At 58.6% G+C, this 57,671-nt stretch carries 49 protein-coding genes and 1 tRNA gene (2 of these 50 cut by a window edge); 24 read left to right on the forward strand and 26 right to left on the reverse strand.

The features are described from left to right. Both ABJ076_RS00315 and ABJ076_RS00320 read right to left on the reverse strand, forming a co-directional pair. On the reverse strand, positions 1-2,281 hold the 5' portion of the coding sequence (locus ABJ076_RS00315) for a penicillin-binding protein 1A (protein ID WP_348192585.1). It extends 161 nt beyond the left edge of the window; 2,281 of the gene's 2,442 nt are visible here — the first part of the coding sequence; the start codon lies at positions 2,279-2,281; the stop codon falls past the left edge of the window. A 133-nt stretch (positions 2,282-2,414) separates the two neighbouring features. Continuing rightward, positions 2,415-3,656, reverse strand: a complete 1,242-nt coding sequence (locus ABJ076_RS00320; RefSeq protein ID WP_348192588.1) for an N-acetylmuramoyl-L-alanine amidase — start codon at positions 3,654-3,656, stop codon at positions 2,415-2,417. 580 nt (positions 3,657-4,236) lie between these two features. On the opposite strand from ABJ076_RS00320, the gene ABJ076_RS00325 reads away from it, so the two are divergent. Then, the gene (locus ABJ076_RS00325; RefSeq protein WP_348192590.1) at positions 4,237-6,867 is read left to right on the forward strand and encodes an Rne/Rng family ribonuclease; all 2,631 of its coding nucleotides are present in this window, start codon (positions 4,237-4,239) and stop codon (positions 6,865-6,867) included. Between the two features lie 71 nt (positions 6,868-6,938). Here ABJ076_RS00325 and rsmA read toward each other — a convergent pair whose 3' ends face one another. Genes rsmA through lptF form a run of 6 tightly spaced genes read right to left on the reverse strand, consistent with a single transcriptional unit; the run spans position 6,939 to position 14,590 of the window. Next, a complete protein-coding gene (gene rsmA / locus ABJ076_RS00330; protein ID WP_348192592.1) occupies positions 6,939-7,784 on the reverse strand; it encodes a 16S rRNA (adenine(1518)-N(6)/adenine(1519)-N(6))-dimethyltransferase RsmA in 846 nt (281 codons plus the stop codon). Beyond that, positions 7,777-8,808: a 4-hydroxythreonine-4-phosphate dehydrogenase PdxA gene (gene pdxA, locus ABJ076_RS00335; protein ID WP_348192595.1), complete on the reverse strand. Its 1,032-nt coding sequence runs from the start codon at positions 8,806-8,808 to the stop codon at positions 7,777-7,779. Before pdxA ends, rsmA begins: the two co-directional genes overlap by 8 nt. A gap of 8 nt (positions 8,809-8,816) precedes the next feature. Further along, positions 8,817-10,100 carry a peptidylprolyl isomerase gene (locus tag ABJ076_RS00340; protein ID WP_348192598.1) on the reverse strand — a complete coding sequence of 428 codons (1,284 nt, stop codon included), beginning with the start codon at positions 10,098-10,100 and terminating at the stop codon, positions 8,817-8,819. Positions 10,101-10,157: 57 nt separating this feature from the next. Beyond that, positions 10,158-12,371, reverse strand: a complete 2,214-nt coding sequence (lptD, locus tag ABJ076_RS00345) for an LPS assembly protein LptD (protein ID WP_348192601.1) — start codon at positions 12,369-12,371, stop codon at positions 10,158-10,160. A 3-nt stretch (positions 12,372-12,374) separates the two neighbouring features. Beyond that, positions 12,375-13,469: an LPS export ABC transporter permease LptG gene (lptG, locus tag ABJ076_RS00350; RefSeq protein WP_348192604.1), complete on the reverse strand. Its 1,095-nt coding sequence runs from the start codon at positions 13,467-13,469 to the stop codon at positions 12,375-12,377. Next, entirely contained in the window at positions 13,466-14,590 is a 1,125-nt protein-coding gene (lptF, locus tag ABJ076_RS00355; RefSeq protein WP_348192607.1) for an LPS export ABC transporter permease LptF, read from the reverse strand. The genes lptG and lptF overlap by 4 nt, the downstream gene beginning before the upstream one ends. A 239-nt stretch (positions 14,591-14,829) precedes the next feature. On the opposite strand from lptF, the gene ABJ076_RS00360 reads away from it, so the two are divergent. From ABJ076_RS00360 to ndk, 4 genes are all read left to right on the forward strand, one after another. Further along, positions 14,830-16,317, forward strand: coding sequence for a leucyl aminopeptidase (locus ABJ076_RS00360; protein ID WP_348192610.1), 1,488 nt, complete (start codon positions 14,830-14,832; stop codon positions 16,315-16,317). 20 nt (positions 16,318-16,337) lie between these two features. Next, positions 16,338-16,787, forward strand: coding sequence for a DNA polymerase III subunit chi (locus ABJ076_RS00365; protein WP_348192613.1), 450 nt, complete (start codon positions 16,338-16,340; stop codon positions 16,785-16,787). 40 nt (positions 16,788-16,827) lie between these two features. Beyond that, positions 16,828-18,045, forward strand: coding sequence for a MalY/PatB family protein (locus ABJ076_RS00370; protein WP_348192616.1), 1,218 nt, complete (start codon positions 16,828-16,830; stop codon positions 18,043-18,045). 169 nt (positions 18,046-18,214) lie between these two features. Next, positions 18,215-18,637, forward strand: coding sequence for a nucleoside-diphosphate kinase (ndk, locus tag ABJ076_RS00375; protein ID WP_348192619.1), 423 nt, complete (start codon positions 18,215-18,217; stop codon positions 18,635-18,637). A gap of 100 nt (positions 18,638-18,737) precedes the next feature. Here ndk and ABJ076_RS00380 read toward each other — a convergent pair whose 3' ends face one another. From ABJ076_RS00380 to purM, 3 genes are all read right to left on the reverse strand, one after another. Then, complete coding sequence (locus tag ABJ076_RS00380) at positions 18,738-18,875, reverse strand: aa3-type cytochrome c oxidase subunit IV (protein ID WP_348192622.1); 138 nt, start codon at positions 18,873-18,875, stop codon at positions 18,738-18,740. A gap of 94 nt (positions 18,876-18,969) precedes the next feature. Beyond that, a complete protein-coding gene (purN, locus tag ABJ076_RS00385; RefSeq protein WP_348192625.1) occupies positions 18,970-19,638 on the reverse strand; it encodes a phosphoribosylglycinamide formyltransferase in 669 nt (222 codons plus the stop codon). Next, positions 19,635-20,717, reverse strand: a complete 1,083-nt coding sequence (gene purM, locus ABJ076_RS00390; protein ID WP_348192739.1) for a phosphoribosylformylglycinamidine cyclo-ligase — start codon at positions 20,715-20,717, stop codon at positions 19,635-19,637. Before purM ends, purN begins: the two co-directional genes overlap by 4 nt. Before the next feature lie 143 nt (positions 20,718-20,860). On the opposite strand from purM, the gene ABJ076_RS00395 reads away from it, so the two are divergent. The 6 genes from ABJ076_RS00395 (at position 20,861) to ABJ076_RS00420 (ending at position 28,686) form a co-directional block, all read left to right on the forward strand. Then, positions 20,861-22,129 (forward strand): DUF2066 domain-containing protein, encoded by a 1,269-nt coding sequence (locus ABJ076_RS00395; RefSeq protein ID WP_348192742.1) that lies wholly within the window; start codon positions 20,861-20,863, stop codon positions 22,127-22,129. 49 nt (positions 22,130-22,178) lie between these two features. After that, positions 22,179-23,267, forward strand: coding sequence for an AI-2E family transporter (locus ABJ076_RS00400; RefSeq protein WP_348192627.1), 1,089 nt, complete (start codon positions 22,179-22,181; stop codon positions 23,265-23,267). Positions 23,268-23,288: 21 nt separating this feature from the next. Further along, entirely contained in the window at positions 23,289-24,005 is a 717-nt protein-coding gene (locus ABJ076_RS00405; RefSeq protein ID WP_348192630.1) for a DnaA/Hda family protein, read from the forward strand. Between the two features lie 44 nt (positions 24,006-24,049). Further along, on the forward strand, positions 24,050-24,832 hold the full coding sequence (locus tag ABJ076_RS00410) for an SDR family oxidoreductase (RefSeq protein WP_348192633.1): 783 nt from the start codon (positions 24,050-24,052) through the stop codon (positions 24,830-24,832). 176 nt (positions 24,833-25,008) lie between these two features. Continuing rightward, the gene (locus tag ABJ076_RS00415) at positions 25,009-27,153 is read left to right on the forward strand and encodes an RNA degradosome polyphosphate kinase (protein ID WP_348192635.1); all 2,145 of its coding nucleotides are present in this window, start codon (positions 25,009-25,011) and stop codon (positions 27,151-27,153) included. Between the two features lie 3 nt (positions 27,154-27,156). Continuing rightward, positions 27,157-28,686, forward strand: coding sequence for a Ppx/GppA family phosphatase (locus tag ABJ076_RS00420; RefSeq protein WP_348192638.1), 1,530 nt, complete (start codon positions 27,157-27,159; stop codon positions 28,684-28,686). A gap of 17 nt (positions 28,687-28,703) precedes the next feature. Here ABJ076_RS00420 and rnd read toward each other — a convergent pair whose 3' ends face one another. Further along, on the reverse strand, positions 28,704-29,852 hold the full coding sequence (rnd, locus tag ABJ076_RS00425) for a ribonuclease D (protein WP_348192641.1): 1,149 nt from the start codon (positions 29,850-29,852) through the stop codon (positions 28,704-28,706). 363 nt (positions 29,853-30,215) lie between these two features. Between rnd and ABJ076_RS00430 the strand changes: the two genes are divergently transcribed. Continuing rightward, positions 30,216-31,007 (forward strand): SPOR domain-containing protein, encoded by a 792-nt coding sequence (locus ABJ076_RS00430; protein WP_348202639.1) that lies wholly within the window; start codon positions 30,216-30,218, stop codon positions 31,005-31,007. Between the two features lie 69 nt (positions 31,008-31,076). Here ABJ076_RS00430 and ABJ076_RS00435 read toward each other — a convergent pair whose 3' ends face one another. After that, on the reverse strand, positions 31,077-31,406 hold the full coding sequence (locus ABJ076_RS00435; protein ID WP_348192646.1) for an SMR family transporter: 330 nt from the start codon (positions 31,404-31,406) through the stop codon (positions 31,077-31,079). Between the two features lie 225 nt (positions 31,407-31,631). Next, positions 31,632-32,363 (reverse strand): GGDEF domain-containing protein, encoded by a 732-nt coding sequence (locus tag ABJ076_RS00440; RefSeq protein ID WP_348192649.1) that lies wholly within the window; start codon positions 32,361-32,363, stop codon positions 31,632-31,634. A gap of 43 nt (positions 32,364-32,406) precedes the next feature. On the opposite strand from ABJ076_RS00440, the gene ABJ076_RS00445 reads away from it, so the two are divergent. Beyond that, a complete protein-coding gene (locus ABJ076_RS00445; protein WP_348202640.1) occupies positions 32,407-33,429 on the forward strand; it encodes a DUF1849 family protein in 1,023 nt (340 codons plus the stop codon). 18 nt (positions 33,430-33,447) lie between these two features. On the opposite strand, the gene ABJ076_RS00450 is transcribed toward ABJ076_RS00445, so the two are convergent. Together ABJ076_RS00450 and ABJ076_RS00455 are read right to left on the reverse strand one after the other, a co-directional pair. Further along, positions 33,448-34,809, reverse strand: a complete 1,362-nt coding sequence (locus tag ABJ076_RS00450; RefSeq protein ID WP_348192654.1) for a DNA polymerase IV — start codon at positions 34,807-34,809, stop codon at positions 33,448-33,450. Between the two features lie 37 nt (positions 34,810-34,846). Beyond that, positions 34,847-35,773, reverse strand: coding sequence for an ROK family protein (locus ABJ076_RS00455; RefSeq protein WP_348192657.1), 927 nt, complete (start codon positions 35,771-35,773; stop codon positions 34,847-34,849). 147 nt (positions 35,774-35,920) lie between these two features. Here ABJ076_RS00455 and ABJ076_RS00460 point away from each other — a divergent pair, with 147 nt between their 5' ends. Together ABJ076_RS00460 and ABJ076_RS00465 are read left to right on the forward strand one after the other, a co-directional pair. After that, a complete protein-coding gene (locus ABJ076_RS00460) occupies positions 35,921-36,304 on the forward strand; it encodes a response regulator (RefSeq protein WP_319025108.1) in 384 nt (127 codons plus the stop codon). 6 nt (positions 36,305-36,310) lie between these two features. Then, a complete protein-coding gene (locus ABJ076_RS00465) occupies positions 36,311-37,708 on the forward strand; it encodes a PleD family two-component system response regulator (protein ID WP_348192660.1) in 1,398 nt (465 codons plus the stop codon). A gap of 82 nt (positions 37,709-37,790) precedes the next feature. Here the strand turns inward: ABJ076_RS00465 and rpmG are convergent, their stop codons facing one another. The 8 genes from rpmG to ABJ076_RS00505 all read right to left on the reverse strand — a co-directional run bounded on the left by rpmG (position 37,791) and on the right by ABJ076_RS00505 (position 48,868). Then, entirely contained in the window at positions 37,791-37,958 is a 168-nt protein-coding gene (rpmG, locus tag ABJ076_RS00470) for a 50S ribosomal protein L33 (RefSeq protein ID WP_028467442.1), read from the reverse strand. Positions 37,959-38,056: 98 nt separating this feature from the next. Further along, positions 38,057-39,535 carry a S41 family peptidase gene (locus tag ABJ076_RS00475; RefSeq protein WP_348199126.1) on the reverse strand — a complete coding sequence of 493 codons (1,479 nt, stop codon included), beginning with the start codon at positions 39,533-39,535 and terminating at the stop codon, positions 38,057-38,059. A 182-nt stretch (positions 39,536-39,717) separates the two neighbouring features. Then, the gene (rnr, locus tag ABJ076_RS00480; RefSeq protein WP_348192666.1) at positions 39,718-41,982 is read right to left on the reverse strand and encodes a ribonuclease R; all 2,265 of its coding nucleotides are present in this window, start codon (positions 41,980-41,982) and stop codon (positions 39,718-39,720) included. Between the two features lie 13 nt (positions 41,983-41,995). Further along, positions 41,996-44,671 (reverse strand): type I DNA topoisomerase, encoded by a 2,676-nt coding sequence (gene topA, locus ABJ076_RS00485; RefSeq protein ID WP_348192669.1) that lies wholly within the window; start codon positions 44,669-44,671, stop codon positions 41,996-41,998. A gap of 62 nt (positions 44,672-44,733) precedes the next feature. After that, positions 44,734-45,876 carry a DNA-processing protein DprA gene (gene dprA, locus ABJ076_RS00490; RefSeq protein WP_348192672.1) on the reverse strand — a complete coding sequence of 381 codons (1,143 nt, stop codon included), beginning with the start codon at positions 45,874-45,876 and terminating at the stop codon, positions 44,734-44,736. A gap of 61 nt (positions 45,877-45,937) precedes the next feature. Next, positions 45,938-46,567 (reverse strand): glycerol-3-phosphate 1-O-acyltransferase PlsY, encoded by a 630-nt coding sequence (plsY, locus tag ABJ076_RS00495; RefSeq protein WP_348192675.1) that lies wholly within the window; start codon positions 46,565-46,567, stop codon positions 45,938-45,940. Next, positions 46,560-47,888 carry a dihydroorotase gene (pyrC, locus tag ABJ076_RS00500; RefSeq protein ID WP_348192678.1) on the reverse strand — a complete coding sequence of 443 codons (1,329 nt, stop codon included), beginning with the start codon at positions 47,886-47,888 and terminating at the stop codon, positions 46,560-46,562. Before pyrC ends, plsY begins: the two co-directional genes overlap by 8 nt. Further along, positions 47,885-48,868, reverse strand: a complete 984-nt coding sequence (locus ABJ076_RS00505) for an aspartate carbamoyltransferase catalytic subunit (protein ID WP_348192681.1) — start codon at positions 48,866-48,868, stop codon at positions 47,885-47,887. The genes pyrC and ABJ076_RS00505 overlap by 4 nt, the downstream gene beginning before the upstream one ends. Before the next feature lie 268 nt (positions 48,869-49,136). On the opposite strand from ABJ076_RS00505, the gene ABJ076_RS00510 reads away from it, so the two are divergent. Both ABJ076_RS00510 and ABJ076_RS00515 read left to right on the forward strand, forming a co-directional pair. Next, entirely contained in the window at positions 49,137-49,433 is a 297-nt protein-coding gene (locus ABJ076_RS00510) for an acylphosphatase (RefSeq protein WP_348192684.1), read from the forward strand. 7 nt (positions 49,434-49,440) lie between these two features. Continuing rightward, positions 49,441-49,863, forward strand: coding sequence for a hypothetical protein (locus ABJ076_RS00515; RefSeq protein WP_348192687.1), 423 nt, complete (start codon positions 49,441-49,443; stop codon positions 49,861-49,863). Here the strand turns inward: ABJ076_RS00515 and ABJ076_RS00520 are convergent. Then, on the reverse strand, positions 49,850-50,161 hold the full coding sequence (locus ABJ076_RS00520) for a hypothetical protein (protein WP_348192690.1): 312 nt from the start codon (positions 50,159-50,161) through the stop codon (positions 49,850-49,852). The two genes, ABJ076_RS00515 and ABJ076_RS00520, sit on opposite strands and share 14 nt — an antisense overlap. A gap of 90 nt (positions 50,162-50,251) precedes the next feature. Continuing rightward, a complete protein-coding gene (gene lipB, locus ABJ076_RS00525; protein WP_348192745.1) occupies positions 50,252-50,959 on the reverse strand; it encodes a lipoyl(octanoyl) transferase LipB in 708 nt (235 codons plus the stop codon). 142 nt (positions 50,960-51,101) lie between these two features. On the opposite strand from lipB, the gene ABJ076_RS00530 reads away from it, so the two are divergent. The 7 genes from ABJ076_RS00530 to ABJ076_RS00560 all read left to right on the forward strand — a co-directional run. Beyond that, positions 51,102-51,188 (forward strand) — tRNA-Leu (locus ABJ076_RS00530). A gap of 115 nt (positions 51,189-51,303) precedes the next feature. Beyond that, the gene (locus ABJ076_RS00535; RefSeq protein ID WP_348192693.1) at positions 51,304-53,592 is read left to right on the forward strand and encodes an NADP-dependent malic enzyme; all 2,289 of its coding nucleotides are present in this window, start codon (positions 51,304-51,306) and stop codon (positions 53,590-53,592) included. Between the two features lie 4 nt (positions 53,593-53,596). Continuing rightward, the gene (gene mgtE, locus ABJ076_RS00540) at positions 53,597-55,129 is read left to right on the forward strand and encodes a magnesium transporter (RefSeq protein WP_348192696.1); all 1,533 of its coding nucleotides are present in this window, start codon (positions 53,597-53,599) and stop codon (positions 55,127-55,129) included. A 44-nt stretch (positions 55,130-55,173) separates the two neighbouring features. Beyond that, the gene (locus ABJ076_RS00545; protein ID WP_348192699.1) at positions 55,174-55,566 is read left to right on the forward strand and encodes a MerR family DNA-binding transcriptional regulator; all 393 of its coding nucleotides are present in this window, start codon (positions 55,174-55,176) and stop codon (positions 55,564-55,566) included. Next, complete coding sequence (locus ABJ076_RS00550) at positions 55,559-56,050, forward strand: PaaI family thioesterase (RefSeq protein WP_348202641.1); 492 nt, start codon at positions 55,559-55,561, stop codon at positions 56,048-56,050. The genes ABJ076_RS00545 and ABJ076_RS00550 overlap by 8 nt, the downstream gene beginning before the upstream one ends. A 32-nt stretch (positions 56,051-56,082) precedes the next feature. Beyond that, a complete protein-coding gene (locus ABJ076_RS00555) occupies positions 56,083-57,255 on the forward strand; it encodes an isovaleryl-CoA dehydrogenase (RefSeq protein ID WP_348192705.1) in 1,173 nt (390 codons plus the stop codon). A gap of 13 nt (positions 57,256-57,268) precedes the next feature. Further along, positions 57,269-57,671, forward strand: the 5' portion of a protein-coding gene (locus ABJ076_RS00560; protein ID WP_348192708.1) for a DNA-3-methyladenine glycosylase I. It continues 209 nt past the right edge of the window; 403 of the gene's 612 nt are visible here — the first part of the coding sequence; the start codon lies at positions 57,269-57,271; the stop codon falls past the right edge of the window.

The following is a 57,671-nucleotide window of genomic DNA, read 5'->3' on the forward strand; positions in this document are numbered from 1 at the left end:
CGAGAGCACCGGTCTCAACATTGATCCGCACCTTGCGCACCCCCGGCGGAATCCGGAAGGGGATAGATGGCTGATCGGCCAGCGCCTTCTGCATAAAATGCTTGAAGAGAGGCGCCGCAACATTGGAGCCGGTATCCCGCGGCCCCAGTGTTTTTGGCTGATCGAAGGCGACAAAGGCGCCGACCGCGAGATCCGGCGTGAAGCCGACGAACCAGGTATCAACATTATCGTTCGTGGTACCCGTCTTGCCGGCGAGTGGTTTGCCGATGGTCGAAATCCGACGCCCGGTGCCCCGCTTTACGACGCCTTCCAGCATGCTGACCATCTGATAAGCCGAGGCCGGGTCGGCAACCTGCTCGCGGGTGTCGGGAATGGCGGGCACCGGCTCGATCCGCCATCGGGTGGCGATACAGCCGCTACAGTTCCGTGCGTCATGGCGGAAAATGGTACGCCCGTTGCGATCCTGTACCCGGTCGATCAGGGTCGGCTCCACGCGTTTGCCGCCATTGACCAGCATGGAATAGGCGGTTGTCATCCGGATCAGGGTGGTCTCTCCGGCGCCGAGCGCCATGGAAAGGTGTTTCGGCATGTTGTCGTCGATGCCGAAACGTCGGGCATAATCCGTGACGAGATCCATGCCGATGGTCTGGGCCAAGCGCACCGTCATCAGGTTCCGGGATTTTTCGATACCCAGCCGCATCGGGCTCGGACCGTAGAATTTCTTGGTGTAGTTGGCGGGCTTCCATTTTCCGAGACCGGGGCCCTGATCAATCACGAAAGGCGCATCCAGGATGCGGGTTGCTGGCGTGAAGCCGTTATCGAGTGCCGCCAGATAGATAAACGGTTTGAACGAGGAGCCGGGCTGTCGGGACGCCTGGGTGACCCTGTTGAATTGGCTGTCACGGAAGCTCCAGCCGCCACTGAGTGCAAGCACACGTCCCGTATGTGGGTCCATGGCGACGAGGCCGCCTTCGACATCTGGGATTTGGCGCAAGGTATAGGTGTTGGGCGGGTAGTCCTTGTCGTCACCGTCTTTGGTGACCGGTTCGACGAAGATAACATCCCCCGGCGCAAGGACGTCCGAGGCTTTCTTCACACGGCCGCCGAGTTTCTGCTTTTCGCGCCATTCCCGTGCCCAGGTGATCTCGCCGAGAGGGATCACACCGAAGGAGCCGTCCTCGAAGCCGATCTGCACTTGTTTATCTTCGACGATCAGAGCAAGCGCTTTACGCCAGCCTGGCAATGCACTTTCCGATACCTGAAATTCCCCGAGGGCATCTCCCCAGCCGGCCACAACGTCGATCCGGCCGAGCGGACCGCGCCAGCCGTGGCGCCGGTCGTAGTGCATCAATCCCCAGTGCAGGGCTTCATCCGAGATGCGCTGAAGTTTAGGGTCGAGAGTAGTGCGCACCGAGAGACCGCCTTCGTAAAGACCGTCCTCGCCGAACCGGTCGACCAACCAACGCCGAACTTCTTCTGCGAAATAATCGGCTTGTGCGACCTCTGTCACTGTTCGCTTGTGGGTGGTGAGTGGTTGGTCCTTTGCCGCCTCCGCGTCTTCGGCGGTGATAAAGCCGTTTTCCTCCATCTGACCAATGACCCAATTGCGCCGGATAACCGCAGCATCGTGTTTTCGGTCGGGATGGTAATTGTTCGGGGCTTTCGGAAGTGCCGCGAGATAAGCGGCCTCGGCGATGCTCAACTCGTCCAGGCTTTTGTCAAAATAGTTCAGCGCTGCAGCGGCAACTCCATAGGAGCGCAAGCCTAGATAGATTTCGTTCAGATAAAGCTCGAGGATCCGGTCCTTGCTGATCGCGCGCTCGATACGCAGCGCCAGGATGGCTTCCTTGGCCTTGCGTTCAATGGAAACTTCGTTGGTCAGCAGGAAGTTTTTCGCTACCTGTTGGGTGATGGTGGACGCCCCGCGGGGGCGCCGGTTCTGCGCAAAGTTACGCACATTGTCGATCACAGCCTTGGCAAGGCCGACGAAATCGATGCCTGGGTGGCTGTAGAAATTCTTGTCCTCGGCCGAAAGGAAGGCCTTTATGACCCGGCGCGGCATGGCATCAATCGGCACGAAAACTCTGCGCTGCCGAGCGTATTCGCTGAGCAGGCGTCCATCACCTGCATGCACACGAGTCATTACCGGGGGCTCGTAATCGGCAAGCTGTTTATAGTCCGGCAGCCCGCGACCGAAATGGTGCAAGCCCCACAGCACGCCGCCTATGGCGATCACACAGCCAATCAGAAGTGTCGAGAACAGAATTAAAATCCAGCGCATGCGCCGATTAATGCCTCCGGTTGCGCAGCTTGCAGGCTGCATGACAAGCGCATAATACCACTTTCAATGTGACACAATTGTGCGCGATGTCATGTGGCTATCGCGTGAATGGCTGAGGCTGGCATTTTCGGATTTAATTTGCGCGGGCAGCCGACTGGACGTGATCGAAATAATTGTCGATTGATCTGCGGAGCGCGCCGGCGACACGTTTGAGGTGCGCATTGGAGCGCAGCAGCTTCTCGTCGTGATTATTGGACAGAAACCCAAGCTCGACCAGAACCGACGGAATATCGGGTGCTTTCAGGACGGCGAAACCGGCAAACCGATGCGCGGTCTTGAGCAGCTTGACTTCACCGCGCATCTCGCGGACCAGCATTCCGGCGAAACGGGCGGAGTGGTTCATTGTTTCGCGCTGGGCAAGGTCGATCAGGATACTGGTGACTTCAGGTGTTTCCGTTCCGAAATCCATACCGGCGATGATGTCCGACTTGTTTTCATTCTCCGCAAGCTGATTCGCTTCCTTGTCCGAGGCTTTTTCGGAAAGCGTGTAGATGGAGGCGCCGCGAAGCTTGCGGTTGGGGATCGAGTCGGCATGCAGGGAGACGAAAAGATCGGCCCCAGCGCGACGGGCGATCGCGATCCGTTCCCGCAGGCGCAAAAATACATCTCTATCCCTGGTCAGCACGACCTTGTACCGCCCCGTACGTTCCAACTCGCTCTTCAGTATTCGGGCTGCGTTCAAGACGATTTGTTTTTCATACACCCCGGAGACCCCGATGGCGCCAGGGTCGACGCCGCCATGACCGGCATCGATTGCCACCAGAACCTTTTCATTGGCTCGGCGCTGGGGACGGGTCAACAATGGGGGAGCCGCTGGTTTAGGAGCCGTCAGTATCGGACGCCGTGCTGCCTGTGCCGCTGCCACGGACTTGGCTGACTCTTTTAGGAAAGCGGCCCGGGTCGATGGTTTGAGGTCGAGGACGATGCGCGGGCTCTGTTTGCCTTTGGCGGGAAGAGAGAAGGCGGCGGCGATGGAATAGGGGTGCGAGGTATCGATCACCACGCGTGAGGTGCCGGGACGGAACAGCCCGAAACGGAAACCCTTGATTGCTTTCGGGCGTCGGCTCTCCGGATGCGCGTCTCGGGAGAAGGTGACTTCAGGCAAGTCAATGACGACCCGGTAAGGGTTTGCCAGGCTGAATACCTTGAAATCGAGCGGGCGGGAGAGATCCATGACGAAGCGGATCTTGTCCGGGTGCTGGCCGATGCGGATATCTTCGACTGTCCCGTCTATGGCCATGGCCGCTGGTGTCGCGCCAAGTATGCCAAACAGGACAAGCAGAAGTGTCGTGATCCGTCTTTTCAATATCTGCACCGGTCCGCGCCCGCATATGCGTCCATGCCACAATCACGAATATTATTAACTACTGCCGATTCGCATTGCAATAAAATCTCTACGAATCAGTATTTTGAACGGAACTTCTTGAGCGTAACATTAATTTTTGTGGGAGTTGGGTCAAGTTTGAAGGAAATCATTGTTCCGAAAATACAAAGTGATTATGTTACGCGGGTGCAGGTCCGTAGCGGACAGCGCAGATTTCTGCCCCGTAACTTTCGGAAACGTAGTGCCGGGGCGCCCTAATGGCGCGGGAATGCGCCGACATTCTACATAACGGGACATGTTCCGATCGTGATCCACGCTGGTCCAAATCCGATTATTCCCGCGCAGAGCCGCCCGACGGTTCTGTGTGGTGAGGTCGTGGACGAGCTTTTCAGAACGGATCGAATGAACAGTGTTCCTGCTATCGCAAAGAAACGCGGCGTTGTTGGCGATTGTGCTCATGCCCTCGTTTCGCTCTCAGAGAACATGCCCGCGGACGCGGCGCCTATGCGCATCGGGAGACTGAATCCCGACGTACGGCGCGCGACACGCGTGGCCCAGGAGTCTACCTTTAATGTCAAAAAGCATGTTGATCGACGCCACACAGGCGGAAGAGACCCGGGTGGTCCTTCTGAGTGGCAATCGTGTCGAAGATTTCGACTTCGAGACAGAATCCAGAAAGCAGCTTAAGGGAAACATTTATCTTGCCCGGGTGACCCGGGTTGAGCCTTCCCTGCAGGCAGCTTTCGTCGAATATGGCGGGAACCGTCACGGCTTTCTCGCCTTCAGTGAAATCCATCCAGATTATTACCGGATCCCGGTAGAAGACCGCGAAGCGCTGCTCGCCGAAGAGCGGGCGGAAGATGCGGTTGCTGCTGCCGCTGACGGTGAGGACGCTCCGGCGCCTACTCCGGAAGAGCGGGCAGAGGCCCGGGCTATTCACGAAACCGGAGACGAAGACGAGGACGGTCCGCCGGCTCCGCCGCCCGAAAGTATTGGTGGCGACGATACGGATGGCGATGACGACGATGTTCGTCCGCGGAAAAATACCAGCCGTCGTTACAAGATCCAGGAAGTCATCACCCGCCGCCAGATCATGCTGGTGCAGGTGGTCAAGGAAGAGCGTGGCAACAAAGGCGCGGCGCTCACCACATACCTGTCACTCGCTGGTCGCTATTGCGTGTTGATGCCGAATACCGCGCGGGGTGGCGGGGTGTCCCGCAAGATCACCAATATCGCCGACCGCAAGCGCCTGAAGCAGATCGTCGAGGGCTTGGAATTGCCCGAGGGTATGGCGGTGATCGTCCGTACGGCGGGCAGTCAACGCACAAAGACCGAGATAAAACGCGATTACGAGTACCTTATTCGGCTTTGGGACCAGATCCGCGAAAAGACGCTGACCTCATCGGCGCCCTGCATGATTTACGAGGAAGCGAACCTTATCAAACGTTCGATCCGCGATCTCTACACCCGCGATATCGGCGAGGTTCTGGTTGAGGGCGAAGACGGGTATCGTATCGCCAAGGACTTCATGCGGACCCTGATGCCGAGTCACGCCAAGCGCGTGCAGCCCTATAAGGAACAGACGGTTCCACTGTTCCACCGCTATCAGATCGAGGGCCAGCTCGACGCGATCCATAACCCGGTCGTGCAGCTGAAATCCGGCGGGTATCTGGTGATGAGCCAGACCGAAGCGCTGGTTGCTGTCGATGTGAACTCCGGCCGCGCCACGCGCGAGAGGAACATTGAGGAAACCGCGCTGAAGACGAACCTCGAGGCGGCGGACGAAGTCGCGCGCCAGCTTCGGCTGCGCGACATGGCCGGTCTTGTGGTCATCGATTTCATCGATATGGACGAGCCGCGCAACCAGCATGCCGTCGAACGGCGCATGAAGGATGCGATGAAGAACGACCGGGCGCGGATTCAGCTCGGCCGTATCAGCCATTTCGGCCTGATGGAACTGTCCCGTCAGCGGCTGCGTCCGAGTGTATTCGAAGCATCGACCCAGGTTTGCGTTCATTGCGCCGGCAGCGGTCGCGTGCGCACCACGGATTCGACGGCCCTTCATGTACTTCGGGCGATAGAGGAAGAAGGAATCAAGCAGAAGTCCAATGAAATCTCGGTTTATGTCCCTTCCGAAGTTGGCTTCTACATTCTGAACAAGAAGCGTCAAGCTCTGGCGACTATTGAGGAAAGATACGGATTCCTAGTCTTTCTGGAAGCCGATGACAGCTTGATGCCGCCTGATATGCGCATCGAGCGCATGTTGCCGAAGCCGGCTAGCGAGCGGATCGATCTTGCGGCACCCATCGTTGCTCCGAACATCGAAGAAGTCGATGACGTGGACGAGATTGAGGCCGACGCCGAAGTCGAGACGGAAGATCGTGACGAGGAGCGTCGTCCCAAGCGGTCCCGGCGTCGTCGCCGTCGCGGTGGTGACAAACGTGCTGCCGAGCAACAGGACCAGGGTGATACCGTCTCAGAGGAAGCGGCAGAAGAAGGCGAAGAGAGTCCTGCCGATGCTCCTGCCGATGGAGAGTCCGCTTCTGGCGATGACGACGATGGCAACAAGAAGCGCCGCCGTCGCGGCAAGCGCGGTGGCCGTCGCCGGTCCCGCCGTGGCAACGGTGAAGAGGGCGCGGCAGCGAACGAGAACGGCGAAGACGCGGAGCAGACCGGTGCGGACGCTCCTGAAGGCCCTGACGGTCAGGAAGCATCCGTTGAACAAGCGGCTGCTTCTGAGCCGGAGGTAACAGAGGCTCCGGTCAAGACCGAGGACGCTGCATCAGATGCGGCACCGGTTGAGACTGTCGCAAATGACGGAGCCCCGGCTGCCGCGGAAGAAAAACCGAAACGCAAACCGCGTGTCCGGCGTAAGAAGGTCGCTGAAACCGAAGCCGCCCCCGTAGCCGAAGGGGAAGAGAAGGCGGAGAAGACCGAAGAAAAGCCCGCGAAACCGCGTCGCCGTAGCCGGGCCAAGAAAGCCACGACTGTTGAAGAGGCGCCGAAAGCAGACGCAGCCCAGGCGAATGAGACACCGGCCGCTGCCGAGGTTTCATCCGCGAGCGGATCTGACGAGATTGCCTCGGCGGCTCCATCCAAGCCGGAGAAAGTGTCTGGCGATAGTGGCGCCGCTGCCGACGAGAGTCCTGCCAAGGAAGGCAAAACGCGCCGTGGCTGGTGGAACCGGCTGATTCCGTCTTAAGACAACTATAGAAATCATGAGAAAACGGGGTGCCGGTCAGGCGCCCCGTTTTTGTTTGTGCTTGAGAAACATCAACGCTGAGCGGCTATAGCACGTGCAAGCGCGCAAAAATCTTCGACAGTCAATGTTTCCGGCCGGGCTGTGGGCTCGATACCAACGGCTTCCAGGAACTCTGCACCGCCATAGCTTCTGAGGGATGCCCGCAGCATTTTTCGGCGCTGTGAAAATGCGTTGGCGGTAACCTGTTCCAACAGATCGGGGTCTGCTTCGGCGAGTGGCTTCAGGCGCGGTTTAAGTCGGACGACCTGGGACGTAATTTTTGGCGCGGGTGTAAAGGCGCGCGGCGGAATGTCGAATAGGGGAAAAACTTCCGCCCTCCACTGTGCGGCAATACTGAGCCGTCCGTATTGCGGAGTCGACGGTGATGCAGAGATCCGTTCCGCCACTTCCTTCTGGAACATCAGCGTGAAGCTTTCGTAGGCCTCGGCCCGCTTCAACCAGCTCAGCAGCATCGGGGTGCCGACATTGTAGGGGAGGTTCGCAATCACACGACGCGGTGCCTCTCCCAAAGCTGTTAGATCGATATCCATCGCGTCCGCTTCGATGATCTCCAACCGTCCATCAGCGGCTTCCACAAGGTCCTGCAAGGCTTCGATCGATCGACGGTCACGCTCAATGGCGATAACTTTCTGGGCGCCTTCCAGCAAAAGCGCACGGGTCAGGCCGCCAGGCCCTGGACCGATTTCGATGCAAGTGCCTTCTGCAAGATTGCCGGCTGCGCGGGCGATGCGGCGTGTCAGGTTGAGGTCGAAGAGAAAATTCTGGCCGAGCGATTTCCGGGCCGATAGCTGGTAGCGCGCGATGATGTCGCGTAGCGGAGGCAGCGCCTCGACGGCGGTGATAATCGGATCAGTCATTTTGATGCATCGCCCTGGCACGCGCCATGTCGCCCGCCATGGCTAGGGCGGCGATCATGCTCCCCGCATGGGCGCGTCCGGTGCCGGCCAGCTCCAGCGCGGTGCCGTGGTCTGGCGATGTGCGGATGAAGGGCAGGCCGAGGGTTACATTCACGCCACCCCAGAAATCCAGGGTCTTGATCGGTATCAGTGCCTGATCGTGATACATGCAGATCGCCGCATCGTAGCTTTCACGCGCTTCGGCATGGAACATGGTGTCGGCGGACAAGGGGCCGAACGCCGCGATGCCGTCGGCTTTCAAAGTTTCCACCGCAGGCGCTACGATGTCCCGGTCCTCGGTTCCGATGGTGCCATCTTCGCCGGCATGCGGGTTAAGCCCGGCTATGGCCAGCCGCGGCGCCTTGCAGCCGAAGTCTCGCTTCATGGCTTCGGCAGTGATCCGTGCCTTGGTGACGATCATCTCGGTTGTGAGAGCCTCCGGGACCTGCTTCAGCGGGACGTGGATGGTTATTGGAATAACACGAAGTGCAGGGGATGCCAGCATCATCACAGGTGTCATGTCCGGGCCAGCAAGTGCCGCCAGGAACTCTGTATGACCAGGATATTTGAAGCCAGCTTCATACAGCACGCTTTTCTGGATCGGGTTGGTTACGACGCCAGCGGACCGCCCTTCGCAGGTGTATTGTACGGCGCGTTCTATCCCGGCAATGACCGCACTGCCATTTACCGGATTGAGCTTGCCGGGGACTGGGTCGGCGGAAAACGTAATGGGCAGAACCGGGAGTGCGCGCTGGAACACCTTGGCCGCGTCCTCGGGCTTATCTACAGCTTCGATCGGTACATTGGCTCCGATCAGATGTGAAAGCTTCTCAAGTCGCTCCGGATCATCAAGCAAGAAGAACGGGCAGAGGCGGTTACGGGCGGAGGACCAGGCTTTTAGGGTGATTTCCGCACCGGCGCCGGCAGGCTCTCCCGGCGTGACCGCGAGAGGAAGGATGTCGGAGAGACTGGGGCTGACTGTCACTGCCCTGCCTAGATGCGGGTATCGATGAATGCGTCCCGGCGGATGTCTCGCAGATAACGCTGGGCAAAGGTCTCGAACTTGGTGGCCCTCAGCCGGTCGGCAATTTCGTCGCGGCCGGGCAGATCACTTTCAGGTTCCTCGCGGGCGCACACCATGATGGTGCTGAAGCCGGAAGGCAGGCGCACCGGCTTGGAAAGCTCGCCAACCTTGAGGTCGATCACTGCCTCCCGGATTTGCGGGGACAATTCACCGACTTCCAGTGTGCCGAGGTCGGTTCCGGCCGGCGAATTCAGCTCTGCCGCAAGCTCATCCATATCGTCACAGCTTTGAGCGGTTTCGGACACGGCCGTAGCGATACTCTTCTGGCTGGCTTCTGCTTCCGGGCTGGAATTGGGCGGCACCGGCACGAATACCTGCTTCAGAGTGACCTTGGCCTTTGCCGGGTTGGGGCCGCTCAGAATTCGCCGGTCTGTGAGCTGGATAATCTGGTAGCCGAAGATCGTCTTGATCGGATCGCTGATGTCACCCGGCTGAAGGTTATCGACTGCGGCTCCAACCTCGTCACCGAGTTGCTCTCTCGTTGTCCAGCCGATATCGCCACCGGTTGCCGCTGTTGCGCCCTGGGAGAATTCACGCGCAATTGCATCGAACTCGGCGCCGGACCGCAATTGATTGACCAGTCGCTCCGCTACTTCCTCTTCATTCACGGAAGGATCGCTTGAATCGAGCAAGATCTCCCGGATCCGAAACTGCGGCTTGCCCCTGTTGCGCTCCAGCCGGTTCATAGCGTCGTCAATCTCGTCGATCGTGACTTCGACAGTGCTTTGGAACCGTCGGCGTACCAATTTCACCCAGGCGATGTCTGCCCGCATCTGGTCCAGTACTGTTTCGCTTTGGATACCCTGACTGCGGAGAGAGCGTTCGAATGATCCTGGCGCCAGCTTGTTACGCTGTTCCATTGACCGCTTCGCGCGTTCCAGCTCTTCGGGGCTCACCTCGATTGAGAGCCGCTTCGCCTCCTGAAGCTTGAGTTTCTCGTCAACAAGGCTGCGCAGGACTTGTGGCCAGATGCGTCGAAAAGTCTGGGCGTTGCGCGGCAGGTTCGAGACTGTGATGACCATCCGAACGCGCGCATCGAGATCCCGGACCGAAATGATGTCGTCATTGACAATGGCTGCAATCCTGAGTGCGTCCTGCGCCAGGACTTTGGAGCTGTCCATAGCTGATGCACCGGCGGTCAGCACAAATGCCGTAACGGCAATCCGCAACAGAGCCGGAAAATGCCAATTCATGAAACTCAACCCAGATCTCGCCATTTTGGTTCGATGTGTACCCGTGGTTCGTATGCGTTAGTTGCTGGAGAACCCGCCGAGATGCTTGAAGGCAATGCGCAACATGACGGTTTGTTCCGGTTCGATATCGTCGTCTTCCAGCTCGCTTCTTTCATAGACAAGGCCGAATGTGAAGCACTCATCGGCATAAACCAGTCCCGATGATGCGATCAAGGTGCGGTTGGCGCCATCCGAGAAGTCCTGAACGATCCTACCATTCGCACTCCAGAACTCGCTCAGTCTCAAGGAGCCTGAGATATCCAGCTGTTCCCTCTCCAGGAAACTGGTCTCACCCGCGATGTCGTCGGAATTGGTTTCGTCGTCAAGAAGTACATAGTCAGCATTAATCGAGAAGTGAGAATGCTGATAGCGCATGCCGATTTCGCTGCGGCGTGGGCTGAAGTCATCCTTGTCCAGACGGAATCGTAAGAGGAAATCGAGATTGTTGTTCGGGCTGACATGAACCCGGCCAACAAAGTCCGAGAGATCGTCTTCGAGGCCCGATCCGGCTTCAAACGCGCCGTCCCCCAAAAACCGGTAACTCTGGCCGAAAAGCAGACTGGAGGAACCGCCGCCATTGCCATAGACGCCCGTTTTAAAGCCATAGTCGACGCGACTGCCGCTGGTCACCAGATCGCTTCCGCTGAACCGGTTCATTCGAAACAGGTTTGTGTCGTCGAACAGGAATGACTGGCTGTCTTCGTTGGAAATCTCGTCAGGATTGCCGCCATCAGGAGAGAGCACGAGGTTGACGATTGGCTCGACGGTCTGGTGGTAATTCGTTCCAGCCCTGGCCAGCGGATAACGCCAGTTAAACCCAATCTGGGGAAACAGCCGGCCAGTATCTCCACTCTGGCCATTCTCAAGATCGTCGGTCTGGTAGAAATCGCTGTCGAGTGTCGCGGTCAGAGTGTATATGTCGCCGGCCGGAGCGATATAGGGCAATGACCAACCGCTGCGTATGGCGATCTTTCTGCTGTCCGCGCCGGTCTCTCGGGTCAGCGACATAGCCGTCGCATCCAGTTGGAAACGTCCGCCTGCGGGATCCGGTTCACCGACGAAATTATATTCGAAAAGCGGGGCGACCGTCGGGGACTTGTCTCTGGAATCCCCTGCATTGAGACCCTGGAATTTCAGCGCTTGAACGGATGTGTAATTGCGACCCCTGAAGCCTTCGGCGAAGGCCCGGGTGGTCAGGACCTCGCGGCTGTCCAAACGATATCGGCGCAGATATGTGCGGCCGCTGGATTGCTCGATATCGAAACCGCCACGCCAAGTCCGGTCGAAATCGAAACGTCCCTCAAGATCAATGCTGCCTTCCGGGTCCTGCTCGCCGGTCTTTACATTGTTGTCACGTTGATCAAGGAGCCCTGCCGTACCCTGAAAATCGATGATGCCATCGACGAATCGCTGCCGGTATCTTGCCTTTAGCACGCCACCATCTTCAGAATAGACGATGGGCATGAGCTCCAGGTCCTTGGATTCGTCGATCACCTGATAGTAAGGCTGGCCGTAGATGAAACCGAGCTCGTCTGAAGTCCCGATCAGCGGAGCGAGGAAGCCACTGCGCCTGTCCACCGTCGGATCCGGATGCGCCAAATATGGAGTGTAGAGTACCGGGATGCCGAACATTTCAAGAGTTGCATCATTGTAAATGATATCCTTGGCAACCTCGTCATGCACGATCTTCCGAGCTTTGATTTGCCATAGAGGCGCTTTAGACGGATCTTCCTTGCAGCTTTCGCAAGGCGTGAAGACAGCGCGGGACAAGACTTTACGTTGGCTCGCAGTACGCACGCCCTGGTTCGCCGCGAGGCGTGAGCCGTCAGTCAAACGAAGGCGAAGATTGTCGATAATTCCGGTTTTCAGTTCGTTCTGCAGCTCTGCATAATCGCTGAAGATGACCTCTCCCGTCGGCTCCAGCAGGGAGATATTGCCAGTGGCAATAACCGTGTCTTCACGCTGATTGTAGGTCACACTGTCGGCCAGCAGAACGCGCTCATTCTGTGAGAGTTCAACATTGCCGCGCGCGGTGATGGTGCCAAGCGTTTCGTCATGCACCAGCTCGTCTGCGACCATCAGGACCGGGGCATCGCCGATCGCGCTTTCCTGGGCACCTGCGGATCCGGCCTTGGTGAGGACACTGAAACAGACTGCGGCGACCAGGATATGCCAGCAGAATATCCCGAGATGGCGGCGTGTCCGGTTCCAGAAATGAAGGCCCAGGATCATGGATCAACCATCCTCAAGGTGAAGCAGACTGGCGCAGCCGAGCAGCGCAGTGACGGTCGCCGGTGTCCAGGCGGCAAGCACTTCCGGAATCCGGGCGGACAATCCCAGAGCGAAAACCAGGTCGGAAGCGAAATAAAGAAAAAATCCTGTGAACAGCCCTGCGCTGACCCAGACCATGGTGCCGCCGCGCCGGGTCAGGCGCAGCGAGAAAGTAGCCGCGATGAGCACCATCGCGCAGAGCAGCAGGGGAGAGGCGAGCAGGGCATGCCAGTAGAGCCTGTGCCGGACTGCGGAAAAGCCTGAACTCTCCAGAATGGAGATGAATTTAGGCAACTCCCAGAAGGACATGGTCTCCGGTGGGGAGAAACTGTCCTGGATATTCTCGAGCGTAAGGGCCGTCGGAAGGCGATAGACAGCGCGGGTATCCGGAATGGCGTTCTTGGTCGTCAGAATGACATTGTTCATCTGCCAGAATCCGGATTTCAATGTTGCTTCCGCCGCATCGACCCTGGCATCGAAATTGTCTTCTCCTTCGAAAAAAAGCACGGTCAGGCCGGACAGGCTGGCGCCATCCGATGCCACACCAGTGGCGTGCAGGACGAAATGGCCTGTACTGGTTTGCTCCCGGAGCCACAGGCCACCGTCTGTCAGCGAAAGGAAGTTGCCCTTGTCCCGCAGGATTTTGTTCTCGAGAGCTTCGTACTTGGCGGTCATCACAGAGGCCACCGGATTGAACACGGTGATCTTGAAAACACCGATAAGGAACGCGATCAGCAATGCGGGCAGGAGAAACTGCCAGACCGAGACGCCGGCGGCACGGGCTACCACGAGTTCGTTCGAGCGGGTCATCCGGGTGAAGGCCAGCATTGCGCCGAACAGGGTCGCGAAAGGCAAGATGGTTTGCCCCATCTGGGGGGCTTTCAGCGCCGCCATTTGCAGCATCAGGGTCAAGGTCGCGAGTTCCTTGTCAGAGCCACGCCGTAATAGCTCGATGGCATCAAGCAGATACACGATACCCATGATCGCGAGGAAAGTGCCGACGACCCAAGAGAGGAACTGTTTTCCGAAATAGAGCGAGAGCGTGCCAGACCATTTCATGCGTGAGATCCTTCGGCGGAACTCTCTGCCGCTTTCGGGCGGCGCAGCTTCTGGCGGGTCAATACGATCAGGCAAATCAGGATCGGTACGACTGCGGTGCCGTACATCAGCGGCAGCAGTCCGAGCTCTTTGGCCGCTGCGTATTTTGAGCCGAGGACGGCCGCCTGCACCAGTCCGACAAGCAGGATCGCAACGATCAGGCGACGGGTCTGGCCTCGGCGGGAGAATTCACCTTTGAGAATGACAACCAACCCAATCAAGGGCAGGGCGAGGCCGAGCAATGGTGTGATCAGTCGGCTATGCCCCTCTGCCTTGTATTTGAGGAAATTGCGGGGCTGGGTGATCTGCTCTGTCGGGTTCAGCAACTCTTCGATGAAAAGTTCGTTCTGGTCGCGTCCGGTGCGCTGGCCCGCTTCGCCCAAGCCGCCAAGATCAACAGTGTAACGATCGAAATAGAGAATATTGATGCGCCCGGTCGCATTGTCGCGTGCCTGCCTGTTGCCATTGACCATCAGGACTTTCGGATCATCACCGTCGAGGATCAGTGCTCCCCGTTCGGCCAGCAAGGTCACCGACTCGCTGTCATCGCGGTCGTCCTGAACGATGATTCCTGCAAGCTCACCGTCCGGCTGGCGGGCGCGGACGAAAACTGTCACATCATTGCTTATGGAATTGAAGACGCCTTCGCGCAGCAGGACGTTCGTGTAGTTGTGCCGGATCTGGAACTGCAATTCCTTGAACCCGCGATAGGAGACAGGGACCAGGTAAAGGCTGAGCAGATAGCCGAGCAAAGTGACGATGACGGAAACGATTATTGCCGGGCGGGCTATCCCCAGGGGGCCGATGCCGGACGCGGTGAGGACGACCAGTTCACGGTCGCTTGCCATGCGGCTATAGACGAACATCGTCGCGGCGAAGCAGGCAATGGGAAGCACTAGCGACAGCCAGGTCGGCATCAGCAGAACGGTGAAGTAGATAAATGTCGCGAGCGGTAGGCCCCGGTTCACGATCATGTCGATGAAACGCAGGGACTGGCTCAGCCAGATGACGCAGGTCAGCGAGACCACAACAATGATCATCGCGGCCATTATCTGGCGAATGACGTAGCGGTCGATCCTCATGATCCCGTTTGGCTGGTCGTGCCCAGGCGGGTTCTTGCGCAACCCGCGTCGAAGGGCGCATGATAGCGATGTTTCAAGTGTTTCCAATCACGAACTTAATCAGGATGTGAGCAGCACAGGTTTGTTACCCGCGCATGCTGGGCTATACGGCGGCACAGCGCCCGTGAAAGTCCTCCGGTCGGCACACCAGGCATGCGGCGCCTGATCGGCGCGAACCTTTGCTCAGAGGGAGAATCGGAATGAAAATCGGATTTCAGAGCTTGGCCTTACCGACCAAGGGCGCGGTCGTCGTAGGAGTGATGGAAGGCTGCGTTCTGTTGACGCGTGGCGCGGAACTGGACGAGCAACTCGGCGGCCTGCTGTCGCGTGCGATGAAGTCGAATAGATTTACCGGCAAGGCGGACCAGACCCTCTCCGTATTCGGGGCGACCGGCACGGTTCTGCTTTATGGCCTCGGTGACGGCAGCAAGATTGACGAACTTTGGTCCGAAAATGCAGGCGGGTCCATTGTCGGCGCACTACTGACCGGTGGGGACAAGGAAGCAGCCGTTCTGTTCGAGCGTCATGTCACGGATGGCGCGGTGGATGAAGGCGCGGCGGCACGGGCTGCCCGTTTGGCCTTTGGAGGTCTGCTGCGCACCTACCGCTTCGACAAATACAAGACGAAGCAGAAAAAGGAAGATCTGCCGGCCCTGCAGAAACTGACGATCCTGACCGATGACGCGACTGCGGCGAAGAAGGCTTTTTCCGGCCTGAATGCGGTTGCGGAAGGCGTCTTCATGGCCCGTGATCTGGTGAGCGAGCCGGCCAACGTGCTCTACCCGACGTCCTACACCAAGCGCATCGAAGAGCTGTCCGAACTTGGCCTGAAGATCGAGGTGCTGGACGAGAAGCAGATGGCAAAGCTCGGCATGGGGGCACTGCTTGGTGTCGGCCAGGGGTCCGAGCGCGAGAGCCGGATCGTCATCATGCGTTGGGACGGTGGGCCGAAGAAGCAGCAGCCGATTGCCTTTGTCGGCAAGGGTGTTTGTTTCGATACTGGTGGTATTTCCCTGAAGCCAGCAGGCGGCATGGAAGATATGAAGTGGGATATGGGTGGCTCAGCCACCGTGGTCGGACTGATGAAGGCGCTTGCCGGGCGGAAGGCGAAAGCCAACGTGATCGGTGTTGTCGGCCTGGTCGAGAACATGCCCGACGGCAATGCTCAGCGGCCCGGTGATGTGGTGACGTCCATGTCCGGTCAGACCATCGAGATCATCAATACCGATGCGGAGGGCCGCCTCGTTCTGGCTGATGCGCTCTGGTACACGCAAGACCGCTTCAAACCACAGTTCATGTTGGATCTCGCGACTTTGACCGGCGCAATGATGGTCGCTCTCGGTCAGGTCAATTGCGGCTTCTTTGCAAACAATGACGAACTTGCCGACAAGCTTGAGGCCGCCTCGAAAACCGCTGGGGAGAAGATCTGGCGGATGCCGCTTGGCGAGGAATACAACAAGATGATGGACAGCGACATTGCCGATATGAAGAACGCCGGCGCGCGCTGGGGTGGCAGCATCACTGCCGCCTGTTTCCTGGAACGATTCGTCAACGATCTGCCGTGGGTGCATATGGATATCGCGGGTATGGCCTGGTCTTCCAAGGCGTCGTCGACGGTGCCGAAAGGTGGAACTGGCTGGGGCGTAAGGTTGCTCAATGAGCTGGTGCAGGCGAATTACGAAGCCTGACCGGCACGGCGCTCCTTGTGATGACTGACATCAACTTCTACCATCTGACGGCGCGTCCCCTGGAATGGGCTCTGCCGAAGCTGCTTGAAAAGTCGCTTCAGGCCGAGGCCCGCGTCGTCGTCATGGCGTCGAGCGAGGAGCGCGTCGCCGATCTTAATACCCACCTTTGGACTTTCGATCAGGATAGCTGGCTGCCACATGGCAGCGAAAAAGACGGGAACGCGGAGCTGCAGCCAATCTGGCTGACGGTTTCGGACGAGAACCCGAACGAGGCGCGCTTTCTGTTTCTGACGGATGGTGCGACCTCAGAGCATGTCGGCGATTACGAGCGTGTGTTTGAACTGTTCGACGGCCGCAACGATGAGACGGTGAAGGCGGCGCGGGTCCGCTGGAAGGATTACAAGGCTGCCGGCCATACGCTTGCCTACTGGCGGCAGACCGAAAGTGGCGGTTGGGAGAAGGCCGGCTGAGCCCGGTCATGGATGAAATTAGCGAACCCTGGAGTAACAGGTGAAATACGATTTCGATCAGGAGATCCGGCGGACCGGGACGAATTCCGTCAAGTGGCAGATTTATTGGCGCGGCGACAAGCGGGAGCTGTGGGAGGGCACGGACCCTGACCTTGGTGCCGAGCGTACCTTGCCGATGTGGGTCGCCGACATGGATTTCCAGATTGCGGAGCCGATCCGGGAGGCCATGCGGGCCCGGATAGATCATCCGATCTTCGGCTATGTGGTCCGCACGCCGGACTATAACGAAGCGATTACCAGTTGGATGGAACGTCGCCATGGCTGGAAGGTCGATCCGGAATGGATCGTCAACACGCCGGGTGTGGTGCCTGCGCTCAACTTGCTGGTCCGGGCTCTGACCGAGCCAGGCGACAAGGTGTTGATCCAGCGCCCCGTCTATTACCCCTTCACCTACGCGATCGAGAATAACGGCCGCGAAGTCGTTTCCAACTCACTGGTGATGGAAAACGGCGTCTACCGGATGGATTTCGACGATCTCGAAGCCAAGACGGCCGACCCCAAGGTGAAGCTTTGTGTCTTCTGCAGCCCGCACAACCCGGTTGGCCGGGTCTGGACTGAAGAGGAACTGAAGCGGTTCGGTGAGATCTGCAAGAAGAACGGCGTTGTCGTTATCGCCGATGAGATCCACGGCGATCTGATGCTAAACGGTTCCAAATTCGTGCCGTTCGGCACGCTTGGCGCTGACATGATGGACAATGCGGTGGTCTGCACGGCACCGTCGAAGACGTTCAACCTGGCCGGTCTGCATACATCCAACATGATCGTCTCGAACGAGACTTATCGGAAGGCACTGAATAAGGAAATAGCCGCTTCCGGTATTGGCGGTATGAACACCTTCGGTCTGGTTGCAACGATGGCAGCCTATAATGAAGGTGAGGAGTGGCTCGCTCAGGTGCTCGATTACCTGAGCGAAAACGCGAACTATCTCGAAAGCTTCATTGCCGAGCGTATTCCGGAGATCAAGGTGGTGCATCCGGAAGGCACCTATCTGGTCTGGCTCGATTGCCGGGGACTTGGTCTCGACAAGCTGGAGCTTGAAGCCCTGATGCATGAAGAGGCGAAAGTCCTGTTCGATGAGGGCTATGTCTTTGGTACAGAGGGCGAGGGCTTCGAGCGTATCAATATCGCTTGCCCGCGCTCCATCCTGACCGATGCGCTGGAGCGGATCGAGGCGGCGGTGGCGAAACGCCGCGCCTGATCAGGCGTTCGAGGTAAAAGTTCCGGGCGGGGCAGGTTATCGCGTGGCTTGCCCCGTACCGCGCGCACCGCTATAAGGCGCGCGCCGGGCGCTTTTGCGCCCGCTTAGCTTTTTCAAACGCATCGCGCGGATGGCTCCAGCCGTCCAGCGGAACCAGAAGAGAGATACAATGGCCATTCAGCGCACTTTCTCCATCATCAAGCCGGACGCAACCGAGCGGAACCTGACCGGCGGCGTTAACAAAATGATCGAAGAAGCGGGCCTGCGCATTGTCGCGCAGAAGCGCATCCAGATGACGCAGGCTCAGGCCGAGACTTTCTATGCCGTCCACAGCGAGCGCCCGTTCTTCGGTGAGCTGGTTGAGTTCATGATCTCCGCACCGGTTGTCGTGCAGGTCCTGGAAGGCGAAAACGCCATCGCAACCTACCGCGACGTCATGGGCGCCACCAACCCGGCAGAAGCTGCCGAAGGCACCATCCGGAAGGCTTATGCCAAGTCCATCGGTGAGAACTCCGTGCATGGCTCCGATGCCGAGGAAACCGCTGCGATCGAGATCGCGCAGTTCTTCAGCGGCAACGAAATCGTCGGCTAAACGATTGCTTCCGAATAGAAAAAGGGCCGGTCAGTTGACCGGCCCTTTTGATTCCGCCTTGCGGCTGGTTTGACTTGTCGCCCGGTTAGATCAGGCGGGGTCAGACCAGGAAGATGGCCATCAGGATCAGCAGAATGACGACGCCTATGGTCGACCATTTCAGCATGCCGATGAACCACTCGTAGTTACTCTTGTATTCCGGATAATTGCTGTCCGTGGATCCGTTGCTCGCAGCCATATCGCCTCCATAGGGATGTCTTGCCGGGCTGAACCCGGTTCGTAACTTAGCAAACTGTATAATTCAGTGGGCGCGGGGCGCCAAGCCTCTATCGTCAGCTTGATTTTTCCAGTGACGGGTTAAGCAGGGCAGCATCCAGCACGGTTGCGTCATCAAGGAACACCCGTTCGCCCTCGACCCGAACCCGGCCTTCTGCGACCCAACGCAGGCATGCCGGATAGATATTGTGTTCCTGCACCAATATCCGCGCGGCTAGCGTATCGCCGGTATCGTCATCATGGATCGGCACGACGGCCTGTTGGATGATCGGGCCGACATCCATTTCCGGTGTGACGAAATGCACCGTACATCCGGCAAACCGTGCGCCGGCGTCGATGGCTCTCTGCTGGACGTTCAGGCCTTTGAAGGATGGTAGCAATGACGGGTGGATATTGATCATCCGCCCGCTCCAGTGCTCCACGAACGCAGTCGTGAGAAGACGCATAAAACCGGCAAGGCAGATGAATTCCACACCTGCTTCGTCGAGTGCTTGCTGCATGTCCGCGTCGAAGCCTGCGCGGTCCGCATAGTTCTTGTGATCGAAGACGACAGACGGAATGCTTGCTGCCTTTGCCCGGTCCAGGGCGCGAACACCGGGCCGGTTGGACAGCACCAGCACGATTTCCGCCGGATGATCCGGGGCGGCGCAGGCGTCTATCAACGCCTGCAGATTGCTGCCGCTGCCCGAGACCAGAACGCCGACTTTGAGTTTTCCCTTGCTCACGCGGGCCAGGTCCGCAGTCCTTGCAGTGTGACGGGTTGCGTGTCTTCTGCGCGGTCGACAAGTTTACCGATCCGGAAGACATTTTCTCCTGCCCCTGCCAGAATCTCGGTGACTGAGTCCGCACGGTCAGCCGAAACGGTCAGGGTCATGCCGATACCGCAGTTGAAGGTCCGAGCAAGTTCCTCGGGCGGCACACCGCCGGTTTCGGCCAGCCACTTGAAGACCGGCGGAAGCGTCCAGCTCTCCACATCAATTTCGGCTGCAAGATGCTTGGCGAAAGAACGCGGCGGATTATCCAAAAGACCGCCGCCTGTAATGTGGGCGAGGCCGGTGACACCACCGCTTGCGAGGGCTGCGAGGCAGGACTTCACATAGATCCGGGTCGGCGTCAGCAGCGCGTCGCCGAGGCTTTTACCCGTTGCAAAGGGTGCATCGTCAGCCCAGCCGAGACCGGAACGGTCAACGATACGGCGCACCAGCGAGAAGCCGTTCGAATGCACGCCCGAGGCGGCAAGACCGAGAATCACGTCACCGGCTTCGGCCTTTGGTTCCAGGATCAGGTTCTCGCGCTCGGCTGCACCCACGGCGAATCCGGCAAGATCGAAATCACCGTCCGTATACATGCCCGGCATTTCTGCCGTCTCGCCGCCGATCAGGGCGGCTCCGGACTGGCGGCAGCCTTCGGCAATCCCGGCAACAACTGTGCGGGCTGCTTCGACATCGAGCTTGCCGGTGGCGTAATAGTCGAGGAAAAACAGCGGCTCGGCGCCCTGCACAACGAGATCGTTCACGCACATGGCGACAAGGTCGGTGCCAACGCCGGAATAGTTTCCAGTATCGATTGCGAGCCGGAGTTTCGTTCCGACGCCATCGGTCGCGGCGACGAATATCGGGTCCTTGAACCCGGCGGCTTTCGGATCGAAGACACCACCAAAGCCGCCGATAGCGCCATCGGCGCCCGGCCTGACCGTGGACTTGGTCAGAGGCTTGATGAATTCGATCAGCTGGTCCGCCGCATCAATGTCAACGCCCGCTTCCTTGTAGGTAAGGGGGCGGTTGGGTCTATCGGGAGCTGATATGGTCTCCTCCTCAGCCTTCCGGTATAAGGGGCGGGCAGTGTCCGCGGTGCCATTGTTCTGCCCGGATCAGGGTGTATGACGCAGGGGCCGGGATCGCAAGCGTATTTGGCGGACGGCAACATAGTTCAGGGAAGATCGTGCTGATGGATATTGGGGCTGGAAGCCATGCGCGGGATACGGAACGGGCAGCCGGAATGCCGGGTGCCTGCCGTCTTTCTTTGTTTTTGGTCATGCTGCTGACCCTGGCTTTCTCGGGGAATATCGCCCGGGCGCAGTCGGATACGGATCGGGTTTTCGAGTTGCGCGGCGTTTCGGTGGACGCGCAGGCCGCTACCGCAGCCCAGGCTCAGGCCCAGGCTATCGGGGAAGGCCGCCGCCAGGCATGGCGCCGTCTGATCAATCGCCTGGTGCCGAAGGCGCAGGCCGTGGGCCTGCCGCCTCTTTCTGACGATCTTCTCGTCGGATTGACCGTCGGATATGAAGTCGCACGGGAAAGGACCTCCGATGTCCGCTATCTCGGGTCGCTGAATTTTCGCTTCAACCCGGTGGCAGTACGGCAGTATTTCACGTCTCTTGGGGTCGGTTACGCCGAAATTGCCTCCCAGCCCTTGTTGATCCTTCCGGTCTACAACAATGGCAGCAAGCCGCTGCTCTGGGATGAGGAAAGCCCATGGCTCGCGGCATGGCTGGACCTGCCCAATGCAAACGGTCTGGTGCCGATTGCGGTGCCGTACGGGGATCTTGCGGACATTCGCGATATCACGGCGGTACAAGCCGTTCTGGCGGACCGCGAAGCGATTATGACAATAGCTGCGCGCTATGGCGCCGAGCAGGCGGTCGTTGTTAACGCGCGACCGGTCTCCATCGAATCGACAGGACCGGCTATCGAGCTGAACCTGACTTATGTTGGCGGTGTTGCGGACGGTCAGTCCCTGGTGCGGACTGTGACACCGGACCCGGCCAATCCTGAAGGGGATTTGCTGTCGGTCGCGGCACGAACAGCGACATCGGAAATCCAGGAAGCCTGGAAATCGGAGAACCTTATCAGCCCGGGGTTCGAGACACGGGTTACCGTCATTGTGCCGATTACTTCGTTTGACACTTGGCTGGAAGTTCGCAAGGGATTGGATCAGGTTTCGTCCGTATCGCGGCGGGAACTGTTACGGATTTCACGCAACGAGGCCCTGATGGATGTCTGGATCAATGGCGCTGCGGACCAGCTTGCGCTGGCATTGAAACAGAAGGATTTCCTGTTGAAGGAAACTCAGGACGGCTGGTTGCTCTATAAGGAAGGGACCGAGCTGCCGGAGCGATATCTTCCCGAGCCGCTTGTCGCGCCCGTGCCGGGAGTGGAGCCGTTCACACCGCCAGCAGGTAGCACGCCGCTCATCTTACCGCCGCTCGTACAATGATGTGCTGTAGCGTCTTCATGCCGGTTTCTTGCCGGAAACGGGAAGTAAAATGACGCAACGTGAACGCCTGACATTCTGGGGCGCGCTTCTGGTCGCGCTTATCATCGCGCTCTTCGTGCTGAAGGGTGTGCTGGTACCGTTCGTGGCAGGTATGGCGATCGCTTATTTTCTCGATCCCCTGGTGGATCGCTGTGAGCGGGTGGGCATGTCCCGTACTGCTGGAACCACGGTTGTGCTGCTTGGTTTTTTCTGCGCCGGGCTCGGTATCATGCTTCTTCTTGTGCCATTGGTTCAGGCTCAGGCGGTTTTGCTTGCCAAGACGCTCCCCGGTTATCTCGAAAGACTGGTGGCGTTCGCCGATCCGGTTGTTGGCATGGCCAAAACATGGCTTGGCAATGGTGGCGCCGAGGAACTCAATCTCTCAGCCATAGCTGGAAAGGCTGGGGCATGGCTGATTTCTTTTGCCGGGCAGGTTTTGAGCGGCGGAGCGGCGCTCGCCAATCTTCTGTCGCTGCTGGTCATCACTCCAATTGTCGCCTTTTATTTGCTGCGGGACTGGGATCGTATCGTCGCTGCTGTGGACAGCTGGCTGCCGCGCGCGCAGGCGGAGACGATTCGGGAACAGGCTGGGATTATTGACGTAACGCTTGCATCTTTTGTGCGTGGGCAAGGCTCCGTCTGCCTTATCCTAGGTATCTTCTATGCTGTGGGGTTGACGCTCGCAGGCCTCGACTTCGGCGTGATCATCGGGCTGTTCTCGGGCGTGATCTCGTTCGTTCCCTTCGTTGGCTCGATCTTCGGTGGCTTGCTGAGCGTCGGACTTGCTGCCATGCAGTTCGATACGCTGCCACCCATCGCCATTGTCGCTGCCGTTTTTATCGCCGGACAGGCTATCGAAGGAAATTTCCTGACTCCTAACCTGGTAGGCGAAGCGGTAGGCCTGCATCCGGTCTGGGTGATCTTCGCCCTCCTGGCGGGCGGCGCATTGTTTGGTTTCCTCGGTGTTCTGATTGCCGTACCGGTCGCGGCTGTGATTGGCGTGCTGACCCGCTTTGCCCTGGGGCGTTATCTCGCCAGCCCGCTCCATCTTCATGGCATACCTCCGTCCGACGATGAGACTGACGCTGAAGGACAGTGAGACAGGATTGGCGGGCACATCATGAGTGAACGAAATACCGGATCGCGCCTTGTAGGCGACGAGGGCGGTCAACTGCCGCTGTCGCTGAAGCACCGCCCGGCCTTTGATCGAGGCGAATATCTCGTCTCGGCCTGCAACGAGGCGGCGACGGCTTGGATCGATTCCTGGCCATCCTGGCCCGAGGCGACTTGGGGGTTGAATGTGCACGGTCCCGAAGCCTCGGGGAAAAGCCATCTGGCGGAGGTCTGGGCGCGGAAGGCGGGCGCCATTACGCTCCGTCCAGCGGACCTGGACGTGGACCGGCTTCCGGCCTTGCTCGGCGACTCGCGCTATGTGGTGCTGGACAATGTCGATGAGAGCCTGCCGGGCGTTGCCGCCTTTCATCTCTACAACATGATTGTCGAGCGCCGGGGTGCCTTGCTGGTGCTGTCCCGGACGCCGGTCTCGCGCATGGCGTTGCATCCGGCGGATGTGAAATCGCGCTTCGCTGCACTTCCTGCCGTGGCGATCAGCGATCCCGATGATGCATTGATCTCGGGAATCATGGACAAACTCTTTCGCGACCGGCAATTGTTCGTTGCTGAAGAGGTTCTGGCCTTTCTGGTCGGTCGCATGGAACGATCCTTTTTGGAAGCGCGGGCGCTGGTCGAGAATATCGACGCTATGTCGCTTGCCGAGGGGCGTCGGATCACATTGCCACTCGCACGTCGCGCGCTGGAAGCGCGTGCTGCGGGATAGCAGTGGGATCGGAATCGAAAAAACAAACAAACGGAGCACTATTCATGGATCTGGGAATTAAAGGAAAGAAAGCGCTCGTTTGCGCGTCGAGCAAAGGTCTCGGCAAGGCGTCGGCGATGGCACTCGCCGAGAATGGTGCGGATCTGACGATCTGCTCGCGGACGCCGGAAGCGATCGCGGCAACGGCCGAGGAAATCCGGTCGGCGACCGGCGCGACCGTGCATGCCATTGCATGCGACATCACAACCGAGGAAGGCCGAGCGAAGGCGCTGGCACCGTTCGACAGCAAGCTCGACATCCTGGTGAACAATGCGGGTGGACCGCCGCCAGGCAACTTCCGGGACTGGACGCGTGACGACTGGATCAAGGCCGTCGACGCCAACATGCTGACCGCCATTGAGCTTATCAAGGCGACCATCGACGGCATGATCGAGCGCAAGTTTGGCCGGATTGTGAACATCACCTCCGGTGCCGTGAAATCTCCAATTGCGATCCTTGGTCTTTCAAACGGTGCCCGTACCGGCCTGACTGGTTTCTGCGCTGGTATCGCCCGTGAAGTCGCGAAGGATGGCGTTACCATCAACGGTTTGCTGCCCGGCCCGTTCGACACGGACCGGCTGCGTGGCAACATGAAGTTGCACGCGGAAAAGGCTGGCGTCGATTTCGAGACCTATTACGCGCAGCAAGCCGCACAGCACACTGCTGGCCGGTTTGGCTATCCGGATGAGTTCGGCCAGACCTGCGCTTTTCTGTGCAGTGCGCACGCGGGCTATATCAACGGCCAGAACGTGCTGATGGATGGCGGAGCCTTCCGCAGCACCATGTAAGAGGCTGGATGGTGGTATTCGTCATATCTGGCGGAAACTGTCATCGAACTGAAACATGACAGGCTTACGGTCCGGCCCGGGATATTCCATGTCCCGGGCCGACCTGTGTTATGACAGCAACAAGCGCTGTTGGCGCTGCGAGGTCCACACGATAGTCATGACGAGGAGACGGCCCCGTGAGCGAGAGTCAGGCGGAAAACAGCACGCGTATCGACGCGGTATCGCCCGAGCGGTTTTTCAACAGGGAACTGTCTTGGCTCGGCTTCAATGCCCGTGTTCTTGAAGAAGCGAACAATTCCGCGCACCCGCTGCTGGAGCGGCTTCGGTTCGTATCCATTTCAGCGTCGAACCTGGACGAATTCTACACGGTTCGGGTCGCCGGTCTGAAAGGCATGGTGAATGCTGGGGTAACCACGTCGAGTGCGGACGGTCTGTCCCCCACCAGTCAGCTTGTCGCAATCTCGGAGAAGGCGGCGGAACTGATTGCCGTGCAGCAGCGGTATCTTTCCATGCTGCTGGGAGAGCTGCGCACCGCCGGATTTCATCTGATCACAGCAGACGATCTCACCGCCGCAGACCGAAAGTGGCTCGACGGTCATTTCATCGATCAAATTTTCCCCCTTCTGACTCCTCTTGCGATTGATCCTGCGCACCCGTTTCCGTTCCTGCCGAACGGCGGTGTCTGTCTCGCCATGCAGCTCTCGGATGCTTTGAATGCAATCGACATGGAAGCGTTGCTTCCGCTTCCTGCCCAAGTCGGACGGTTTGTGCGCCTGCCGGGCAAGGATATCCGGTTCATCACGATTGAGCAGGTCATCATTGAGCATGTGGACCAGCTGTTCCCGAACTTCAGCGTCTCGGGACACGGGGTGTTCCGCGTGTTGCGGGACAGTGAAATGGAAGTGGATGAAGAGGCCGAGGATCTTGTCCTGTCGTTTGAGTCTGCTCTGAAACGTCGGCGGCGCGGTAATGTTATCCGGCTCTCCATGAACAGGGATATGCCGGACGATCTCCGGAATTTCGTCGTCGACGAGATGAAGGTCGCGGCTGAAGATCTCTTCACACTGGACGAGATGGTTGGCCTGGCCGATCTGTCCCAGCTGATTGTCAGCGAGCGCCCGGACCTGCTCTGGAAGCCGTTCAATCCGCGTTTTCCTGAACGTATCCGTGACTTTGGTGGTGACTGCCTGGCGGCGATCCGGGCAAAGGACATTGTCGTCCATCATCCCTATGAGAGTTTCGACGTCGTCGTTCAGTTTCTGCGCCAGGCGGCTGCGGACCCGGCGGTGGTCTCGATCAAGCAGACGCTCTACCGGACATCCAAAGGCAGTCCGATTGTTAATGCGCTGATCGAGGCGGCGGAAGCCGGAAAATCGGTCACGGCCATGGTCGAACTGAAGGCCCGCTTCGATGAGGAGGCGAATATCCGCCTTGCCCGTGACCTGGAGCGGGCCGGTGTCCAGGTGGTTTACGGTTTCGTCGATCTGAAGACTCACGCGAAGATCTCACTGGTGGTCCGGCGTGAGGGCAACGGGCTCCGGAATTACGTGCATTTCGGCACCGGGAACTATCATCCGATCACGGCGAAGATCTACACGGATCTCTCCTTCTTTACCTGCGATCCGGTGCTGTGCCGGGATGCTGCGCGGATGTTCAATTACATGACCGGCTATGCCACGCCGCAGCAAATGGACAAGCTGTCGCTCTCGCCTCTGACTATGCGTCAGAAGGTGCATGAACTGGTGGAGACGGAGATCGAATTCGCCCGGCAGGGCAAGCCGGCGACGATATGGGCGAAGATGAATTCGCTGGTCGACCCGGACCTCATCGACCTGTTGTACCGGGCGTCGAGCGAGGGTGTGAAAATCGAATTGGTAATCCGCGGTATCTGCTGCCTGCGTCCTAGCTTGCCGGGATTGTCGGAGAACATCCATGTGCTGAGCATTGTGGGCCGGTTCCTTGAGCATTCGCGCATTTTCTGCTTCGGCAATGGCCGAAAGCTTCCCTCCGATCAGGCGAAAGTGTACATGTCCTCCGCTGACTGGATGACGCGCAACCTGGATCGCCGGGTCGAGCATTTCGTTCCGATCGAAAACCGAACGGTGCACCGCCAGGTTCTGGATCAGATCATGGTGGCGAACCTGAAGGACGAGACCAATTCATGGATCGCGGAGCCCGATGGTCAGTATGTTCGGGTCGCTGCCGGTGCTGGAGCGTTCTCGGCACATAAATATTTCATGACCAATCCGAGCCTGTCCGGCCGCGGCAGCGCTCTGAAGCGGTCGAATGAAATGCCCAAGAAGCTGAGCGGCACGGAATAACGTTTGTCAGTTCCCTCTTCTCAAGACGGCTGGATATCAAATACGGGGTCCGACCATGTCGGTCTCGTTGGTGTCCTCGACATTGGATCGAATTCTATCCGTCTCGTCGTTTTTGAAGGCGACGGGCGGATGCCTATCCCGCTGTTCAACGAAAAAGCGCTCTGCGGTCTCGGCATTGGGTTGCAAGAAACCGGACATCTCTCCGAGCAGGGAGTCCGCTCGGCAATGGACAACCTGGAGCGTTATTTCACGATCGCGAAAGGTATGGGCGTTTCCGAGGTTCGTGTGCTGGCGACGGCGGCGGTCCGGGATGCCCGGAATGGGGGTGAGTTCGTCTCAGCCGTCGAAAGCAGGTTCGGCGCGCGTATCATGGTTCTTTCGGGAGATGAAGAGGCCCGCCTGTCCGCCCTCGGGGTGATCAGTGCTTTCCCGGAGGCAGATGGCGTGGTTGGCGATCTCGGCGGCGGGAGCCTCGAGCTTGTCGATATCCAGAAGAATAAGGCACGCCGTTTCGAGACCACGCCCTTGGGCCCGCTCCGTCTCGGCGAACTCACCCGGCAGAACCGGAATGAGGTGACGGACAGGATCGACTCCAGTCTGAATGAAGTGTCTTGGCTCGACGCCATGTCCGACCGTGATCTGTTCGCTGTTGGTGGCGCCTGGCGTAGCCTGGCGCGCGCGCACATGGAGCTGACCGACTATCCGCTGGCTGTGATACATCACTATGCAATTGGTGCGGATGAGGCGGTTCGTTTCCTCGACGAGATAACCCGCACGGGACGAAAAAACCTGCGGGCTCTTGATGTAGTCTCGAAACGACGTGTGGAAAAGCTGCCGGTCACGGCGCTGGTTCTGAAACGGGTTATTGAACTCGGGCGTCCGCGCCAGGTTGTGTTCTCGTCTTTCGGGCTGCGTGAGGGCTGTCTTTATGACCGGTTGCCGCTCGGAGAGCGGTCCCGCGATCCACTGGTCGACAGCTGCATGGATATTGCCCGCAAGAGCAGTCGTTTCAGCCCGCACCCTGAAGTTCTTGAACGCTGGATAGCGCCATTTTTTGAGGACGTACCTGCCGCGGAGCAACGCTTGATCCGGACCGCGTGCATTCTCAGTGATTTCGCCTGGGGTGAGCATCCGAGCTATCGTGGCGAGCATGCTTTCATCCGGATGCTGCGGCTGCCCGTTGTAGGTTTGAATCATGCGGATCGAGTGTTCCTCGCCTATGCGATCCTGGCCCGCTACACCGGCAGTATCGAAGAAGAAGGGACTCATCGGGTTCGCAAGCTGTTGTCGATCCGGCGGCGCGATCTCGCCTACAGGGTCGGACTTGCTTTGCGGCTTGCGCTGACCTTGTCCGGCGGTGCGACGGAACTTCTTGAGAGTGCCCGGCTTGAGCGTGAGCGGGACATGGTGGGGGAGCGTGGCTTTGTCATCAGCATGCACGGCCATCAGGGCGGTCTCGGCGGTGACGTGGTGACACGTAGAATTTCGGCGCTCTCAGAAGCGCTTGGCCAGGATATTCGGATCGAGCATTAAGAGGTGATGCCGCTCTATCAGAGCCGCATCAGCTTGATTTTTCCGGCTTCGGCGGTCAGTCCGATGCGCCCATGTTTCAGACTGACGGCATCCGCGCCGAAAAGGTCGCGACGCCAGCCTTTCAAGGCGGGCACATCCGCATCGTCGTCCAGTGCGATGGATTCGATGTCGGCCGCATTGGCTATCAGTCGGGCGGCAACTTTCTCCTCGTCCGAGCGAATTTTCAGCAGCACCTTCAACAACTCGACAATTGGGCCGGGCGCCTCGCGCTTGTCGTCCTTGGCTGGAAGCCTGGGGCAGGCATCTTTCGGCAGGGAAAGTCCCTTGTTGACGACTTTGATGATTTCCTGACCCAGCCGGCCGTTTGCCACCTGTGCGTTGAAGGTCCGGGTGCGGGCCAGTTCTTCCGGTGTGCTCGGTGCGTGCGCGGCGATATCCATGAGCACGTCGTCACGGAGGATGCGGTTACGCGGGACATCCCGCTGTCGTGCCTCGCGTTCGCGGAAGGCCGCAATTTGCTGCAGAACCGCAAGAAATTTAGGTTTCCCACTGCGGACTTTCAGGCGCTGCCAGACGGTATCTGGATCAGGGTCATATATCGCCGGGTCTGCCATTTTGGCGACCTCGTCCTCAATCCAGTCCATACGGCCGGATTTCTCAATGCTGGCCATCAGAGCGCGATAGACCGGGCGAAGGTGGATAACGTCGGCGAGCGCGTAGCCGATCTGCTTCTCACTGAGAGGGCGATGGGACCAGTCTGCGAAACGTGAGCTTTTATCGAGATGAATGCCGGTCAGGCTTTGCACCAGTTTGTCGTAGGAAACTGAATCCCCGAAGCCGCATATCATCCCGGCGACCTGAGTATCGAAAATCGGCGCCGGGAGCTCTCCGCAGAGATGGTAGAATATCTCAAGGTCCTGACGTGCAGCGTGGAAGACCTTCAGAACATTTTTGTTCTTTAGAAGATCGATGAGGGGAGTGAGGTCGATCCCGTCCGCAAGGGTGTCGATGGCGACAGCCTTCTCGTCGTTTCCTAGCTGAACCAGACAAAGCTGGGGATAGTAGGTCTTCTCACGCATGAACTCCGTGTCGATCGTCACGAAGTCTTCGGTCGCGAACTCGGCGCAGACGGCGGAGAGCGCAGCGGTGTCGGTAATAACGGTCATAGAGTTCTCATACACGGAAAACACGCGCAGCGGAATGCTGCCTTTGAGCCAAAACAGTCTCTTGATTTCAACGTCATAAGCGGTCAGGCGGAGATGCGCAAAATAGGGATATACCGCGACGCTTGCCTATTTTTGATATACCGCTAAAATAAAACTAAATAAGTTATTGATTCTTGTAGGGGAATCGATTTGAGGCGTGGTCTCGTAGTTGCAGTGTTGCCGTTGCTGTTGGGAGGGTGCATTCCAGCGATCCCGCCGGCAATCAGCCTTGCCACCACCGGATTTTCTGGTCTCGCGCTCTTTGCTACTGGAAAAACTACTGCCGACCACGTCATTTCTGCCGCAGCCGATGAAGATTGCTCGATGCTCCGCGTTGTTTTCGGGGACGAGCCGTGCCGCGCCTACGATGGCGACAACGCGAAGCCCCTGACAGAACTCGTGGCATATTATCCGGGTGATTCCGACGACTGGGTCGATCAGAGCTCAATTGCGGAAGGTACGGTCACAGGGACAACAATTCTTACGGCGTCCGTCGACGGAACTCCCTCAGTCGTGGAACCTGATGCCCCGGCCACCGAAACACTACTTGCCGAGACAGCCTCTGACGAAGATGGGGGCAGCGCCGTTCCGTCCTCCATCAGCGCGGGCCTCTCGCCGTTTAGCGATCTTAGTATTGCGGGATTTGCGCCGCTGGACCCCGGCCATGCGATGGAGCCGATAGAGCTTGAGAGCGTTGTCTCGAAAGATGAGCTGCTTGTCTTGCCAATTTCTTCGCGGGAGAGTTGGAAGATTTCTCCCGATGAAAATATCGCTGAGCACAAGCGGAGCGTAAGCTCTGACAGTGTATCGGAAATGTCAGTTCTTCCCGTTCTGCGGCCTGTTCATCGCATTACGATGCGGTCGGGTGTTGAGCAGTCTGCTGACCATTTCGTGATGCTGGGTTCCTTCCGCGACAAGAAACGGGCGGAGCATCTGAAAGACTTGGCGCCGGACTCTGTCGGCTCGGTGCCGGTCATTATGTCGGTGCGTGTCAGGGGCAGTCTATGGCATCGCGTTGCCGTCGGTCCCTTCACGGGCAGGGACGCACTGCATATGGCGTCTACGCTCGGACCGGTTTCCGGGAAAATGCCCTGGGCGGCCAAAATCACGAATTGATCGTGCGGCGGCCTTCTTGGCCGGTTCTGATTTCTTAGGATCGCACCCGGTTTTCGAGTCGGGTGTTTTTCAATGTCCGGCGGTCTTCGAAAACAGGTGAATGATCGTGACCCCACTCACGATTAGAAGAAGGCCGATGACCGCTGGTAGATCGGGGATCTGCTTGTAGATGAATGCCCCAGCCACGGTTACCAGAACAATCCCTATGCCGGCCCAGATACCATAGGCGATGCCGACGGGGATTTCCCGTAGACAGAAGCTCAATAGAACGAAGGCGGCTCCATAGGCTACCAGCACGATGGCGGATGGCAGAATGACTGTGAAGCCGTTGGTTGCCTTCAGAGCCATCGTGCCAATCACTTCGGCCAAGATGGCAAGGGCGAGAAAGAGGTAAGCCATACGGCTTGCTCCCATGAATGCTTTGAGATAGCGGCCGTCTGAGTGTGCGCTCAATACCGCAAACAGAACCTAGGCTGTTCGATCTACACGGGCAACTGGGCGGCATCCCGGGGCGGAAAGAAAAAGAGGGAGCTGATTGCTCAGCTCCCTCAGGTTTGCTCTGGGTGCTTGCCGACAGAGAAGGCAGATGCCCGTATCGACAAGTAGGTTGCAAGGCAGGGACGATTACAGCGCCGAAAACGGACTGTTTTGCTTCCGCGCGTACATTGCGCGGTCGACCCTGTCGAGCAATTCGGTTTCGGTGTCGTCCTGACTGTAGGCGTCATGACCGACACTCGCATGAAGGTGGATGGTGGACCCGTTCCACTGCAGGGTCCGCGTATTCAGTTCCTGGTCGAGCGCCGCGATGCGTGCGGCTGCTTCGTCGTCATTGGCTCCCGGCATGATGACTGCGAATTCGTCGCCGCCAAGGCGTGCGATGCTGTCGGTTTCGCGGGTCCGAGATTGGAGAATTCGTGCAACGGTGACCAGCAATGCATCGCCGGCCGTATGCCCGTAGGTGTCATTGACGGCTTTGAATTTGTCGAGATCGATCAGCAGCAATGCACCGGTCAGTCCCTGACGTTTCGACGCAGCGAGAGCGTTCTGAAGACGGTCGCTAAAGCCGCGCCGGTTCAGCAGTCCCGTCAACTCGTCTGTTACTGACAGGCTTTCCAGAAAGGTGATCCGTTTTTCCTGGCGTGCGATCCGGTTCTCGGCTTCGGTCATTGCAATCATGGCAAGGCGCAGCGCGATTTCGGTGTCGTTCAGGCCCTGATCTTTAACGATCTGAGAAGCACGGTCCGCGATATCCGTCGGCATACGGGAGAGGAGATTGCCAACGTCAAGATTCGCGAAAGCGCTCGTCAAGCTCGTGTCGTCCAGTTCCTGGGTCTGCGGGTGCATGAGGTTCGACATGTCACACCACCTAAGTTGTTGTTTCTTGCTCCCTAGGGAGTGCATGGGGTGTGCCATTCAAGCGCTGCCTTGGAAGTCGTTGAAATTAATCAAATATTTTTCTCGAAGCCCGGTTACAATTTCCCGGTGCGGCTCCATATTGATTGAGAGGGGGAAGGATTTGCCGAGTGCAGGGCAACCTGTGCCGGGCGAAGTCCACGACATTGACCATCGGGCTCTGGGACCATCAGGCTCTGGCGAGCCGGGGGAGGACTCTTTGAAATCCATTTTGAAACTGACCGCACTGGTTATTGCCATTGTTGCTATGCAGTGGGTTACGCCGCTTTCTCCCGCTGCAGCATCGGCAAGCCAAATCGTGCCACACAAGGCGCTGTACGGTCTGTCGCTGAAGGGCGCGCCGGGAGGCAACGATGTCGTCGCTGTTGGCGGCCAGATGGCTTTCGAGTGGCGGGACGCATGCGACGGTTGGGCAATCAATCAGCGCAACCTGATGATCCTGCAAAGTGCTGCGGGTCTGAGGCGCAGCGTTGATTCCACCATGACGACCTGGGAAGCCAAGGACGGCTCATCGTTCCGGTTCATAGTAAACAAGGATTTTGGTGCCGGTGGGGGTGAAGCTTTGGAAGGAAAGGTGCAACGAGCTCCATCCGGCTCGGCAACGGCGAGTTTCACCGCGCCTGGCGAAGTTGATGTAGAACTGCCGGTAGATGTTATGTTTCCGAGCCAGCACACAATCGCCCTGCTTAATAAGATCGCCGCTGGCGAGAAGTTCTTCTCGGCAGCGCTTTTTGATGGCTCTGAGTTCGAGCCTGCTGGCTTTGTCTCCGCTGCTATCGGACTGGAGGTTGTCCCGGCCGGGGAGGAGGAGCTTTTGATTGCAGGGCCTTACTGGCCGGTCCGGCTGGCTTTTTACGGTCCGGAAAATGAGACCGAGTCACCGGATTACGAACTGGCCGTCGATCTGCATCAAAACGGCATTGCCCGCCGTCTCGAAATCCATTTCAAGGAGTTCACGGTGGATGTTGCCTTGCAGCGTCTTGAACGCCTGCAGCCGGGCGACTGCTGAGCTGAACCACGGTGTCTGTCAGTCTTCGCCTTCATTCTCTTCAGGCATGCGGGCACTGATACCCTGTTTCTCGACAGCTTTCTTGAAGCCGCGGCCTTTTTCGATCGCCTTCGCGCCAAGTTTCGCTCGAACGGCATCCATTGCATTTTCGACTTTCCGGCGATGCTCCATTTCGGGATCTGCCAGATCCGGCAGGTCCGCACCGTCGGGATCGGCAAGGTCGGAGACTCCTATTCCCATCAGCCGAAATTTCCGGCCATCGATTTCGCGTTCTAGCAAGTGCTTGCCTGCCCGATAGAGTGTGTCCGCCATTTGTGTGGCACCGTAATGGTGTACCTGACGTGTGATGCCCTTGAAGTCCGAGGTTTTCAATTTCAGAACGATGGTCTTGCCGCTGAGAGCTTTGGTCTTGAGACGGGTCGAGAGCTCCTCGCAAAGACGCCAGAGAATTGGATCCAGTGCGTCGAGTTTTGAGATGTCGTCTGCAAACGTGGTCTCGCAGGAGACACTCTTGGCTGGAGAACGTGGTTCGATCGTGCGGTCGTCCCGGCCATGGGAGAAGCGGGCCAACCGCGTGCCGATGCCGCCATAGCGACGGATAAGGGCTGCTTCTTCCATTCCCTGCAGATGTCCGATTGTTTCGATGCCATCGCGCCGTAATTTCTCGTGCAGGGATTTTCCGACGCCCCAGATCGTGGTCACGGAACGGTTTTTCAGGAAAGCGGTTGCCTCTTCCCGGCCGATGACGGCAAAGCCTCGAGGTTTGTCGAGATCCGAGGCCACCTTGGCGAGGAACTTGTTGTAGCTGAGCCCGATGGACGCGGTGATCCCCGTCTCGGCTTCGATCCGTGCAACCAGACGGCACAGGGTTTCCGAGGGGGGAGCATGATGCAGTCTTTCCGTCCCGGTGAGGTCGAGAAAAGCCTCGTCGATTGAGATGGGCTCGATCATCGGCGTAACAGACAACATAAGCTCGCGGATCTGCTTGCCGACACCGCTGTATTTCCGCATGTCGGGTTTGATGACAATCGCGTCGGGGCACGCCGCGAGCGCCTTGAACATCGGCATGGCGGAGCGAACGCCATATGTCCGCGCGACATAACAGGCAGCGGAGACTACCCCCCGCCGTCCACCGCCAACGATCACAGGCTTGCTCCGAAGCTCCGGATTGTCACGTTTTTCGACGGTTGCATAGAACGCGTCGCAATCGATATGGGCGATGGCAAGTGCGCGAAGCTCGGGATGGGTTACCATACGAGGGGAGCCGCATTTAGAGCAACGCGCTTCACCGTGCATGGCCTTCGCGGGTAGCCACGAAAAGCAATCCCGGCACAAAACTGAGTTATCTGCCGCCAGATTACCTGAAGCATGCTCGGTCATGGTTGCTGTCCCGTCGCAGCTTGCTGCCGGCCGTTTTCTAGCGCGTGGGCGGCCAAAGCCACGCCGCTCCCCTGACGCCGCTCGAATCGCCATGCAGAGGAGGGCTCAATCTGGTTTTTACACTATCTGAAAATACGTGAGGCTCCCAGAGTATCGGGACAGTGTCATAGAGCCTTCGGATATTGGACAGGCCACCGCCAAGTACAATGATGTCAGGGTCCAGAATGTTGATTACATGGGCGAGGGCGCGCGCCAGCCGCTGCTCATAGGCTTTAAGAGTGGCATCCGCGAGTGGGTCGCCGGTAGCCGCGAGAGTTTTTATTTCGCGTGCGGTGAGCTTCTTACCGCCAGCTTCTGAATATTCCCGCTCGAATGCGGGGCCGGAGAGAAAACTCTCGATGCAGCCGTACCGCCCACAATAGCAGAGGGGCCCTGGGCGCTCGTCGTCCAGCGGTGCTGGCAGCGGGTTATGCCCCCACTCACCGGCGATGGCATTGCGACCCTCGAGACACTCACCACGGATAGCAATCCCCGCTCCTACGCCGGTACCGAGAATGACTCCGAATACAATCTCGTCGCCCTTGCCCGCACCGTCGATAGCCTCCGACACAGCAAAGCAGTTCGCATCATTTTGTAATCTGACGGGTCGGTTCAGGGCCATCCCCAGATCCTTCTGAAGAGGTTTTCCGATCAACCAGGTCGAGTTGGCGTTTTTGACCAAGCCGGTATCGCGGGATGCCGCGCCAGGCATACCAATTCCAACCGTACAGTTTTGCCCGACAATGTTTTCGGCGCGGTTCACCAGGCCGGTAATGGTCGATATCGTGGCCTTGTAGTCGCCCTTGACGGTCGGCACTCTTTCCTGGACGACGACCTCGCCGGAAGGGCTGAGTGCCACGGCTTCGGTTTTCGTTCCTCCGAGATCAATCCCGATCCTGAAACCGGATGGCCCCGACTGGCTCATGCCCAGCTCCGCTTAGTTCATTGGTCACTTGCGCTGGAAGGGTTTAGACTGTTTATTCATTTGTAAGATATTCTTTTTTATACTGTGCCTCAGGCATAAAGAGTAACCGGGCGGCAAGCTCGATCAGCGGGTCGGATGGAGGACGTAGTGACGGCAGAAACGTCAGTCGAAAAAACAGTGCTCATTGTTGAGGATAACGAGCTCAACATGAAGCTGTTCCACGATCTGCTGGAGGCGCACGGATACAACATCCTCGGTACGCGCGATGGCATGGAAGCATTGAAGATCGCGCGCGAAAAGCGTCCGGACCTAATTCTGATGGATATCCAGTTACCAGAAGTTTCGGGGCTGGAAGTCACCAAATGGATCAAAGAAGATGACGATCTGAATGCGATTCCCGTGATCGCCGTCACGGCTTTTGCCATGAAGGGCGATGAGGAGAAGATCAGGGAAGGCGGCTGTGAGGCATATATTGCTAAACCGATTTCAGTGAGCCATTTCCTGGAGACCGTTCAGAAATTTCTCGGATAGACCGCGATGCCTGGACGCGTTCTCGTCGTTGACGACGTGCTGCCGAACATCAAGCTCCTCGAAGCCAAGCTTATGAGCGAGTATTTTGATGTTCGAACGGCGGCAAATGGCCCCGATGCTTTGGAGATCATCCAATCGGACACGCCTGATATCGTGCTGCTCGATGTGATGATGCCCGGTATCGACGGCTTCGAGGTCTGCAAGAGAATTCGGAGCAATCCAGCAACCGCGCATCTTCCGGTCGTCATGGTGACGGCCCTCAGCGATCCGTCCGACAGGGTTCGGGGGCTTGAAGCCGGTGCGGATGACTTCCTGACAAAGCCAGTCGACGATACCGCTCTTTTTGCGCGGGTGCGGTCCCTGTTGCGTCTGAAGGTCATGGTCGATGAATGGCTGCTGAGAGAACAGACATCAGCTCATTTCGGCGTGCTGGAAACCAGCATGAAAGACCTGGCCATGGACTATAGGGCCGGGCGCATTCTGCTGATTGAAGACAACCCCATTGATGCGACCAATACGCAGAACATTCTGAGCAGGGATGAAAACCTGGTCTTCACCTGCCCTGGTGTCGATCAGGCGCGCGAGATCGCTGCTGGTGAGGATATAGAACTGATCGTCTGCAGCCTCAATCTGGAGGTTGAAGACGCACTGCGGCTGGTGTCCCAGTTCCGCTCGACGGAACGAACGCGGCAGATTCCTATTCTGATGACCGGCGAAATAGACCAGATCGACAAGCTTGCAAAGGCGCTCGATCTCGGTGCGAACGATTACATCATGAAGCCGCTGGACAAGAACGAACTTGCCGCACGTTCCCGAACCCAGATCCGCCGTAGGCGCTTCCAGGACAAGTTGCGCGAAAGTTACGAGCGTTCCCTGTCCATGGCGCTGATAGATAGCCTCACGGGGCTCTATAATCGCCGCTACCTTGAAACCTACCTGAAAGGCCTTATGGACAACGCGGTCGAGCGACGTAAGCCGCTGGCGCTCCTGATGCTGGATATCGACCATTTCAAAGCGGTCAACGATACCCACGGGCACCTCGTTGGAGACAAGGTATTGAAGTCGGTCGCGGAAGCTCTGATCAACAGCCTTAGGTCTGTAGACATGATCGCGCGGATCGGCGGCGAGGAATTTGTGGTGGTAATGCCGGACACTTCGGAGGAATTCGCCGAGGCTGTGGCAGAGCGTTTACGCCACCGGGTGTCTGAAACCAATGTGTACTGCGACGGTGTCGAAGAGCCGGTCACGGTGAATATCAGTATCGGCCTTACCATGCGCACGGGCGATGACAAGACCGTCGAAGACCTGATGCAGCGCGCAGACAAGGCGCTTTACGGCGCAAAAAATGCGGGTCGAAACCGAGTCGTCTCCGATATTCCGGAAGCTGGCCCCGAAACTGGCTAAGCTCGGAATTCCCGTTTTTAGCATCTGAAATGCAAAACGGGCCGCCAAGGCGACCCGTTCAAGAAACCATAAATAAGAAAACTTATTTGATCTTGGATTCCTTGAAAAGCACATGCTTGCGCACAACCGGGTCATACTTCTTGAGCTGAAGTTTCTCGGTCTGCGTACGCGGATTCTTCTTAGTTACATAGAAGTATCCGGTGTCAGCGGAGCTGACGAGCTTGATCAAAACTGTTGCGGGCTTGGCCATGGCCGTTCCCCATCGGTCAAAGTGAATTAGAAGGCCGCAAACATATCCATATAACAGGCTCTGTCAAGCGGAGATCAGGCGGCTGTTTTTAGGCGGAGTTATTGTGTCTTCGACGGCCATTGCGACGCGATCAGGGAGGCTTCGAAAGCACGGTCGAACAGATTCCGTTGCTCCAGCAGTTTCAAGGCAAGCGAGAGATCGAGATCGTTTTCATCCGCAGATGGCGTCCGGTCGCCGCAGCGCCCGAGCAAGGCCTCCTGAATGCTGTCATCGAGGTCCTGTGCTATCCGGCGCAGGCGGAGAAGCTCACGGGCGCGTAAGCCTGCTGCGCGGGCTGTACCGGCAACATTCTGCAGGGAAGGGTCGTCGATTTCGTCGGTGCAAATGGTCGGATAGACCCCAAAGGGCCCGATCGGGTATCCCGACGGCGTATACATGCGCGCCCAGGTGATTATCAGCTCACCCTCATTCGGCAGGTTGACGATCATCTGTACTGTGCCCTTGCCGTAGGTCCGGCCGCCGATGAGGACAGCGCGGCCGCTATCTTGCAGGGCGCCAGCGACAACTTCGGAGGCTGATGCCGAGTCATGATTGATCAGCAGAATCAGGGGTATGCCGACGGCGATGTCGGGATTGCGCGCTTTGAACTCCTTTACTGAGCGTGGGTGCCGGCCTTTGGTCAGGAGGATACGTCCGTTCTCGATGAAGAGATCTGCGATGGAGATGGCGTCGCGCAGAACCCCGCCACGGTTGTTCCTGAAGTCGAGGATAATCCCGTTCATGGACGGCCCGACCTTTGTCGCCATCTTCCCAACCTTGCGGGATAGGCTGGCGGCCGTGTCTTCATTGAAACTGCGGATCTCGAAGTAGGCGGTATCGCCCTTGCGGGACGAGAACACGGTCTGCTCAATCACCGGTGCGCGTGTGACAATGGCAGTCCTGTGAATGTCGTCACTCGTTGTCGTCACCCGGACGTTGCTACCACTGCGGCCGCGTAGCAAATCCGAGACTGCAACGGCATCAAGTCCTTCGACGGTTTTGCCGTCGATCGCGATGATGCTGTCACCGACCTGAAGGCCGCTACCGGCTGCGGGACCGTCCTCGTAGACTTCTTCAATGTAGATCTTGCCACGATTCTCGAACAGCAGGATCCCTATTCCCGAGTACCCGCGGCGGTGTGCCCGGTTCCGATTGGCCGCAGCAGCGGCGGTGTATCTCGAGAACCGGTCGAGGTCTTGCAGGGCGCCTTTGAAGATTGCGTCGTAGAGGGTCTCCGGCGGTGCTTCCCGGAGCGTGTCCGAGACCTGGCGCCCGCTATCGACGGCAGCTGCCATCAACATGCTCCAGCGCGCTACATCGTCGGCATCAGGGAGGGAAAGGGCGGCGACTTCATGTCCGTCGTGGCCGATGACAATCAGATCGCCGCGATCGGTCACAGTGATGGCATTGTCCAGGTTCTTCAGCCCGGAAAGGCCGGCGACCGCGAGAGATGGTAGGTCTGTTTCTTCGATATAGAAGCTGGTAATGCCCTCGAAGCCCGCCGAAAAGACTCCGGCTGCATCATCGCGATTGAACACCATGGGGTCTGATGGGGAGCGCGGCGCTGCACAGGCGGCAAGAAAAACAAGAAGCAGCCCGAAAACGGCTAAAACGGTCCGGGCTCTTGCCCGCCTTATCGGGGGTATCTGTCCCCACAGCTTCTTTTGGCTCAATGGCTTATCGTCCATTCGGCCACTATAGGCATAAAAAACCGCATACGTCAGCGGGGCTTCTTGGCGCGCCCGCTTGCATTTCTGCGTTGGTGTTTTGCCGGACCGGATCGGTGTTTCCGTTTCGGCCCCGATCTTCCAGCCCCGCGGCGCCCGTCAGGCACTCCCGGGGTGCCGCCTGAGACATAGTCGAGCAGGACGCCGCCGGTCAGTGGATCGGCGTCGACCAGTTTGACCATCAGTGTTTCGCCGATCTTGAAGGTCAGCCCGGTTGCACGGCCTGCGAGGGAGTGGCGGTGCTCGTCGATATCATAGAAATCGTTGGGCAGGCGCTTCATCGGGAGCAGCCCGTCGGCACCAACACCGGCAAGCGCCATGAACATTCCGGCGGAAGCTATGCCTGAGACCCGTGCCTCGAAAGTATTGCCGATCTGCTCGCTCAGGAAAGCAGCGACGTAGCGAGCGATGGCCGTGCGTTCTGCTGCTGCGGCGCGCCTTTCGGTCATCGAGATATGCGCTGCAGTCTCGAAAAAGCTTTCAAATTCAATGTCGCCCAGACCGTCTTTGCCAAAACCATGGGCGTCGATCAATGCACGGTGCACCAGAAGGTCGGAATATCGCCGGATTGGTGACGTGAAATGGGCATAGCGTCTCAGACCTAGACCGAAATGGCCTAGGTTTTCGGGACTGTAGACGGCCTGACTCTGGCTCCGCAGAACCAGTTCATTCACTGCTGTTTCGTGTAGCTCGCCGTGTACTTTGGCGAGCAATTCGTTGAAGCTCTGCGGCCGGATCACACCGGATGTGCCGAACGGGATCTCGAGCCCCTTCAGAAACTCTGTCAGCGCGGCGACTTTTTCGGGATCTGGTGTTTCATGGACCCGGTACATGCACGGGCGCTTTTTCGCTTCCAGCGTTTCGGCGGCCGCCACGTTGGCCAGCACCATGAATTCTTCGATCAGCTGATGGCTGTCGAGCCGTTCCCGCGGTTCTATGGATGCAATTTTGCCATCGTCCCCCAACACCACCTTGCGTTCCGGCAGGTTAAGGTCAAGAGCGCCGCGCTGCTCGCGAGCGGCGAGCAGAAGACGGAACGCGCCATAGAGAGGCGCGGTGATACCGTCCGGTACAACATCGGTATCGGACGTGCCGTCAGCCTCAGCCTGTACCTGTTCATAGGTCAGGCGGGCTGTGGAACGCATCAGCCCGCGCATGAATTTGTGGCTGATTTTCTGCCCGCGGGAATTGATGACCATCTCGACCGCGAGACAGGCACGGTCCTCGTTCGGGCGGAGCGAGCAGAGCCCGTTAGACAGTGCCTCAGGCAGCATCGGCACAACCCGGTCCGGGAAATAGACAGAATTGCCGCGCTTGCGTGCTTCATTATCCAATGCGTCGCCGGGTCGGACGTAGTGTGCAACATCCGCGATGGCAACGAGGATGCGATATCCGCCTTTGTTTTTCGGATCGGTATCGGCTTCGGCAAAGACGGCGTCGTCGAAATCTCGAGCGTCGCTGCCGTCGATTGTAACGAGGGGAATACTCCGCAGGTCTGTTCGCTTGCCGAGGGTAACAGGCTTCGACGTCTCGGCCTGGACCGTGCAGGCATCCGGGAAAACTGCCGGTATCTCATGCTCGGCGATTGCGATCAGGCTGACGGCGCGCGGCGCATTTGCGTCACCTAGCACTTCCGTGATCCGGACATGCTGGAGTCCCATCCGCCCGCGCGGAAGGATTTCGGCCACGACCAGATCGCCCGCTTTTGCGTCGGAGAGGTCGCCCGGTTCAACCACGTAGTCGCTGCGGGCTCTTCGGTCCGACGAAACGATCCGGTAGCCTTTGCCTTCTTTCCGCAACTGCCCGACGACACGCTCTCCCGAGCTTTCCAGGCGGCGCATGATCCGGCCGCGATACTGATCCTTATCGGTGCGCTCCAGCTTTACCAGCGCGCGGTCTCCGATCCCGACAGTGGGAGTGCGGGTGGAAAGCGGGATCATGATGGCCGGTGGGGCGTTCTCCTCCCGCCATGTCAGCGGGCGGGCAGACGCGTTACCGTCATCGTCGATGGTGGTGATCGTAACGACGGTGACTTCCGGCAAGGTACCCGGTGCCGCCGCGCGCCTGTGACGGCCGAGGTCGATTTGGCCTTCCACAGCCAGCTCTTTCAGCATGGCTTTCAGCGGAATGCGATCAGCGCCCTTAATGTTGAAGGCGCGCGCGATTTCGCGACGTCCGACCGGCGTTGGGCTGTCACGGATGAATTCGAGTATGGCCTCGCGGCTTGGTAAGCCGGGCGGCATTTTGCGTGGGGCCACGCGCTCTGCCGTCCTAGTCGTTGCCGGCCGCTGCAGCCGGCTTCTTCGCGGCAGGTTTTTTAGCCGCCGCTTTCTTTGCCGGTGCTTTTTTTGCAGCAGGCTTCTTGGCCGCCGTGGCTTTTTTCGCGGTGGCTTTCTTCGCTGGTGCCTTCTTTACTGGTGCTTTCTTGGCGCCGCCGGACTTCTCCACCTTTGCCTTGATCAGCTCAATGGCCTGTTCCAGCGTCACCTCTTCCGGAGTGATCGTCTTCGGGATCGTCGCGTAAATTTTCAGGTGTTTCACATATGGTCCGAAACGGCCGGATCCGACAGTGATCTGCTTGCCATCATATTCCCCGATCTCGCGGCCGGGGCTTTTTTTCTTCGGATTGTTCGCGATCAGGTCAACGGCGCGATTGATCCCGATGGTGAGCACATCGTCCCCGGCGGGGATCGAAACATAGGTGCTCCCGATCTTCAGGTAGGGACCGTAGCGGCCGATTCCTGCAAGGATGATCTCTCCGCTTTCCGGATTAGGGCCGACCTCACGCGGAAGAGCTAACAGGCCCAGAGCGATCTCAAGCGTGACGTCGCCGGGATTCATACCCTTGGTCAGCGAGGCACGCTTCGGCTTCGGCACTTCGTCCGTTTTCTCGCCGAGTTGCACATAGGTGCCATACGGGCCCTTGCGTATAGAGACATCGAGACCCGTTGCCGGGTCCTTGCCGAGAATTCTAGGGCCGTTCGCGAGGTCGGCGGTGCCGTCCTCACTTCCGTCTCCGGCTTGTGTCATCTGCCGGGTAAATTTGCATTCCGGATAGTTGGAGCAACCAATGAAGGCGCCGAATTTTCCGAGTTTCAGGCCAAGACGGCCATCGCTGCAGGTCGGGCACCCCCGAACGGTCTCGCCGTTTTCGTCGACCGGGAAGAAGTGCGGGCCGAGTTCCTCATCGAGGGCGGTCAGCACATCTGAGATCTTAAGGTCCTTGGTCTTGTCGACCGCTTCGTGAAAGGCTTTCCAGAAGTCGGTCAGGACCTTCTTCCAGGCGATTGTGCCTTCAGCGATGTTGTCTAGGGCATCTTCCAGCTCCGCCGTGAAATTGTACTGCACGTAGCGGGTAAAGAAGTTGGACAGGAAAGTCGTGACCAGGCGTCCCCGGTCTTCCGGAACGAAACGCCGCTTATCCAGAATGACATAGTTCCTGTCCTGCAAAACTTGCAGAATGCTGGCATAGGTCGAGGGTCGGCCGATACCGAGTTCCTCAAGCCCTTTCACCAGGCTTGCCTCGCTATAGCGCGGCGGCGGCTGAGTGAAATGCTGTTCCGGCTTTGGTTCCTCGTGACTTAACGCCTCGCCTTCCGCCACTGCCGGTAGCAGGCGTCCGTCCTCGTCTTGCTCGCTGCTCTGCGTGGGCTCGTCACGGGTTTCCTGATAAAGCTTCAGGAAGCCGTCGAAGGTGATGATGGAGCCGGTGGCGCGGAATTCGGCGCGGTTGTCGGCAGCCTGAATTGTCACGGTGGTCTGGTCCAACTCAGCGCTGGCCATCTGGCAGGCAACGGTGCGCTTCCAGATCAGCTCGTAGAGGCGTGCCATATCCTTGTCGAGCCTCGCCGCCATTTCGCGGGGGTGGCGGCGCACGTCGGTCGGCCGGATCGCCTCATGGGCCTCCTGCGCGTTCTTCGACTTATTCTTGTACATCCGCGGGCTGTTCGGCAGATAGCGGTCGCCGAAATTTTTGCCGATATCATCGCGGATGGCGAAGACCGCATCCTGGCTGAGCTGCACACCGTCGGTACGCATATAAGTGATCAGGCCGACGGTCTCGCCGCCGAGATCGATACCCTCATACAGCTTCTGTGCAAGCTGCATTGTGCGTGAGGCGCCGAAGCCGAGCTTGCGCGATGCTTCCTGCTGCAAGGTCGAGGTTGTGAACGGCGGGTAGGGATTGCGTTTAGTCTGCTTCTTTTCCAGAGAGCGGACAGCGTATGTCCCGCCCTGGACGCGCTCCACCGCGGCTTTGGCGGCGGCTTCTGTGTTGATAGAGAATTTCTGAAGCTTCTCGCCGTCGAGGTGGGTCAGGCGGGCGGTGAAATTCTTGCGTTCCTTGGTCCGGAACGCCGCGTCGATCGTCCAGTATTCTTCTGACCGGAATGCCTCAATTTCCGCTTCCCGTTCACAGATGAGGCGCAGGGCAACGGACTGCACCCGGCCGGCGGATCGGGAGCCGGGCAGCTTGCGCCAGAGCACCGGAGACAGCGTGAAACCAACCAGATAATCGAGGGCGCGGCGGGCCAGATAGGCGTCGACCAGATCCTGGTCAAGTTCGCGCGGGTTATCTATGGCATCCAGCACGGCGCGCTTGGTAATCTCGTGAAAGACCACGCGCTTTACGTCGACGCCTTTAAGGGCCTTTCGGTCCGAGAGCACATTCTGCACATGCCAGGAAATCGCTTCACCCTCGCGATCCGGGTCAGTCGCGAGAAACAGACTTTCGGCGCCTTTGACGGCGTTGGCGATTTCCTTGATCTGCTTTTCAGCCCTGGGCTGGGCTTCCCAGATCATGGCGAAATCGGCATCCGGATCGACTGATCCGTCCTTCGAGGGCAGATCGCGAATATGCCCATAGCTGGCCAGCACCTTGTAATCACTGCCAAGGTATTTATTGATCGTTTTGGCTTTGGCCGGCGACTCGACAACGACGACTTTCATGGGCTACCGGAAGTCCTTTCCTTGTGGCGGTGGCCCTGTCCTGGCGCCGAAAACCCTCCAGGTTACGGAGGGCTATAGCGTCGCGCTACTCTATTCCCAGGATGCCGCTCAGCCTCTCCAGCCAGCTCTGCCTCCAATAGGATGGTGAGGACCACCGTTGGGGACAATTGGCATTGGCGGATGATTTCGTCAACTGCTAGCGGCGTCGCATCCAAAATGGTGAGCACCCTTGTGCGTGCTTTCCCGTCTATGTCCACGGTGGGGTGAGGGGTGAAATCGGAGATGCTGAACAGGTCGGAAAGTGCCAGCTCCTCACGTACGCCGCCGCGTAACAGCAGGCTCATTATGTCTTCGGACCGCTCGATCAGATGGGCGCCATCGCGCAGCAGTCCATTGCTCCCCGCGCAGCGCGGATCCATAGGTGATCCGGGGACGGCGCAAACCTCTCTGCCCTGATCGGCTGCAAATCTCGCAGTGATCAACGATCCTGAGCGTTTTGCAGCTTCCACGACAAGTGTGGCGCGCGTCAATCCGGCAATGATCCTGTTCCGAGCAGGGAAATGACGCGCCAACGGCCGCGTGCCGATGGGGGCTTCGGCGATGAGGGCGCCTTCCGCCGCTATGCGTGCGTGCAGCGCTGCATTTTCCGGCGGGTAGATGACATCGGCCCCTCCGGCGACGACCGCGACGGTACCGGTTTCGAGAGAGCCGGTATGCGCTGCCGTGTCCACGCCGCGAGCAAGGCCGGATACCACGACAATTCCGTGCGCTCCTAGATCACGTGCCAGTTTCTCCGTAAAGCGGACGGCGTTGCCCGAGGCGTTGCGGGCGCCGACGATTGAAATCGAGGGCTCCAGAAACAGATGCGGATGTCCGAGGATGGACACAGCAGCTGGTGCCCCCTCTATCTGTAAGAGCATGGCCGGAAAATCGGGCTCTCCCATTACCAGCAACCGGGCTCCGACCGCTTCATTGGCGGCCATCTCTTTCTCAATGTCGGCAGGTGTTGGAATTTTCAGTTTTGCTCGTCTGCCTCCCTGGCGGGCGAGGTCCGGCAGCTGCTCAAGAGCCGCGCGGGCGGAGCCAAAACGGGCGAGCAGGTGCTGGAACGTCACCGGTCCGACATTTTCGGTCCGGATCAGGCGAAGCCGGGCAAGCCGTTCGGTTGCATCCGGCGCTACTGATGTGTGGTGTCCGTTGGCCATATTGATCCTCCTGTCTCACCCATGGGCGGAACGGGAGGATTTCTCAGACGCAGAGCCGGCCTTAGGTCTTCGGTTTGCTTTTCGAGAAACTGATCCGGCTTTCCTCGCCCTTGATCAGGCGCCGGATATTCCCGTGATGGCGGAATATCACGAGCAGGGCCATGAAGAGCGCGAGTTCCGCATGCTGCCTGTCGACGAGCCATTCCATATAAAGCGGCGCCGCGATGGATGCGGCGAGGGCGGAGAGTGAGGAAATGCGGAAAACTACCGCGATGGCGAGCCAGGTAAGCCCGGCCAGCCCGCCAACCATTGGGGACAGTGCGAGCAAAATCCCGAAAGCGGTCGCCACACCTTTGCCGCCGTTGAATTTCAGCCAGACAGGGAAGCAATGGCCAAGCATCGCTCCGCCTGCTGCGATGACAGCCATATCCGGTCCATACTGGCCGGCTAGCAGAACCGCGACAGCCCCTTTGCCGCTGTCGCAGATCACGGTGGCAAGAGCGAGAGGTTTGCTGCCAGTCCGCAGCACGTTTGTCGCCCCAATACTGCCGGAGCCGATGGCACGAACGTCACCAAGCCCGGCGAGACGAGTCAGGACCAGGCCAAAAGGGACCGAGCCCAGAAGGTAGGCGGCGAGGGCACAGGCATAGAAGGGCCATGTGTATTCCAATGGACCCAGAAGATCAGGCATCGGGGAATCTCCGTCGCTCGGGAACCGGTGAGGTCTCGATATCGAACACCAGATTGCCGGCTCGGTAGGTCCGTTCCACACGGCCCTGCACAGGACGCTCGTCGAAGGGCGTGTTCCTCGACTTGCCGCGCAGCTCGTCCCTGTCGATCCGTACGGCACGGTTCGGATCGAACAGGATAAAGTCTGCGAGATGCCCTTTGCGCAGCCGCCCGGCTGGAAGTTTCAACAGGTCAGCTGGGGCCTGGGTCAGGGCTTTCAGGATCGTAAGCATGGGGACCTGGTCGTTATGCATCAGCTCCAGAGACACCGAGAGAAGCGTTTCCAGCCCAACTCCGCCAAAATCGGCTTGTGTGAAGGGCAAGCGCTTCTGGTCTCTGTCGCCCGGTATGTGGCCGCTGACGATGGCATCGATGGTGCCATCAGCAATACCTTCAATCACCGCGCGGCGGTCTTCTTCGGTTCGCAGGGGGGGCGATAGCTTGGCGAATGTCCTGTAGCCAACCACAGCGGATTCTGTCAGTGCGAAATAGGGCGGTGCCGTGTCGGCCGTCACCCGCAACCCGGAAGCCTTGGCACGGCGTAGTGCATCGACTGCCGCTGCGGTTGATACGCATGAGAAATGCAGCCGCCCCCCGGTTAGTTCGACCAGCCGGAGATCCCGCTCGATCATCATGACTTCAGCCGCTGCTGGGATACCGGGCAGGCCAAGGCGGGTTGCCGTCTCGCCTTCATTCATCACGCCGCTGCCGACCATCTCTGGCATCTCGGGGTGCTGGATGATCACGGTATCGAACAATTGCGCATAGGACAGCAGGCGGCGCATGACGAGGGGATGCGCAATTGCCTTGCCGCCGTCCGTGAAACCGGCCGCACCAGATTCATGCAGCAAGCCGAGTTCGGTCATCACCTTGCCGCCAAGCCCTTTGGTAGCCGCAGCATAGGAATGGATGTTTACCAGCCCGACATCGCGCCCCAGCCGCTCGACGAACTCCAGCACCGCCACATCGTCGACGATAGGATCGGTGTTCGGCAGGCAGGTGAAGGTGGTGACGCCGCCGGCGACTGCAGCTTGAGCCGCCGTCGCCAGGGTCTCGATATGCTCGTTCCCCGGCTCGCCGGTAGAGACGCGCATATCGACCAAGCCTGGCGCGAGGCAGAGCCCCTTGCAGTCGACGACATGCACATCCTCCTGGACGGCGTCTACAAATACGTTCGGGCCGATATCGAGGACCCGGGCTCCGTCCACCAGCATGGCGCCCTGCATATCCATACCGGATTCAGGATCGAGCAGGCGGGCGTTCTTGAAAAGAGTACGGCTCACTGGTTCTTCGCCCATGGTTCGAGCTGCGATTCCGCCAGGACTTCCAGGCAGGCCATGCGGACGGCCACTCCCATCTCAACCTGCTCGCGGATCAGGCTCCGGTCGATGTCGTCGGCCACGTCGGAGTCGATTTCGACCCCCCGGTTCATTGGCCCCGGATGCATGACCAGCGCGTCGGGTTTGGCGACCGAGAGCTTTTCATGGTCGAGGCCAAACAAACGGTAATATTCACGGACGGACGGAACGAAGCTGCCTTCCATTCGTTCGTTCTGCAGCCTTAGCATCATCACAATGTCGCAGTCGGCAAGGCCTGTGCGCATGTTGTGATGTATCTCGACACCAAGCCGATCGAGACCCGGCGGGATCAGGGTCGGCGGGGCGCAGACCCGGACCCGGGCGCCCATAATCGACAGCAGGTAGATGTTGGAGCGCGCAACCCGGCTATGGGCGACATCGCCGCAGATCGCGACCTGCAGGCCTGTCAGGTCGCCTTTCCGGCGGCGGATCGTGAGTGCGTCGAGCAAGGCCTGGGTTGGATGCTCGTGGGTGCCGTCACCGGCATTGATCACACCGCAATTCACCTTCTGCGCCAGCAGGTGCACCGCGCCTGAGTCGCCATGCCGGATCGTTAGCACATCCGGATGCATGGCGTTCAAAGTGACGGCCGTGTCGATCAGGGTTTCGCCTTTTTTCACCGAACTGGTGCCGACCGACATGTTGAGTACATCGGCGCCGAGCCGCTTGCCTGCCAGCTCGAAGCTGGTCCGCGTGCGGGTCGAGTTCTCAAAGAAAAGGTTGATGATTGTGCGGCCGCGCAGGCTCGACATCTTCTTGTCCGCGCGGCGGTTTATCTCGACATAGCGGTCGGAAAGATCCAGGAGCGCTTCAATGTCGGGGCGCGATAGCCCTTCGATGCCGAGCAGGTGTCGGAGTCGAAGCGCGGGCGCGTCACTTTGGGGCGAGGGCTGAGTGCTAGTCATTAAAGGCTTCTTATACGGGGCGGGCGCGGGGGGCGGCAAGGATGATTGCCGGTGCATTTGCCTTTTATCGCTGAGATGGCGGATCTCCTGCTGGATCGTCATGTGCCGGTCCGACGATTTAGGCTCACCAGAGGCGCGGTATTCCCGGTCATATGGGGAAACTGGAGGCGACTCGGTGGTCAGCCTGAAGGATACCGCCCTATACAACTGCCTATGCATTGGCTAACTCTGTTCCAAGTGCCTTTCGCTAACGGACGGGCGGCTAGACATGAATGAACACATCCCAAGGACAACGATACGGGTCGTGATTTCGGGTCGCGTTCAGGGTGTCTGGTATCGTGGGTGGACTGTAAGTGAGGCGAGTGCCGCCGGTCTTGACGGGTGGGTTCGGAACCGAAGCGACGGTACGGTTGAAGCGGTCTTCTCAGGCTCGTCCGACGGGGTGGATGCGATGATCGAGGCCTGCCGCAACGGCCCGCCTGCAGCCAAGGTCACCGGGATTGAGTGTTCCGACGATACCGATCCGCCGGGGCAATCAGGCTTCCACCAGCGGCCGACACTCTGAGAACGTAATGCAGGTTTTTGGACAGGCTTTGCCATCCTCCGGCGATATGCACCAGAGACTCGACTGGATTCTTGGCCTGGTTGATCGGGAGAGCGATGGCCAGGGCCTTGATTTGTCGCCGCAGGCCGAGGCACTTTTTGACGAGATGAGCCGGTGCTATGCCGCCGGAGCCTGGCTGGCAGTAGTCGTGCTTGCACAGGCGGCGTTGGATGCTGAGTTGCATCAAGGGGAGGTAGACGGGCTTGTCCAGAACGAAGCCCGGTTTGGTTCCGACTATCTCTGGCTACGCAACCGCCGAAACCATCTTCTCCACGCAGACGATCCGCGTCCGGCCGTGACTGTTGCGGATCTGCGGCAGGATGGTCGGCTACTAGAAGAGGAAGCGCGGCGTGCGATAAAGCTTATGGTGAAGGTAGTTACGGCACGCTAAACGGTTTTATTGAACTCGAGCGCCTGGTGTTTTTGCGATCTTCGGGTTCAGTCAGGAACCAGACGGCTGCAGGGTTGGCCTGAAAAGATGTAAGGCCTTTCATCTCTTTTTTTTGTAGCAGGCGTTTTTCGAGAAGACCGAGAAGCAGATCCGCAATTGGCGTGTCGATGCGGGAGACGAATTCTTCGGCGTCTTCCGGTTTCGACGGATTGTAGCCGTTCAGAATCAGGTCAAATACCTCGCATTCATCTGGCGACATCTGGCGTACGGTATCCGCGATGTTGGTTTTGTGGTGCATCAAAGATAAATCAAATCGTTCGGATGAATGTCTCCATATAGTATCAACTTAATATCGATAAGTTAACGTGAAATTTTTGTAAAATGCATTTTATTGGTTTTGGTTTTCTGGGGTATTGCTGTCTGCGACAGGCTGGCTTTCGTCCTGACGGCAGAACTGTTGGCCCGGTCCAAAAACGGTATCGAACGCAGCGCGTAATTCCAGATCCGCTTCTGTCATCGTAGCGAGCTGCCCCATATCGTGCAGGCTGGTAACGCCGTGCTCGCTGATGCCGCAGGGCACTATCCCTTCAAAGTGAGAGAGCTCAGGCTCTACGTTGATCGAAATCCCGTGCATGGACACCCAGCGTTTCAGGCGGACGCCAATGGCGGCGATCTTGTCCTCCCGTAAGGGAGCGCCGATATCGCCGCGTGTCACCCAGATGCCGACCCGGCCGTCGCGCCGCTCTCCCTCGATGTTGAAGGCGTTGAGTGTATTGATGATCCAGTTTTCCAATGCACAGACGTAAGCGCGGATATCCTGTTTGCGGGCTTTCAAATCAAGCAATACATAAGCCACCCGCTGACCAGGGCCATGATAGGTGTACTGCCCTCCACGGCCGGTCTGGAAGATAGGAAACCTTTCCGTTTCCAGCAGGTCTTCCGGGTTCGCGCTGGTACCTGCTGTATAGAGGGGAGGGTGTTCCAGAAGCCAGACGAGTTCCGACGCGGTCCCTTCGCGAATGGCCGCCGCGCGGGCATCCATTTCAGCCACTGCATCCGGATAAGCAACCGGCTCATCCGATATCCGCCATTCCACCTTCATTGCGATCTCTCTCCTGTCGGGACCAAAGTTTTTTCCCGTTCATGCTCTTTTCGGCACAATGCTACTTGATCCCGTTAAAGGGATTTGCTACTCCCCCGCATCCCGAAGGCGCAAGCCTTCAGATGTCACCACATGTGCGGTCGTGGCGGAATTGGTAGACGCGCAGCGTTGAGGTCGCTGTCCTGGAAACAGGGTGGAAGTTCGAGTCTTCTCGACCGCACCATCTCTCTCTACATCATAATGACTTAATTGCCTTTCGGCGCCACTTCAGCTGTGGCGTTATAGGGCTATGCGGTCTATCCAATGACCAGATTATGGATGTGATTGGGGGAGCCATCGTGGCTGAGGAACTCAAGGAAGCGGCACTTTATTTTCATAAATATCCGAGACCGGGGAAACTGACGGTCGAAGCGACCAAGCCGCTTGCGACCCAGCGCGACCTCTCTCTTGCCTATTCCCCGGGCGTTGCCTATGCCTGCATGGCTATCGCCGAAGATCCTAACGAAGTTCGGAACATGACGGCCCGTGGCAATCTTGTCGGGGTGGTCACCAACGGTACTGCGGTGCTTGGCCTCGGCAATATTGGCCCGCTGGCCTCCAAGCCGGTGATGGAAGGCAAGGCCGTACTCTTCAAGAAATTCGCCTATATCGATGTGTTCGATCTTGAGGTCGATGAGCTTGACGTCGACAAGTTCTGCGATGTCGTGGCCGCGCTTGAGCCGACTTTCGGGGGCATCAATCTGGAAGACATCAAGGCGCCGGAATGCTTCGAGATCGAGGAGAAGCTCCGTGCCCGGATGAATATCCCGGTCTTCCACGACGATCAGCACGGCACCGCGATCATTGTCGCGGCGGCCATCCTCAGCGGCCTGCGCTGTGTCGACAAGAATCTGGAAGACATCAAGCTGGTCACCTCAGGTGCCGGCGCGGCGGCGCTCGCCTGCCTGAAGCTGCTCGTCTCGATGGGTGTGAAGTACGAGAATATAACCGTCACGGACATCGATGGCGTGGTCTACAAAGGCCGGACCGCGATGAACCCGCATCTGGATGCATTTGCCCAGGAGACCGATGCTCGGACCTTGGGCGAGGTGATCGACGGAGCCGATGTTTTCCTAGGTCTCTCCGCGCCGGGCGTTCTGAAGCAGGACATGGTCAAAAAGATGGCGAAGAACCCGCTGGTTCTCGCCCTTGCCAATCCGGACCCCGAGATCACGCCTGAAGATGTGCGTGCGGTGCGTCCCGATGCGCTCATCTGCACCGGCCGGTCGGACTATCCGAACCAGGTGAATAACGTTCTCTGCTTCCCGTATATCTTCCGTGGAGCGCTTGATGTCGGAGCGACCACGATCAACGAGGAAATGAAGATCGCGGCGGTCGAGGCCATCGCCGATCTTGCGCAGCAGGAAGCCTCCGATGTCGTCGCAAGCGCATATGGTGGCGAAGCTCCATCCTTTGGGCCAGAATACCTTATTCCTAAACCATTCGATCCGCGCCTGATTCTGGAAATAGCGCCGCGCGTCGCCAAAGCTGCAATGGACAGTGGCGTCGCCAGCATGCCGATGGAGGATTTCGACTGGTATCATGAAAAGCTGAGCCAGTTCGTCTATCGCTCCGGCCAGGTGATGCGCCCGGTGGTGCTGTCTGCCAAAAAGGATCCGAAACGGATTGCTTTTGCCGAAGGCGAACAGGACCGGATTCTGCGCGCCGCCCAGAGCATCGTCGATGAAGGTATTGCCCGCCCTATATTGATTGGCCGCCGCGACGCGATCACTGACAAGATCGATGAACTGCATCTTCGTCTCAAGCCGGATGAGGATATCGAGATCGTCGATATGCAGAATGACGATCGTCTTGATTCCTTCGCCGCGACCTATCACGAAATGATGTCCCGGCGTGGTGTCTCACCGGATCGGGCGCGGCAGATCATGCGCAACAGGCCAACCGCGATTTCGTCGATCATGGTGTGCCAGGGCGAGGCCGATGCAGGTATTTGCGGCGTGATTGGCCGATGGCGGGATCATCTGGTCGAAGTCATCGATATTATAGGCCCGCGTTCGGATGTGCATCGCTGCACGGCGCTCAGCCTTTTGATCATGCCGCAGGGCCCGATTTTCATTCTTGATACCCACGTAAACCCGAAGCCAAGCACGGCGGATCTGGTGGAAATGGTTGGGCTTGCGACCACAGAAGTACGGAGCTTTGGGATCGAGCCCAAGGTCGCGCTGCTGTCGCATTCCAATTTTGGCTCATCGAACCTCGAAACTGCGGTGCGGATGCGGGAATCGGTCGCTGCGCTGAAGGCGGCTTATCCAGACATTGAGATCGAGGGCGAGATGCATGCTGACGCGGCCCTGAGCGAAGCTATCCGTGACCGTGCTTTCCCTGGTGCTGGTCTCACAGGGGCTGCGAATCTTCTGGTCATGCCGGGTATCGATGCAGCCAATATCTCCTTTAATCTGCTGAAGACGCTCGGTCGAGGTTTGTCCGTCGGGCCGATTCTTCTCGGAACCGCTTACCCCATGCATATTCTGACGTCGTCAGTCACCGTGCGCGGAATCATCAACATGGCGGCCGTCTCGGTTGTCGACGCGCAGGAGCATCATCGCGCCCGAGCCCGGAAGGGGTAACTCTGTGAGTGTCGAAGGTCCAAAAGATCCAGTGCAGGAGCCGGTGGATTCTTTCGGCACCCGATCGATTGCAGGCGCGGACTCGGCAGACATCCAGCGTAAGGCGCGGGCCAAGCGCAAGAAGAAGAAACTCAAGCGGCGTATCAGGTCGCTTGAAAAAGAGCTCGCCGTCTATGACAGCGTGGCAGCCTCAAAGCTCTATGGGCTTACGCCTGAGCTCGAGAAGGAAGTCGCGCAGGCGCTGGCTGGTGACAAACCGCGACAACTCTACCGGCTCGTCCGCCCTCTGCATGCGGCTGACCATGCTGACCTGATCGAGCGTTACTCGGGGCGCGACCGGGAAGCGTTGGTCACTGTTCTCGGGCGTTATTTCGACCCCGAAACCCTGACCTATCTCGACGACAAGGTGCGCGAGGAAATCATCCCGTTGCTGGATGATGAAGTTCTTCGGAACGCAATGCACATGCTTGAATCCGACGATGCCATCGAGATTCTTGGGGAATTGGACGACGCGGATCAGGCCCGTTTGCTCGATGCTTTGCCGGATCACGAGCGTGCGATGGTTGAGGAGGGCTTGACCTACGATGAGGCCAGTGCCGGTCGCCTCATGCAGCGTGAGATGGTTACGGTTCCGGAGCACTGGACCGTTGGGCAGACCATCGATTTCATGCGCACCACGGAGCAGTTGCCGAACAATTTCTACGATATCTTTGTTGTCGATCCTGCCCATCACCCTCTTGGGAAGTTGTCGCTGAGCCATCTGCTGCGCAGCAAGCGTCCGATCCGCGTGGCTGAAGTAATGAGAAAAGATTTTCACAAAGTGCCGCTCGTTATGGACCAGGAAGACGTGGCCATGATGTTCCGGCAATACGGGCTGGTCTCGGCGCCAGTGGTGGACGCTGATGAACGGCTGATCGGTATGATCACGGTGGATGACGTGGTCGAGGTCATGAACGAGGAAGCGGAGGAAGATATCCTGCGTCTAGGCGGTGTGGCGAATGACGATCTGCATGGCGGCTTGCTCAGCACCACGCGCAGCCGGTTCTCCTGGCTGGCGGTCAATCTGGTGACGGCAATTGTCGCCTCCGGCGTGATCGGCGCCTTCGAGACGACAATCGAGAAAATTGTGGCTCTTGCCGTGCTGATGCCGATTGTCGCCTCCATGGGCGGCAATGCGGGAACGCAGACTTTGACCGTCGCCGTCCGGGCGTTGTCCATGCGCGAGCTGAGTTCCACCAATGCCTTCAAGTTTGTGATGAAGGAAATGACGGTGGGGTCGCTGAACGGGATAATGTTCGCATTGATTGCCGCCGCTGCCTGTTGGGCGTGGTTCGGTGATCCTAAGATCGCGGCGGTGATGGCCTCGGCAATGGTGATCAACCTGTTTATTGCCGGTCTTTCAGGGACCTTGATCCCGATCACCCTTGAGCGTTTCAAGATTGACCCGGCCGTCGCCTCCACGGTGTTTCTCACCACAGTGACGGATGTGGTCGGCTTCTTCACCTTCCTCGGGCTTGCTGCGCTGTTCCTGATTTGACAGGTTCAATTGACGTGCGCGTCAATCGGTGATTTCTTTCTACCATGCTGAAGGAAATCACGACTGCGGATCTTGCTCGCGAATACGACCTTACAACGCGGGCAATCCGGCACTATGAGGCGCTGGGCCTGATCTGCCCGGCCCGTCGCGGCCGGACACGGGTTTTCAGTCAGCGGGACAAGGTGCGCGTCGGCCTTATCGCACGGGGGCGGAGGCTCGGCCTTGCCCTTGAAGAAATCCGTGAAATCATTGACCTCTATGACGCCGAGCGTGGGGAGGAGCGGCAGATCCTGTTGCTTTTGGGAAAGCTCCGGGCGCGGCGTTCCAAGCTTCAGAAACAGGTTCGGGAGATGACACTGATCCTGGATGAGCTCGATGCCGTCGAGGCGAGTTGTATTGAGTCGTTGACGGATCTTGCAAAAGACGGGAATGATTGACGTGAACGTCAATGAAGGCTCGATGTCCGGAATTCAGACTCCCAATCCAGAATTCGCCCTGCGGGTGCGTGAAAGTTTCGCACGTCAGGCATTCATGGCGCATATCGGTGCCGTGCTTTCGGACGTCGCACCGGGGCGCTGCGAGATCGATCTTCCCTACAGGGAGGAATTGACCCAGCAGCACGGCTTCTTCCATGGCGGCATTATCGGTACTCTTGCGGACAATGCTTGTGGCTACGCCGCGTTTACGCTGGCACCAGCGGATGCCAGCATCCTGACCGTCGAATACAAGATGAATATCGTCTCGCCCGGTGATGGGGAGCGGCTGGTCGCAAGGGCTGAAGTCGTGCGGCCCGGGCGTTCGCTCGTGGTTTGCCGGTGTGATGTTCTTGCGATGAAGGACGACACGGAGAAACTGGCGGCGACCGCGCTTGCCACAATGATGCTCATGCATGGTCGCGAAGACGGCCGGAGCGGTAACTGACGCCGTTAAATCAAAACGCTGAGGAAACGAGAATGATCCCGAATGATATCCCCTCGCTGAACTACGATCTGGGTGAGACTGCCGACATGCTGCGCGATGCGGTGCGTTCTTTCTCGGCGGACGAGATCGCGCCGCGTGCGGCGGAGATCGACCGGTCGAACGAGTTTCCGATGGATCTTTGGCCGAAGCTCGGTGCTCTCGGTGTGCTCGGCGTTACGGTGGACGAAAAGTACGGCGGTGCCGGAATGGGGTATCTCGAGCATTCTGTCGCCATGGAGGAAATCAGCCGGGCATCCGCCTCGGTGGGGCTGAGTTACGGCGCCCATTCCAATCTCTGTGTTAACCAGATCCGGTTGAACGGAACCGAAGCACAGCGGCAGAAATACCTGCCAAAGCTGATCTCCGGAGAGAATGTCGGCGCGCTAGCCATGAGCGAACCCGGCGCCGGATCAGACGTCGTATCGATGAAGCTGCGGGCCGAGAAGCAGGGTGACCGTTACGTCCTGAACGGCACCAAGATGTGGATCACCAACGGCCCGGACGCGGATACGCTGGTGGTCTATGCCAAGACCGATCCCGAGGCGCACCAGCATGGCATCACCGCATTTCTGATCGAGAAGGGCTTCAAGGGGTTTTCGACGGCGCAGAAGCTGGACAAGCTTGGCATGCGCGGCTCGAACACCTGTGAGCTGGTGTTCGAGAACTGCGAGGTGCCGGAGGAGAATGTGCTCGGCCAGTTGAATGGCGGCGCCCGGGTGCTGATGAGTGGGCTCGATTATGAGCGCGCGGTGCTGGCCGCCGGATCGCTCGGCATCATGCAGGCCTGCATGGATATCGTCGTCCCCTATATCCATGAGCGGAAACAGTTCGGCAAGGCAATCGGCGAGTTCCAGCTCATGCAGGGCAAGATAGCCGATATGTATGTGACGATGAATTCAGCCAAGGCCTACGTTTATACCGTTGCCAAGGCCTGCGACCGGGGTGAAGTCACCCGCAAGGACGCCGCCGGCGCGATCCTCTATGCTGCGGAGAAGGCGACCTGGATGGCACTTGAGGCGATCCAGTGCCTCGGCGGTAACGGCTACATCAACGATACCGCGACCGGCCGGTTGCTTCGGGACGCCAAGCTGTACGAGATCGGCGCCGGTACCAGCGAAATCCGCCGGATGCTGATTGGCCGCGAACTCTTCAAGGAAACTGCCTGACCAGGAGGGCCACGTGGCCATTGAGCATGAAAACGGCCTGATCCATGAGGCCGATGGCAAACCACGTTGCTGGTGGTGTGCCGGAGACGATCTCTACCGTCACTATCACGATACCGAATGGGGCCAACGGGTGCGGGATGATCGCATCCTGTTCGAGAAAATCTGTCTTGAGGGCTTCCAGTCCGGTCTTTCCTGGCTGACCATTCTGCGCAAGCGCGAGAATTTTAGGGCGGCTTTTGCGAATTTCGAACTGGAGAAGGTCGCCGCTTTTACAGACGCGGATATCGAGCGCTGTCTGCAAGACGCCGGAATCGTCCGGCATCGGGGCAAGATCACCTCGACCATCAACAATGCGCGTCGCGCCATTGCGCTGATAGAAAAGGAAGGCTCGCTTTCCGATTATGTCTGGTCTTTCC

The organism is Nisaea sp. (genome assembly GCF_039990255.1).
In the GTDB taxonomy this organism is placed as follows: Bacteria; Pseudomonadota; Alphaproteobacteria; order Thalassobaculales; family Thalassobaculaceae; genus Nisaea.

Coding starts and splice junctions, on each gene's coding strand:
- ABJ076_RS00325 (WP_348192590.1), top strand. CDS start 4,237: ATGTCAAAAAGCATGTTGATCGACGCCACACAGGCGGAAGAGACCCGG.
- rsmA (WP_348192592.1), bottom strand. CDS start 7,784: ATGACTGATCCGATTATCACCGCCGTCGAGGCGCTGCCTCCGCTACGC.
- ABJ076_RS00340 (WP_348192598.1), bottom strand. CDS start 10,100: ATGAATTGGCATTTTCCGGCTCTGTTGCGGATTGCCGTTACGGCATTT.
- lptD (WP_348192601.1), bottom strand. CDS start 12,371: ATGATCCTGGGCCTTCATTTCTGGAACCGGACACGCCGCCATCTCGGG.
- lptG (WP_348192604.1), bottom strand. CDS start 13,469: ATGAAATGGTCTGGCACGCTCTCGCTCTATTTCGGAAAACAGTTCCTC.
- lptF (WP_348192607.1), bottom strand. CDS start 14,590: ATGAGGATCGACCGCTACGTCATTCGCCAGATAATGGCCGCGATGATC.
- ABJ076_RS00360 (WP_348192610.1), top strand. CDS start 14,830: ATGAAAATCGGATTTCAGAGCTTGGCCTTACCGACCAAGGGCGCGGTC.
- ABJ076_RS00365 (WP_348192613.1), top strand. CDS start 16,338: ATGACTGACATCAACTTCTACCATCTGACGGCGCGTCCCCTGGAATGG.
- ndk (WP_348192619.1), top strand. CDS start 18,215: ATGGCCATTCAGCGCACTTTCTCCATCATCAAGCCGGACGCAACCGAG.
- ABJ076_RS00380 (WP_348192622.1), bottom strand. CDS start 18,875: ATGGCTGCGAGCAACGGATCCACGGACAGCAATTATCCGGAATACAAG.
- ABJ076_RS00395 (WP_348192742.1), top strand. CDS start 20,861: ATGGATATTGGGGCTGGAAGCCATGCGCGGGATACGGAACGGGCAGCC.
- ABJ076_RS00400 (WP_348192627.1), top strand. CDS start 22,179: ATGACGCAACGTGAACGCCTGACATTCTGGGGCGCGCTTCTGGTCGCG.
- ABJ076_RS00405 (WP_348192630.1), top strand. CDS start 23,289: ATGAGTGAACGAAATACCGGATCGCGCCTTGTAGGCGACGAGGGCGGT.
- ABJ076_RS00410 (WP_348192633.1), top strand. CDS start 24,050: ATGGATCTGGGAATTAAAGGAAAGAAAGCGCTCGTTTGCGCGTCGAGC.
- rnd (WP_348192641.1), bottom strand. CDS start 29,852: ATGACCGTTATTACCGACACCGCTGCGCTCTCCGCCGTCTGCGCCGAG.
- ABJ076_RS00430 (WP_348202639.1), top strand. CDS start 30,216: ATGCTCCGCGTTGTTTTCGGGGACGAGCCGTGCCGCGCCTACGATGGC.
- ABJ076_RS00435 (WP_348192646.1), bottom strand. CDS start 31,406: ATGGCTTACCTCTTTCTCGCCCTTGCCATCTTGGCCGAAGTGATTGGC.
- ABJ076_RS00440 (WP_348192649.1), bottom strand. CDS start 32,363: ATGTCGAACCTCATGCACCCGCAGACCCAGGAACTGGACGACACGAGC.
- ABJ076_RS00445 (WP_348202640.1), top strand. CDS start 32,407: ATGGGGTGTGCCATTCAAGCGCTGCCTTGGAAGTCGTTGAAATTAATC.
- ABJ076_RS00450 (WP_348192654.1), bottom strand. CDS start 34,809: ATGACCGAGCATGCTTCAGGTAATCTGGCGGCAGATAACTCAGTTTTG.
- ABJ076_RS00455 (WP_348192657.1), bottom strand. CDS start 35,773: ATGAGCCAGTCGGGGCCATCCGGTTTCAGGATCGGGATTGATCTCGGA.
- ABJ076_RS00465 (WP_348192660.1), top strand. CDS start 36,311: ATGCCTGGACGCGTTCTCGTCGTTGACGACGTGCTGCCGAACATCAAG.
- rpmG (WP_028467442.1), bottom strand. CDS start 37,958: ATGGCCAAGCCCGCAACAGTTTTGATCAAGCTCGTCAGCTCCGCTGAC.
- topA (WP_348192669.1), bottom strand. CDS start 44,671: ATGAAAGTCGTCGTTGTCGAGTCGCCGGCCAAAGCCAAAACGATCAAT.
- dprA (WP_348192672.1), bottom strand. CDS start 45,876: ATGGCCAACGGACACCACACATCAGTAGCGCCGGATGCAACCGAACGG.
- plsY (WP_348192675.1), bottom strand. CDS start 46,567: ATGCCTGATCTTCTGGGTCCATTGGAATACACATGGCCCTTCTATGCC.
- ABJ076_RS00505 (WP_348192681.1), bottom strand. CDS start 48,868: ATGACTAGCACTCAGCCCTCGCCCCAAAGTGACGCGCCCGCGCTTCGA.
- ABJ076_RS00510 (WP_348192684.1), top strand. CDS start 49,137: ATGAATGAACACATCCCAAGGACAACGATACGGGTCGTGATTTCGGGT.
- ABJ076_RS00515 (WP_348192687.1), top strand. CDS start 49,441: ATGCAGGTTTTTGGACAGGCTTTGCCATCCTCCGGCGATATGCACCAG.
- ABJ076_RS00520 (WP_348192690.1), bottom strand. CDS start 50,161: ATGCACCACAAAACCAACATCGCGGATACCGTACGCCAGATGTCGCCA.
- ABJ076_RS00545 (WP_348192699.1), top strand. CDS start 55,174: ATGCTGAAGGAAATCACGACTGCGGATCTTGCTCGCGAATACGACCTT.
- ABJ076_RS00550 (WP_348202641.1), top strand. CDS start 55,559: ATGATTGACGTGAACGTCAATGAAGGCTCGATGTCCGGAATTCAGACT.
- ABJ076_RS00555 (WP_348192705.1), top strand. CDS start 56,083: ATGATCCCGAATGATATCCCCTCGCTGAACTACGATCTGGGTGAGACT.